We start from the raw sequence: 57,671 nt of genomic DNA on the forward strand, positions 1-57,671 counted from the left end.
CGAAGTGATTCGACCCGCTAAAAGTGCGGGACCTTGGTCCTCCTTGATCGGAGAAATTGGCTCTTTTATACTCGTAGCGATTTTGATGAAATACGCTTTGTTCGGATTTAGAACCGTAAAAACCGAATTGTCCGAAGTTCAACGTTATGCGAAATTGGGAGGATGGAGTCTGAATATACAAACTTTAGAACTTGTTCTCTCTAAAGAATACCAATACTTGCTCGGATACGACGATGCCAAGGAATCCAAAACCTTACACTTGTCCACGTTCTTAAATACTTATGTTGTCGATGAGAAAGATAAGGCCCATATCCTCGACATTCTCGCAAAAAGCCAGACACAAAAGGAAATTACGGATTGCACCGTAGAGTTCGTTTATCAAATCCGAAGAAAAGACGGACAACATAGATTCCTTGCCGGGAAGGGAAAATTTAGAGATTCGACCGTCGGTATCGGAACGGCCCAAGACATCACGGAAAGGCATCTGGCGGAAGAGGCTCTTCGTCCCGCTCAGGAAATTTACTCGAAGGTGTTCACCTTCAGTCCGATTGCGACGACGATTTCATCCGCGCATGATGGAAGATACGTCGAGGTCAACGATAGTTTTTTGAACCTGTTCGGATTTACGAGAGAAGAAACAATCGGAAAGACGAGTATAGAATTGAACATTTGGCCCGATCCGGCTCAAAGAAAAGAATATTTCGATAAATTGTCTCAAAAGAACGTACTCGTGGATGAGGAGTTGATTTTCCATGGTAAAAACGGAAAAATTATTCACGCGGAATGTTACAGCACGTTAGCTGAAATCAACGGAAAACTTTGTGCGATCAATCTTGTAAAAGATATTTCGGAAAAAAAAGAAGCGGAATCTCTGAGAAAATTGAATAAGGAAATCTCCGATCAGAATAAATTGATCGAAAGACAAAAGCAAGAACTCGAAGAAATTCTGAAGGATCTGAAAAAAACCCAAAATCAATTGATCATATCCGAAAAGATGGCCTCATTAGGTCAATTAGCGGCCGGAATCGCGCACGAAATCAACAATCCCATCGGAGTTGTCAAGTCGGCGAATGATTCCATACAGAATTATTTCGAAAGTTCCACAGATCGAATCGTTCAAGTCTCCGAAATCCTACAGGGATTGAATGTAGTCGTATTGAACGAACTCAATACATTCATAAAAAAGGGGAAAAAAAATCGGGAAATCTTATCTCCTAAGGAAATTCGCGAGAAAATAAAAAGGCTTGAAGTAAAACTGAAAGCAAAAGGATTCGAAAATCCTCGTTCGGTTGCGCAAGACTTGGCGGAACTTGGTTTGGATTCTTCCGTGGAAGAATTTCCAAATTTGTTTACGGATGATAAGAACGCGCAGGTACTATTACATTTTGCGATTGCGGAAATTCAGGCCTCTCAAAATTCCAAGTTGATCGACATATCTGTGAATCGAACTTCCAAAGTCGTTTATGCTCTCAAAAAGTTCACTCACTGGAGTTCGGAAGGAATCAAAACCTCGGTGGTAATTGCGGAAAGTATAGAAACCGTTCTTACGATTTATCATAATCAACTGAAAATTGGAGTGGAAATCAATAGGGAATATAAAGACGTTCCGCCTATTCAAGCTTATGCGGACGATCTCATCCATCTATGGACGAATTTGATCTCCAACGCCGTACAAGCAATGTCCTTCAAAGGGATTTTAGGGATTCGAATTTCTCGTGTGGGAGAAAACGAAGTGGAAGTTGTTATTTCCGATACGGGACCCGGAATTTCCGCATTCGCGAAAGAAAGAATTTTCGAACCTTTTTTCACTACAAAGGCCCCGGGCGAAGGATCGGGAATGGGTTTGGACATCGCAAAGAAAATCGTAGAAACGCACGGAGGAACAATCCAATTTGAGACTTCTCCCCAAGGAACTTCTTTTTTTGTAAGACTTCCGATCTCCGAAACGAACACAAGCTAAAATGGCGCCTATCTCGCTCTGTACGGGTCGCGAAATAGGCGGAAAGACTCGGAAGATTTTTCTCTATCAGAAAAACATACTTCTTGCAAGTAAAAAGTCTCATTCTTGTCGGAACACTACCAAAAATGCGTGTTTGATCCTTCTGACAGAAAAACGTAATAAAAAGCATATGTAGGAATGGATATTCGCAAAGGAACGAAAAAGTGAAAAAAATCATCGAATCAAAGTTTTGTCGCCGGAGAACATTCGATTTTTATCCCTAACGATTGCGACTATATCGTCTATCGCTAATAAATCTCTGGAACCTCGCTTCATCGTAAAAGGAGCTTCGTAAAGGAGGCCCAAAAATTCGACGGGAATCTGTTTGGAAAATACGATGTCTTCTTGTCTGATTTTGCGGACTACGTTGAGTTTGATTTTCTTCCAACCTTCAAAGTTGAGATGAGTGATTAGAATTTTCTTAACTTCTAAAGTGGAGTCTCGGAGTAAAACATAGAGAGAGGCTCCTGATCCCGAAGAATAGATGTGAAACTGAAATTCTTGGACGAAACCTTTCGTTTTCCAGGATTGTTCCCAGAGAATTTCGAAGGATTGGTTTTTTTCCGCCGGGATTTCCAAAAGAAGACTTTTGGAAGAATTTCTTTCCGGGCTGAGTAAAAGAGAAGAGGTTCTTATATCCGGAGAATACTCCTTGGATAAACGTGTTTTGAGATTTTTAGAATTCCATTCTTTTGTTTCGAAATCTTCCACGGTGATTTGTTTCCAAATTTCCGACGAAGTTCTTTCTTCCGCACTCGGTGAGAAAGACAATTGGAATAAAAATAGTATTACAATAAAAAGGCGATTTCGTTTCTCGGTAGAATGGATGTGAGAGAAGAGTATTTTTTTCATAGAATCGGTTGACAGGCTCCTTCCAAATGTTTCCACTATCCCAATATCGTCAAAAAACTAATTACCTAATCCATAGGAGTACGCAAAATGAAGGGTTCTTCTCTCGTAAGACTCGCAATCGCTTTTTTAATGTTCGTTACCATAGCATTGGTGGCTCAAGAAGATTTGGATGAAAATCCCAAGGCAGAAACACAAGGACAATCCGAAAGTTCTACAAAAACAAAAACCGATCAAAGCTCGACAACTTCGTCGGAGGAAATAAAGAAGGCGGATCTTTACGTGAATTCCAAAAGTTCTTTTGAAATTTCCGCACAGGATGATTCCAGTACCGTTGATTACATCGAATATAAAATCGGCGAAGCGGATTACGCTAAATATACTTCTCCTATCACGATCCTTAAGGAAGGCGTTAACCGCCTTACCTACAGAGCCGTGGATAAAGCGGGAAACAAAGAGCCTGCAAAAGCACTCGTAGTGGTGGTGGACAATACGGCTCCGACCGTAAAAATCGTTCCGAGTGAAATCCTTTACAATCTAGACGGATACAACTTCGGATCCAAAAATGTAACCTATACCATCTCCGCGTCGGATACTCTTTCCGGAGTGAAAGAAATAAAGTATTCCATCAATGGTGGGGACATGAGACCTTACGACAACCAGCCGATCAAATTAGAGAAAGCGGGTGTGAATCTGATTAAATATTCCGCGGTGGACAATTCCGGAAATTCTTCTTCCGAAGCGATTCTCGTTGTAACCTTAGATGATGTGAAACCGGAAATTGAAATCCAAGGAAACACCCCTCTGGTAATCATCGATGGAAAAACGTATTCCAGAAAAGGAAATTCTTTTACGATCAAAGCCGTGGATGGGCAATCTGGAATCAAAAGAATTTTGATTAAAGTAGATAACGCCCCGGATTTCGTCGCTTATGCCGAGCCGATCACAATTGATGCTCAAGGTGAGCATACGATTGAGGCGAAAGCAATCGACAACGTAGGAAACGAAAGTGAAACGAAAAAAGTCAGCTTCTCGGTGGATGTGAATCCGCCTACGACACAAATCCGTAAAATAGAAGCCGGTTCTAACGGAAGCAAACCTACTACTACGTCCGTTGAACCTACGTCCACGACTCCTACTTCTACTACAAAGCCGACTCAGCCTGCAACTCCTCCAGCCAAGAAGTAAAAAAATCTGGCAGGAATGAAGAAAAGCCCGGAATTTTCCGGGCTTTTTTGTGCCTTTTAAGCGTTTCATAAAACCGTAATCGGTAGTGAAGCCCTGGAAATTTTTAGATTATTTTCTTCCGGTCAGCTGTGAATTTTGCGGAAGGTACGACTTTTTTTCTTCCAAAATCGGAATTTGTAAACTATGTCATTTGGAAAATGCGACTTTTTTAATCCGCACTCAAAATTTATGCGAGGTTTGCAAGGAAATACAAACAACAAAAGAATGTTTCTATTGCAACTCGAGGAACGTATTCTTTGAAGAATTGAAATTTTTACAAAGAAGAACTCCTTTTTTGGCAAAGGTGATAAACCGTATTAAGTTGCAGTCCGTTTATTTGCTTTCGATTTATCTTTGCTTGGGCATGAAAAAAGAATTAAGATCTTGGAGGAATCTGAACTTTTCCGGAATTATGCTTATGCCTTCCACAAAAACCAAATGGTATACCCAAAATAAACGGAGGCCGTTTGAGTCCTGCGACTTCGCTCTGAAACGATTACAGAATATTCTTCCCTTTCCGTTGCTACATCCGATTGAAAAGATAAGCGATGAAAAGCAGGCGGGTAAGAGTTTTGTAGACCGTTTTATGCACGCAAGACTTGCTTTTCGAATCAAAGAGGAATATAAGGGAAAGTTAAGAGGAAATTATCTTCTGGTCGATGACGTGTTTACCACGGGCGCTTCCGCAAATGAGTTGGCAAGAATTCTCATTCAAAATGGAGCCGAATCTGTTCGAATTTTGACTTTGGTTCGAACAGAAGGGAAAGGAGGTGAAATCGAAAAAGACATTACGAATGTTTAGATATCTATAACTTGACTTAAGTCGAATATGGAGCCACGTAAAATCATTCATGTAGATATGGATGCATTCTATGCATCCGTCGAACAAAGGGACTTTCCTGAATACAAAGGAAAACCGTTAATTGTGGGCGGTCCTCCTAATGGTAGATCCGTTGTCGCTGCCGCTTCTTACGAGGCTCGTAAATTCGGGGTTCGTTCCGCAATGCCTTGTTCCAAAGCGGCTCAACTTGCGCCTCAAGCGATTTTTGTACCTCCCCGTTTTAAAGTATATAAGGAAGTTTCCAATCGAATTCGTGAAATCTTTTTGGAATACACGGATCGTGTTGAAATGCTTTCCTTGGACGAAGGATACTTGGACGTCACATTCAATAAAAAGAATATTCCGTTTGCCGTAACGATCGCCAAAGAGATCCGCTCTGAAATTTTTAAACGCACAGAGCTGACCGCTTCCGCTGGCGTCGGTAACTCCAAATTTATCGCCAAACTCGCTTCTGAAAAAAACAAACCGAACGGACTCACCGTAGTTCTACCCGACGACGTGATCGCTTTTATCGACCCTCTGCCTGTAAGTAGTTTCCACGGCGTAGGGAAGGTCACGGCTCAGAAGATGAAGGAGCTTGAAATTTATACCGGAAAAGATCTTAGGGCAAAAAACATAGACGAACTCATTCAACATTTTGGAAAGATGGGGATCTACTATTATAAAATTTCCAGAGGAGAAGACGAGAGAGAGGTAGAGTCTTGTCGGGAACGAAAGTCTTTGGGTGCGGAAAATACGTTCGATCAGGATAAAATAGATCGGGAAGACCTGCTGCAACAACTAAGGGAAGTTGCGGTCGAAGTAGAAAGAAGATTAAAAGAAAGAGATTTTGCCGGTAAAACTTTGACTCTCAAAATCAAATTTCAAGATTTTAAACTAAGAACAAGGTCGAAAACTTTATCGGAACCTATTTTTAGTGCGGATGAACTTTATTCCGTAGCGGCGGAACTTTTTGAGGAATTTTTTGAGATCAAAAACGGAAAACAAGTTTCGATTAAAGCAATTCGGCTTTTAGGGATTAATCTTTCTCATCCTAATTCAACAGACGAAGAACCAATGCTGTTTCCAAATTTATAATATTCAAAAAATTAAACTTTTCTCAGAATTTAAATTTACTATTAATCCCTATAAAATAGAATACCGTTAATTTGAGCATAAATCCCGCGTTTAGACACTCTATTATATTGAGATAAGCAACATCGACGACTTTTAGTATTCGGGAGTTGGTTATATAATCGAGTTCGTTTATCCGGATTCCGTTACAAAAAGCTGATTCTGCTATAGGTTCGAACCATAACCTTATCCACAAATACTCGGATCCGAAGATAAATCTGTCGGAATTGCGTGAAAATATTATAATATATTAATATTTTAGACAGGACATTCCTAACTACGATAACTCAAATTTGACTCGGGAAATCTCCCGGTTTTGTTCTCCAGCGTCTGTGAACCCAGAAGTATTGTTCGGGATAAAGTTTTACTTCTTCTTCTAAGGCTTTTGTCCAGACCTCCGTGTAATGACGAATGGCCGTTTCACGATCTGGAAACGCTTTTTTATCTACATAACCTAAGTCTTTAACTCGAACAATTACCTTCCCATTCTCACCGCAGAGAACCGAATACAAAAGCATTTTTGCTCCCGTGAGATAAGCCATCAAAGCGGGACCTTGATAGGTGGACGCGGGGCGGTTGAAAAAGTTTACGAAAATACCGACTTTACCGGCGTTTTGATCTGAACCGAATCCTACCCAATAACCTTGCTTTAACATCTTGGTTACTTGACTGGATTCTTCCGTGGAAACAAGTTTGATTCCGTTTTTCGTTCTGAGCTTGTAGATCAATTTATCCACGAACGGATTTCTTACTTTTTTATAAATCCCTCCGCCTTTCATACGAATTCCCATAAATTGAACTAAAATTTCCCAGGTTCCGAAGTGGCCCGAAATCAAAACGACTCCGATACCTTCTTCGTTTGTTTTCTTTTCAATCGCTAAAGATTCGGGATCATAAACGAGATAACGATCCATCCATTTTTGATTCAAACGAGGAGCAAACAAAGTGCCCGCGACAAGATTTCCAATGTGAAGAATGCTCTTCCAAACGAGTTCTTTTTTTTGTGTTTCCGTATATTCGGGGAACGCGTGAGTAATATTTTCGTACGCAATTTTTCTGTGTTTTTTTGCAAACGGATAAAGAAGGAAAACCAGGAACCTTCCATATAAAAGACAGAAACGATATGGTAGGATTCGGAACGGAAGATAAAATAAATAAACAAAGATAAATGATGGTATATAACGAATCAAGAGGACTCCGAGATCATTCTTTTAATACAAAAGGAACGATTACTGCCTGGATTGACAAGCAAAAGATCGACCATTTAGAGACAGAAGAAATGGTTTCATCATTTGGCTTTTCTACGGAAAATTCTGTATATAAGGCGGGTTTACGGTAAGCTTACTGAGTTCCCGCTATTTGTAGAAAGATATTTTTCCTTTCTATCAAGTCAAAAAAAGGTCAACGTTTTCTAGGCAAGATTACCATTTTGTCTAAGGAAAAAAATCCACGTTTTGAAAATGAAAGCTCCGGGAGTTGACCTTAAAGGGCGGGTCGGAAATTCTGGAATTTGTCTTTTTATTTTTTTACGATCTTATTGTTTGCTCGAAGAAAAACCTTGTACTTGAAAGAACCCATGGACAATTTGAAAACTTCCGTACATGAAATTTATCTTTCTCTTTCCGGAGAGGGAATTTCGACGGGCATCCCGACAGTATTCGTACGTATGGCGGGATGTTCTCTTCGGTGCGGAATGGTGACCGGAAAAAAATTGTGGTGCGATACGCCGTATGCTTTGTCTCCGAGCGCTGGTGAGGAAATGGATTTGAAACGGGTTTTGAATCGAATTCAGGAATTGAGTCCGATATGCACACAGGTTCTTTTAACCGGAGGAGAACCTCTCGAAGGAAGGAATCGAGATTTCAGCCTCGCTTTAGGTGACGAAATTTTTAGAACTAGAAAATCCTCCAATTCATATCCGAGGCCGAGAGTGGAAACTAATGGGGCGGAATCCATCGAGGGATTGGATCAGTTCGTTTTTACTTTGGATTATAAGCTTCCGGGTTCGGGAATGGAAAGTCGGATGAATTTAAGAAATTTAGAAATTTATAATAAACGAAAGAACGAATTGGATGAGATTAAGTTCGTGATCCGCGATAGAAACGATTTTGAAAGATGTCTCGAAGTGATTGAAGCTCATCGACTGTCCGGAAACCTCCTGGCTTCTCCGGTACAAGGGGAATTGTCTCCCGAAATTCTTTCAGAATGGTTGAAATCCTCTTTAAGTTCGGGACTTCGCCTTTCCCTTCAAACTCATAAATACATTTGGGGCGATAAGAGGGGAGTTTAGTTGGAAGGCGCTTTACAACTCAGCCTCGATTTCGAATCCAAATCGCGTTCGGGATATAGAGGGGATTTTTGTTATCTTACTAATTCTCCGGAGTCTGGAATTGGAAAAATCGTCTCTTCGATCGATGGGAGGGTTACGATCGAGTTTGCGGCGATCTCTTCTAAAAAGACGGTTTCGGAAAATTCCCCGTATTTAAAAATTCTTCCGGATTATCCCTCTCCTTTGAGAAACGTAAGTCAGCAGGGAGAATTGATGGATCTCGCCTTGACCGCGTACGAGTTAAAGTTGACCCACGCATTCGATAAACTTTCCGCGCTTTCCAATTCGAGAACTAGGCTTCTTCCGCATCAGATCGAGTCGACTTACATCGTAGTCAATAGTCTTCGTCCTCGTTTTATTCTCGCGGACGAAGTCGGTCTAGGAAAAACGATCGAAGCCGCTCTTGTTATGAAGGAGCTGATCTTTCGAAGAGGTTACAAAAAAGTTTTGATCGTAACACCTTCTCCGCTTTTGGTTCAGTGGCAGCAAGAGTTAAAAAATAAGTTTAACGAAGATTTTGAAATTGTTAAGCGAAGGAATTTTAGCACCGACGGCGACAAAAACTGGAAAAATTTTCAACACATCATCACTTCCGTAGACTTTATCAAAAATCCGAAGTACGCAGAGGAAATTCTCAAAACGAAGTGGGATATTGTTATCTTCGACGAGGCTCATAGACTCAGAAGGGATTATCATAAAATTACTCGCTCTTATCTTTTTGCCGAAAAAATCTCCAAAAAGTGCGAATGTCTTCTTCTCCTGACCGCGACTCCATTTCGAGGAAAACTCGAAGAGCTTTATTATCTTATGCATCTGATTGATCCGAATATTTTAGGTCCGTACCATACATTCGTAAACGATTATATTCTAGGAAACAAAACCGACCTCAAAGATAAAATCTCCAAGGTTCTTTTAAGAAGAAGAAAGATAGAGGTCGGCGGGTTTACGAAACGATTCGCTAAAACGGTAAGAATCGAACTTTCTGCCGTTGAAAGGGAATTTTACGAAGAGACCACGAATTACGTTAGACGAGAATACAATCTTGCGATGAGAACACAAAACCGGGCGATCGGATTCGTAATGATCGTATTCCAAAAGTTGTTGGATTCTTCCGTGTTTGCGCTTATTTCTGCCCTTACCAAAAGAAAGTTCCTTTTGGAAAATCGTTTTCATCATATTCAGCAAATGGAATCTAAATTGGAAGAATGGGATTTGGACGAAACCGAGGACGTGGAAGAATTTGTTTCCGGTTTGGACGAATCCGTGCAACTTGATCTTCAAAGTTTAAAAAGGGAGCTTCTTTCTTTGAATCGACTGATTCTTTTGGGAAAAAAAATCAAAGAAGACAAAAAGTCGATCAAGTTAAAAGAAACGATCCTCAAGCTTCGAAAAGAAGGACATTCGAAATTTATCATATTTACACAATTTAGGACGACTCAGGATTTCTTGGCTGGCGTTCTTTCCGATTTTCAAGTCACCCTGTTTCACGGCTCTCTCAGCGCAGACGCAAAGGAAAATGCGATCGTAGAATTTAAAACGAAAACGGAAATTCTGATCTGCACGGAGGCGGGCGGAGAAGGAAGAAATCTCCAATTTGCGAACGTTCTATTCAATTACGATCTGCCCTGGAGTCCGCTCAAAATCGAACAAAGAATCGGGAGGATTCATAGGTTCGGTCAGAAGGACAACGTGTTTATCTTCAACTTTGCCAGCAAGGATACTGTTGCGGAAAGAGTTTTGGAAGTGCTCACGAATAAAATTCGTCTTTTTGAAGAATCGATCGGGTCTTCAGACGAATTACTCGGTGCAATCGAGGACGAATTGGATTTTAATTCTTCCTTTATGAAATTTGTCACCGGAAATAAATCCAGAACGGAAATGGAGGAGGAGATTGATAATCGTATCAAAATCGCCAAGAAAGGTTTTGAAAAGTTAGGCGCTCTTGTAACTCCGAAACTGATTGACTTTAATCTTTTGGATTATTACAATCACACGCTCGAAGAACGTTCGTTTAATAATACTCACTTGGAGGAATTTGTTTCTCGTTTTACCAAGATCTTTCCGGAAGAAGCGGGTTTTAAACTGATTCGGAAAAAACCTCAGATTTACGAGATCGATTCTTCCCAGTATAAGGGGAAATACGGAACCTTCGATTCTGAACTCGCGCTTCAGAACGATAGCTTGGAGTTTTTGGCCTTCGGGCACCCGTTGATCGACAAAACCGTTTCGTACCTGATTCAGAACCAAAAAGGGTGGAGTACTTCCTTTCATTCCGTTTCCAATAAAGAATATTATGTTTTTCTTGTGGAGTTTCAGTTTACCCTCAATCGAGCGGAACTTTTTTATTTCGAGACGAATCCGAAAACAGGTTCCGTGAGGCAAGTCGAAGAGCTACCCGAAGAACTTAGAAAATCTCATTCTCTCTCAGAGTCTTCTGTTTCCACGTCTTCTCATGCCGGACTTCCTACCAATTTAGAAGAAAGCTTAATTCGGACCTTTTTGGTTTTGGATGAAATTGTTGAATTTAGAAAAAAGGAACTCGGGGATCAAACTTTGGATCTTTTCCAAAAGGAAGAATTCAAAATCAGAACGAGCAACCAAAACACGCTTCGACAGCTCGAAGAAAAATTAATGCGTCAAGAGGCGGCTTTCAAATGGGAAGGAAAGCCCGAAAAAAAATCGGCAATGAATCGGACTCGGAACGAGATTCAAAAGGTGAAGGAAGATTTTGATCTTGAGCTTCGTAAGGTGAGAAACGGTAAAACCATTCAGCATCGTTTTCAGCTCTTTCAAGTGTATCTTCCGAACCGAGTCTAGAAGAGTTTTCCTGCTCGACATCCGATTTTAATCGAAGTTTCTGGATCTTAGTAATTGGAACGGAGTCGACGACGTGAAACTTTCCTTAGATTGGATGAATGATTTTACACCTTTGAAGGAGGTGGGGCTCGATGTGATTTTAAAGAAGATCGCAGTCTCCGTTTGCGAGATTGACAGTGTCATACCGTTTCGTCCCGAACTGGACTTCGTAAAAATTGTAAGAATCGAATCTTTGGACAAACATCCTTCCGCGGATAAACTTCAGATTGCGGAAGTGTTCGACGGAAGTTCTAAATCTCAAATCGTAACTGGAGCGACTAACGTAAAAGCGGGAGATTTAGTTCCTCTTGCGGTTCCGGGGGCGAAACTGGGAGATAGGGAAATTTTAGAATCGGAGCTCAGAGGAGTCAAAAGTTCGGGAATGCTCTGTTCGGAAAAGGAACTTTCCTTGTCGGAAGAAAGTAGCGGGGTCTGGATTTTGAACGGAATCGAAGAAGCCGAGATTGGCAAAACGATTCGCTCTTTATTACATTATGAAGATATTATATTTGATATCGATAATAAATCTATAACACACAGACCGGATCTTTGGAGTCATTTCGGTTTTGCGAGAGAACTCGCTTCCCAACTTCGATTGCCTGTTGTGTTCAATCCGTTCGAATCTCTTTGGAACTTTGATCTTTCGGTCGAACTTCCAAGAGTATTAGAAAATCAGAATGCGCATTCCTATTACGCCTCTTCGATTTGCGAGATTTCCGTAATTCCTTCCAAAAGAAAATTTCAATCTAGATTGCAGAAATGCGGGATTCGAGTTATCAACAATATTGTAGACGTTTCCAATTACGTGATGCTGGAGATGGGGCAGCCGACTCATTTTTTTGATAAGAAGTTTTTGGAAAGTCAAGGTGGGGTTTCTCTTGAAGTTTCTTACGCGAAGAAAGGGGAAAGCTTTGCACTTTTAGACGAAACGTCACCTTCTTTGGAAGAAGAAATTCTTCTCATTCGTAATCAAGGAAAACCGGTTGCGGTCGCCGGTGTCATGGGTGGAAAGGAATCCGCCGTTCAAAATACTACGACGGAAATCGTGATGGAATCCGCCGTGTTTGCAAGAGAAAAAATTCGTAAATCCATTCGTTCCACTGGAATTCGTTCCGATTCTTCCGTTCGTTACGAAAAGGGACTCGAAGCTACTACGACTCTTCCTGTAATTCGTCGCGCCCTCAATCTTTTGAAAGAAAACGGTTGTCCGTCTTTGAAGGCTTCCGAGCCGGTCGGATTTTTACATATTCCGCATAAGGAAGTTCGCATCCACACGGATATTCATTTTATCAATACGAAGTTAGGAATTACCTTGTCTCAAGGGGATATAACGGATATATTAGAAAGATTGCATTTTGTGGTTTCCTGGAAGGGAGACCGTCTTGAAGTGTTGGTTCCGAAATTTCGCCATAACTACGACGTGACTATTCCGGAGGACCTTGTGGAGGAAATCGGAAGAACCAGAGGTTACGATACGATTCAAGTGGCTCCTTTGTTAGCCGAAGTCAAAACTCCGATTAGAAATCTGAGCAGGGAGCTGGAAAAGAAGTGTAAGGTATTTTTTGCGGGAAACCTCGGTTATCACGAAGTTTTCAATTACTCGTTTCAATCTCCCAGAGAAAACGAATTGGATGGAGATCCTAAGTTTTCGGTAAAGATTAAAAATGAAATGCCGGAAGAACAATCGGTACTTCGAAATTCTCTTTTACCTTCCCTTTTGAAAAACGTTCGCACCAATCAGGACCGATTTTCAGAAGTCAAAATTTTTGAATTTGGTCGCGCTTATTTTAATATACCCGAGCCGGATAACGAAAAAAAGTTTTTTTCTTTTGCGATTTCCTTTGATAGAAAAAATTCCGAATCGGATCTAAAACTTCTGGAAGATGATTTCCTAAAAGTGAGAAAGCAAATCGAATCCCTTTTGAAATATATTAGTATTTTCGAATATATATGGAAAGCCAAACCGGAAGCTTTCTTTCATCCTGGAGCGAGTTTGTCCTTGGACGTGGGTTCTAAGCAGATCGGAAATTTGGGATATGTTCATCCCGCGGTTTTGGATTCTTTCGAGCTCAAAAAAAGAGTGATCTACGGTTCTTTAGAATTCGAAAAGCTTGTGGAAATTTGGAATGCCAACCGCAAAGTTTCGCGATTTAACGCCCCTTCCCAATTTCCAGAAGCTGAAATCGATCTTTCGATTTTGATAGGAGAAAGAGAAAACACCAACTTGTTTACCGATCTCGTAAAAAGAGAAAATATTCCGGAACTTCAGGAGGGTTGGGTATATTCCCAATTTGCAGGCGGTAACGTTCCGGATGGAAAGAGATCCGTGAGCTATCGTTTTCGATTGGTGAATTACGAGAAAACATTCACTCAGGAAAGAATCAAGGAAATTTCCGATCAATTAGTTGCTCTTGCCGGAAAGAACGGGTTCGTTTTAAGATAGTCTTTGTTTAAAAAGGATATTTTTTAAAATTTCGCTTTTGTTTAGGTAAAAATTTATTTTTACCTATTTCAGCAGATTGTCGTTCTGAAAAATTGTTCGAAACCGCACTCTAATTCTTCCGAAATAAAATTCGAGGAAGTTTTATTTTTTCAGAGTCATTGAGGAGTCTCTTTCCTAATTTTGGTTTGTTAAGAGTCGGCCTCAAAACCTAAAAATGGTTGAATTTATACAAAAAAAACGATTTTTGTGGGAACTCCTACTTGAATTTAAAATGAGTTTGCGCAGTTTTGAGGCCGACTCTAAGTTTCGAGATTAATTTTTGAAAGTATTCCGTCTTTTCGAACTGGAAATACTTGGTTTCGGGAAGGGCATAAAAAAATATGAATATTCATAAAACTGCATTTATTCATCCTCAAGCGACTGTGATAGGTATTGTGGAAATGGGACCGTATTCCTCCCTTTGGCCGGGAACGGTCGTCCGCGCGGATATGAATCGGATTGTTTTAGGGGAGGGAGTGAACATTCAGGATAATTCTACTCTACATACGGATTCGAGCCGGGAAATTACGATCGGAGATTATACGTTAGTCGGTCATAATACAATGTTGCATGGTTGTAAAATCGGAAGAGGTTGTCTGATCGGTATCGGAAGTATCGTTTTAGACGAGGCTGAAATCGGAGACGGTGCAATGGTGATGGCCGGTTGTATGATTCGCGGCGGGAGGAAGATTCCGCCTGGGGCTATGGTCATACAAAAGAACGGAGAGCTAAAAATTTTCGAAGGAAAAGCAAAGCCGGTTTTGAGCGTGGCCGGATGTTTGGAATACATCGCTCTTTCCGAAAGATTTAAAAAAGGAATTTTCGGTCCTTTCACTTCGGAAGAAGAAATTGAATTTCAGAACAAGGCAAAAGAAATTTTAAAGGGAATGGGGATAATGAAGAAATAAGATGTATTGGCTAACTCGAAATAAAAATATCGTTAATATATAACATTAGGATTTTGGAAACTATAAAAATGATATTCTTATTTAAAATTACACGCACTGTAATTTTGTTTATGAGTGGTTATTTGCCTTCCCAAGAGACAAACCCTTACGGAACTTTTATTTTCATAGAAAAATTACCGAGATCGAATGAGATAATAACATTCAGAATGAGGTCTCTTTCTACTAATGCAGGATCGGTTTTGAATCAAACAAAATTTTTAACACTGCTTGACAAAGCCGAAAGAATTCGACCAGACGATAAAATGTTAATGAGGTGGCATTATAGTTCTTGGTATGATATTGAATTTGCTACCTCTTCCGGGAATTATCAACTTAGATTGTATTTAGGCGGATTAGGGCATATGACATTACCAAATGGAAAAAGGGGAGCTGTACTGCTGAACCTGGAGGAAAATAATTGAGCGACTTTTGAATGCTTACTCTTCGTTGAATTATTTTTTGAAATGGAGTTCCTTGTGATGTTTTCCGCTGAATGAAACTGAAATTAAGAAGGTGAATTTGTTTTGCTCGAAAATGTTTCATAGGAAGTGTAGTATTCCTAAAATCCATCGAACAGCAAAAGCGACGTGAGTGGCTTACAACGCAGTTGTAGAATCAACGCGACCTAAACACCGACCCATAGGAAGGTGTTTACTGAGTTTAGGAAGCGTTGTGCCTGAGTTTTCCCTAATTTTGGGCGGGGTGGGGCGAATAAACGTAAGCGCCTAATGAACCCCACCTTTCACTATCGTAAAAAATCTGCTAAACTTCTTTTTGGGAAAAGTTGATTTTATTTTTAGATCGTCCCGAGTTACAGTTGGATACGAATCTTGTCGAGAATGATATTCGTCCTTTTGTTGTCGGTAGAAAGAACTGGCTTTTCTCCGGTTGTCCAGAAGGGGCAACTGCGAGTGCGGGCTTTTATTCTCTGATTCAGTGTGCGAAGCTCGCAGGTTTCGATCCATATGCGTTTTTGCGGGAGCTTTTTAAATCTTGGGAAACGCACCCGAGAACTCTTGCTTGCAAGGATTTACCTCAATTCAGAGAGACTGGGCTTCATTAGGCGCTTACGATTTCTCTCTATCAGAAAATCATACTTCTTGCAAGTAAAAAGTATCATTCTTGTCGGAACACTTGAAAAATACCAGTTTTTAATCCCTATTATCCCAAAAGCTTTCTTAACTTGTGGGAGCCTCTCTGTGGATCGCAACATAATAATCACTTCCGTATTACTGATCCCTATAAAATAAAGTACCGTTAATTTGAGCATAAATCCCACGTTTAGACGCAGAATTTTGGACCCTCTATTATGTAGATATGAGTAGTTACATCGAACTCACGTTTTTTAAGGTTTTGGCAGTGCCTTTCAGATTTTGAATTCATCTTTTCCCGAACCCGAATTCCAAGAAGTTTTGGTGGAATAAGGTTGCGTTTTTCGGACTAAGAAATTTCACTTTTTCTTCTATAACCCCAATACTAAAATCGACGTAATTATTTCGATAAGCGTCTCCTTCCTGAATTGAAAAATCAATGCTTGAAAAAATTTTACCTTGTTTGGTTGGCTTTCTGATTTGAAACGGAAGTTCCTTGTGACCTTTTCCGTTTAACGAAATTTTGAATAAAGATATAAATTCGGAGGGAAACTGAGTGTTTCCGCCAAGTACGATCCGATAATTGCCCGGTATTTTAGTGGGTAATCGAACCATTGCGGAAAGATTGTTGTTCAGTTTGAAGTTTAAATAAAGTGGATAACTGGCAGCTTCTTCTTTAAAATAATCCGAAAATGTAATATCATGGCTCCGTATTTTATCCGTTGAAAGCGGAGACAGGAGAAATATCCATAAGAATAATTGAATTCGTTCTGATTGAAAAAATTTCATCCTTAAGCTCTGTCCTTTTCAGGAATGTCGCTTACTACTCGGACGTGTGAAAATGATACTCGAAAATAAGCGGTCGGTTTTGTAAAAGTACAGCGGTTCTCAAAAATTAAGTCAAATCGAGAAATCCCGACTTACAATTTCACGAATTTTCCTAAAGTTTCACGGACTTTCGGTCCTTTGGATTGTATGTCTGTTTCCAAAAAAGTTCCGGTAAAGACGTGAGCTTTTTGGTTCACGATAAAAATTCTTTGATAGTTGTGAAGTTTCAGATTTTTACCGTCGACCGGTTGTTCGAATCTGCTTTCTAAAAGCGCGCTTTCTATACCGTGAATTTTTGATTTTTTGGGAGGATTGGTCATTTCGTATTTTTGAAACACGGAAGGATAAAGACCAGTGATTGCGGCAATGTAATCGTCTAACGTAAACTCTCTCGGTTGTTTAGAAAGATCTTCCATCGTATAATTGATATTCGTATTGAATGTTCTCACTTCCGGACTTCCTTGGGGATATTCAAAAAGAAAAAAGTTGATTCCTACAACTTCTAAAGCTTTTTTAATTGTGGTTGAGTTATCTGAGTTTGACGCCATTTGTTCGGCTTGGTTTATGAGTTTTGGATCGTCGCTAAAATTCCAATTTTCGTAATCGAGTCCGAGCCCGAGAGATGGAATTTCGACTATTTTCGCGTTTGGATTCTGTACGTGTTCCTTTTTACAATTCAGTATGGCAAGTGCTAAGATAAAGGATATCGAGACAATACGAATTAAATTTTGCTTCATACGATAATGCTCCCAGAAAATGAAAAAGAACTTCTTCGGTGGAAATAGCGAGTCAACCAATTTATTCCAATTCACTGAAATAAGGGAGGAGTTTGTCGGTAGTTGTTTCTTCGGATTTTGAAATATATTCGAAAGAGTAAAAAAAGCCGACCTTAAAGATCGGCTTTTCGGATTTTCAAAAATGAATCGGTTTATCGATTAAAACGCGAAAGAAAGTAAGACCTTAAATCTTGTAAAAATATCCGCGGCGGAAAATCCGAAGAGGAGGAGAAGAAAGAAAAAACCGGAACCGAAAATTACTCGGTTCATGATTGTATCGTATTTAAGGTGCATAAAATAACCGAGGACCAAAGAAGCCTTTGCGGTTGCTACGGCCATCGCAATAATTACGTTCATAGCTCCGAAGTCGATTCCGGCAACCCACACAGTAACGAAAGTGAAGAAAATCAAAGTAGCAAAAATTATAGAATAGGTTTTAACCGAAATGATGTGGTGTGAGCCATGACTTTCTTCCGCATGAGCAGGAGGCGTCGCAGCGCCTTTTAACTTTTCCTGGCCTTTTAAAATTGCGTCTTGAAGAGCTTTTCCAAATTTATTATCCTTATTTCTTGCGATGAAGTCTTGGAGTTTATTTTCTTCTAAAACTTGGGAAAGAAAGTTAATAGTAAACCCCGCGAGAGTCGCGTTGACGATTGCTCCGGCTCCGATTACAAACCCGGTAAAGGGAATCAGAAACCCGATGCTAACGATTATGTAAAGAGCGTAGTTTAAAAACAGTTCCATTTTTTATCCTGAATGTGAACCGCAGAAATTGCGGATGGTTTCCGGGCGGGTAAAACCGCAACCTTAAAGGACATCTTGGCAAGGTCTAAAAAAGCCTCAAGTACATTTCAGCGGAGAATCCGCTTCCTCCACTCGTAATAAAACTTTTCAATTCTCCTTTGCATCGTTTCTTGAGAATTTTCTAAAAAGCTCAAAAGGATCCAAGAAATTCCATAAGGTTTTCCAGATGCAAATCGATCCGGAGTCAAAGGGAGAATTTCAATTCCTCTTGTTTTACCCCAGTCTGAAATCCATTCCGAATATTCCGGAATTGTTTCTTTCAGTTGTAAAGGAAGAATAGAAAGATTCTTACCGAATTCCTTTCTTTTTTCTTTGAGGATGATGGATTTTGAAAGTTCGAGCAAAATTCTTCCCATAGACCATCTATGGTTCGTTTCGCTGATTCTTTGTATTTTTTTCGTATTTTGAGAATAGAACTCAAAGCCGTCGAGTGAAACTGGGCCTTCATACTCGGGAGAAAAACTTTTGGATAGTTCTTTCACGACTGGCTCAAGAAGAGAAAAGAAAAGTTCGGATTCTTTTTTCGAAGGAAGATAAGCGCCGTTGTACTTTCCTTTTTGGTCGCAGATTTGGATCGTACTTCCGCAAAAGGCGGAAACTCCGTGGGAAAAATCATAAAGACCTGAAAAGTCATACGTTCTTAGAACCCAAGGTTCCGCGACACAGGGAAACCAAGAAAAAACTTTCTTTGAATCAAGCTCTTCCCAATTCTCCGAAGCAATGGAAGAGAATTTAAGAATTTTATGTCTCCCTGAAAAACTAAACTCCGGTTTGAGGACAATTTTATCCGGTTCTAGTTCCGAGATTAACATGGAAAGGTAAGGAGGTTTTTCCAAAATCACGGCGGGAATATCTTGAAAACCCCGTTCCGATTTCCAACGGGTCAAAAGGATTTTGGAATTTAGTCTTTTGGAAAGTTCCGCTTTTTGAGGAGAATAAAGAATTTCACCCGAATCATTCAGATCGGAAATCGAACCCCATTCTTCCCAAGTTCGGATCGAATCGATCGGTAAAGATTGAAGATTTTTGTTAGAGTTCCTTTTTAAGAATTGAGACTTGCAAAATCGAATTCCTCTTTTTTCCCAAAATCGGATCCAATTTGGATCGGGAGGTTCGCTTAAAAAAAACGTCGTTGATGTGTCATAAATCGATTGGAAGAAAAAAAATAGATTTTCCAAAGATCGGTTTTTTAAGTCCAGTTTTTCCGGAGCGATATTTTCGGACCTTAACTCTTCCTCAAAAAATCCGTTGAATCTGCAATAACGAGTCATAATCTCCTGAAATTTTTGGTTTGTAAAATCAAGAATGGGGGATCAGAATTTCGATAATTTGGATAAGAGTAAACCTATGAACATCCGTATTTTATCATTTCTGGTAATTCTTTCCATCGCAGGTTTGGGAGCCGCGCCAAAGGTACTAACTCTGGAAGAAAAGGAAGAAATAAAGCAGATCGAAACCGTGCGTAAAGGCGGTTTTACGGATATCGAAGTGGATAATCTTCACTCGTCAATTGCCGGGAATATCCTAAGGATCAATAATCTTCTTGGAAACGAAACCTATAAAAAAGCCCTTCGTTATATCGAGGACGAACCTCGCGAAGCCGTAAAGTTTTTATTCCAGGATAAAGAGAATAAACAATATCTTGAACTTGATTTGGGTCTCGGTCAATCATTTGCCGATTATCCCAAAACGTATCTCTATCAATCTAAAATTTATATTTATCCGGGAACGGACGGACAATCCTTGGACAAAATCATTCTTCAGTTTAAAAGAACGAACGCAAAAGGGGAAGTTTTTATACGAGAGATGAGACGTCTGATTAATAATTCTCCCAAAGGACCGACTTTTTTAGGAGATGGAAAAAGAACTCCGAACAACAATAGTGAAATTCTTTTGGAGTTCTTTTCTAGCCATGACACGGATTTCCTTTGGCCCGATAATCCGATTCAACCCGTTCCGGCGAGCGTGATCACAAAATTGCACGATGCTGCGAATCCTCTTCCTTATAATAAACAAAGACAGATCATTCTTCAATACAAAAGATATTTGAGAAAAGTGGATAAGATGGTAGCTCTTAAACTCCACGCGATGGAGTTGGATCAAAAAATCATGATTTCCAAGATGCTTGAGTTTCATTGATTTTCGTTTTTTTATTTGGAATCTATTCGTTAAAAAATACTAATTTAACGTGAGTTCGGCCTAAAAAAGTTTGGGCGAATAAGAAACTAAAATACGACGACTTCCTCCTATGGGTCGCGTTAACTCAGCGAATGCCTCTCTATGGATCGGCATTCAGGTCGAAACATAGAATCGTTTTCGCATTTGTTATACCGAAATCGCGTTAGATAAACGCAGAATTTTGGACATTCTATTCTGTAAAGATGAGTAAAGTTAAGTAGACGTTTTAGATGAAGTTGTTAATTCGAGAATCGGGAAAAGAGGGGAAGTCGATCTGAGATTACTTTTTGATTAGAAAGTCGCTGATGACTTTCTCTTCGGTGAGATATTTCTTATTGAGATAGGAAATTGCGAGGTTGATAAATCTTGGAACTTCTTTTCCAGCTTCCAATAGATCCAATTTTGTTTGAGTCAACTCGTCGATCGTAGATAAGGCTAATTTACGCTGACTCTGATGTGATTCGAACTCGTCCTCGATTTGAAAAGCCATTCCGATCCTTTGCCTTTACGAAAGGATAGCGTAATTCCGGAAAAAAGCAAGTTACTTTACTTCTATGAAGTAAAGTAGGATTGAAAATAATCTTAAACTCTTATCTTTTTCTATAAATAAGTACATAAAAGAGTCCGTCCGAAACGTAGGAACAATTCCAGCGATCCGCGGAGATTCTGATAAGATCGAATGGTTTTGGGGCGGATTCAAAACTAAAGTAAAAATAGAGATGATATTTAACGTGGGTTTTGCGTAAGAAACCCATGATTCATTTTTCTATGGGAAGTTGGAATTTGAACTTTATAAATCTATTCTTAAAATGTGGGAACTAATGCGCCTCGCAAAAAATTCATAGTGTGAAGCGCTGGATAAAATTGTCATAAGTTCACCTGAACGTTTTGATCTGAGTGAAAGGCGTTACGGCCGAGTACGGGATTATTTTTTCGTGAGAAGCGTTAGAACAAATCGCAATTTTACGAACAAATTCTAAAAGTAGGGACTCCTACTTTTAGAAAATTTTCTCTCATTTTCAACCGCCGAACTCACGTTATTTATGATTTTCGAACGGTCTTTTTCGCTGTTAAATTCTTATAGGAATTCCCACATTCCAAGGTTTGGAACCAGCTTTCGGGTACAAGTTTAAATTTTAAATTGAACCGAGATACGATTACGTTTCCTGATAATCGATAGCAGCTTGAATTCCTCTCTTCTCATCTACGAGAAAGTTGATGAGAAGAGAGACGATAAAAAAAACGGAAACCACCAAAAAGGAATTTCTTAAATCGAAGAGAACTTGCAATCCCCCGACTGCAACGAGACCGAACGCTCCCGCTATCTTTCCGGATAAGCCCCAGAGACCGAAAAATTCTCCCGATTTGGATTCCGGAGCAAAAAGACCTATGATCGCGCGGCTTGCGGATTGTGTGGCTCCGAGTCCGGTTCCGGCAAATACAGTTGTTCCTACGAACACCCATTGTTGCGTTGTCGGAATCCCGATTTCGACCAAAAACGCGGTTAAGTCTTTCACCCAATAGATTAGTAACAAGCAGATGATCCATAATAAAAGCGTAATATTGAAGGTTTTCTTCGCACCGATTTTATCTTGAATGTAGCCGAATACGATCGCTCCGATTGCGGCAAAAAGCTGGATCAATAGAAACATTGCGATCTCGTGTTTTTCTTCCGTTTTGATCTCCTGCGCGCCGTAAATAAAAGCGAAACTGATTACGATTCCAAGCGCAGCCATCGCAAAAAACAGAGACACAAGATATAAGGCCATATCGCGGAACTTGTGAATTTCTTTCATTGTGGAAGTCACTCTTTCGATTCCGATTTTGAGATAGGAAAGTCCTTCCGGCTTTTCTTTTCCTGCCGTGTATTCTCTCAAAAGAAGAAAGGTGGGAACTCCCGCAAACAAAAAGAAGAATGCGGTATAGGGACCGACCAAACGAAGGCTATTGAAATTTGCCATAGTCTTAGGACCCAAAGTATTGACTAATGCTACGGCAGCGATTCCGCCGAAGTATCCGATTCCCCAAGCGTAACCTGAGATTTTGCCCAGATCTTCTTTCGGTCCTAAATAGGGAAGAAAACTGGAAGCAAAGTTTTCTCCGGAGGCAAAAAAGAAATTGGAACAGACAATAAGAATGAAGGCCAATAGATACTGCCCGGGAGTAATTACGAACCAGAGAGCGCCCGTTGAAATAATGCAAAAGATATAGCTGTAAAATAAGAACTGCTTTTTACGCGCGGAATAATCGGTAATTGCCCCAAAAACGGGTCCCGTTATGACCACGAGAAGGTAAGAAATTGCGAGAGCGATCGACCAGAGGAGATTCCCGTATTCAAACGGATTTTCTTGGTTTGAGGAGGAGGGAACGACCAATTGACTGAAAATGATTCCGTATGTTACGCTGATAATGACGGTCGTATAAGATGAGTTCGCAAAATCGAACATGCACCAGCCGAGAATTTCTCGAAAAGGGGCTCTTTTAATATTCTGCATAGGTTGCCTTTTTATTTCTAACTAGAAATTTCGAAATATATTTTTTCGAAAACCGAGTGTCAAATGAAAACCTTAAAAAATTTCTCTTGCATAAGATTTTTAGAGTTTCTAATCTGAATGAGAAATCACTTTTTGATTGTCCAATTAAGTATAAGAATATGGATTCCTCTTTTTTTAACCAAGTAGACCTATGTCAGCTTATGCGTCCTCGTAAAGTTTGTGTATGCAATCAAGTATCTGAGGAAGAAATTCTAGTGTCGATTCGAAACGGAAACAATACCTTAGAAAAACTCATGGACGATACCGGCGCTTCTACCGGTTGCGGAACCTGTATAAATTCGATCCGTAAAATTTTGGCTCGAGAACTAAACGTTCCGAGGATATGACTTCACTTCCTAACGTATCAATCAATATGGCGATGACCCTTGACGGGAAAGTTTCTCGTCCGGATAAAAGGTGGTACGGACTTTCCTCCAAAAACGATAAGAAGAGAATGGATGAGATTCGTTCCAAGGCGGACGCTTTGATTCTTGGGAAAAATTCTATTCTCAACGACGATCCAGTCATTCATCTTCGTTACGTTCAAAACGTTAAAGATCCGCGACCCGTGATTCTTCTCAGATCCGGAACTCTTCCGAAAGATAAAAAAGTATTCCGTTTTTCTAAACAACCTCCGTTGATTTTTTGTCTGAATGAGAATTATTCTTCTGTTCTAAATAACCTTTGTTCTGTTGCAGAAATTATTTCTCTTCCCGGAGACGATTTGAGTCCTCTGGAGATTCTTAAGGTTCTATCTGAGATGGGTTATCGAGAGATTCTTTTGGAAGGCGGTCCTTCTCTTAACGATTCCTTTTTTCGATTGGAACTTATCTCGAGAATTTATCTCACAATCGTTCCCTTTCTAATCGGGCAAAAGGATCTTCCTTCGATTACTGGGGGACCTAAGGAGTATTTGAATTTTGATCTAAAAAAATGGGATCTGATTTCTTCTGAAGTATTGGAAAATGAAGTTTTTCTAATATATCAAAAATCTTCGAAGTCCTAAAATCGAACTCTGAATTTATGAAAAAAAAGGGATTATTTTACGCTTCTTTTTTGAGAATTCTCCCGATTTTTTTTGTATCTGTTTTAATTTATGAACAGTTCTTTCCGGAAAGAAAAATTTTGGTGCAACAGGATCGATTGGTCTACTTGCCGGATCAAAAAGAATCGGTTCCGCTCGAATTGGAATGGATTCGGTTTTCGGAGATTCCCGAAGAATGGATTTTATATACCGTTCAAGTAGAGGATAAAAGATTTTATTCCCACAAAGGATATTCCATTTCGGATATTCATTCTGCGTTTATTTCTTCCGTCTTATTTTTTCGAAAAATGAGAGGTGCGAGTACGATCACTCAACAATTGGCCAGAACGCTTTTTTTATCTAGAGAAAAATCTTTATCTAGAAAATGGAAAGAGATTCAAATCGCTTCCGCGTTGGAAGATGAACTCGGAAAGAACATAGTTTTGGAATATTACCTCAATTGCGTTTATTGGGGTAGAGGAATGAACGGTTTGAATCGGGCGTCTCGATATTATTTTAAAAAAAAGCCGATCGATTTGGACACGAATCAATTTAAAGCATTGATTCAAATTTTAAAAAAACCTGATGCTTACACTCGAGAAGAAGTGATTTCACTTTCGAAAATACTGTAATTATCCGGTGACAAAGCTCAAGTAACGCCCCACTGAATGGGTTCTTGTATCGAGGAAGTTCGATTTGAGTGCGGAAATAAGGGAGCCATCTGATTTTTCCGGAGCGGGTCTTGTTTGAAAGACGTTTATTAATCCTTGCAAAATAAGAATCATACGTTACGCTATCATTTATTCTTTGAATGGGAAATGTGGAATAACGTTATGAAACCGAATGGGAAATTTTTTTACGATCGATTTCTTTGGCTTGTCATATTGTTTATATCCACTCCGGTTTTTGCGTTTCCGATTAATCTCACAGAGGATTGGAAACTCGTTTCGGGAAGAAATCTAGACGCTTCGGTCGAAGATATTTCCTGGAAAGAATTAAAATCCCTTCCGGTTCCAAAAGAGGCGGTTCAATCGCTCTCTTTGGCGAAAGATACAATTTATACTTTAACTTTATTGAAAACTTTTGAAATTTCCGCACAGGAAGTTCAAGAGCTTACTTTAGACGGACTTTCGGTTCATTTTCCTTTATTGTCCAATGTCTACGAGGTTTTCTTTAACGGAGAAAAAATCGGCGAAGGAGGTTTCATTTTAAATGGAAAGATCGTTAGGAATGGATTTAAGAGGCACATAATTCTTCCGATTCCAGAAAATAAAGTGAAGATCGGTAGCAATGAAATCAGAGTAATTTTGTCGTGGAATCCGGGTGAGGAATTGGATGTATATGCGAGTTTTGATTCCGCGCCTCTTGTGGTGGATTTGCAATCTCGGAACCTATCGATTTTGTCCGAACGCCCTAGACTGATATTGTCGTTTTTATATCTATTCGTCGGATTTTACCACTTCTTGTTTTATTTTAAACGTCCCAAGCAAAGCTACGATCTGTTCTTCGGATTGTTTTCGATGTTCTTTTCGGTTTATATTTACCTTAGAAGTAACGCCGTCTACGAGCTCGATTTAGATCCGCTTTTGCAGATGAAGTTGGAATATATGGTCATTTTCAACATAACGGCTTTCTTTCTTTTGTTTCTGGATACGTTTTTTGAATCGAAGGTGAGTTTTGTCTCCCGGTTCTATCAATTTTTCGCGCTTATACTTACGTCTTTAATCCCTTTTTCAAGTAGGGCTGTTTGTTTACTTCTTTTACAGATTTGGCAACTTTCCGTTTTTGTATTTGCTTTGTATTCTCTCCTCATCATGATACGGGCTTTGATTCGAAAGAATCGGGATTCCATTCGTTTGATTGCGGGTTTTATCATTCTGCTGACTTCGGCGATCGCAGATCTCTTGGGTTCGATGCAGTTGATTCCTGGTTTAGAAAATTATGGACTTCTAAAGTATGGTTTTTTTGCGTTCGAACTCGGAATCGTGTTCATTTTGGCGAATCGGTTTTTGAGAGTTCATAACCAGGTGGAGGAATTGAATTTAAACCTGGATCGAAAAGTGAAAGAAAGAACAAGCCGGTTGCAGGATACGTTAAATCAAATTCGGGAGCTTAAGGTTCATCAGGACGGGGATTATTTTTTAACCTCTCTTATCCTGGATCCTTTAAATCGATATAACGTTCAGAATGATTTCATCGTCGTGGAAGGTTTTAGTCGTCAAAAAAAAAGATTCGAATTTAAACAGTGGAAAAAAGAAATCGGCGGGGACATTGTTATCGCCGATGAGATCGTTTTAAAAGATAGAAAGTATCTCGTTTTTGTAAACGGTGATGCGATGGGAAAATCCATTCAAGGAGCTAGTGGAGCCTTAGTTTTAGGAGTCGTATTTCGTTCTTTCGTGTCTAGAACGAAGACCGTTTCTTCTTATTATTCCCAGCCTCCCGAGTTATGGCTCAATGAATGCTTTTTGGAGCTTCAGAATATTTTTGAGGCTTTTGACGGCTCGATGTTGGTTTCCGTCGTATTAGGTTTAGTGGATTTGAAGTCCGGAATCCTGTTTTTTCTAAATGCAGAACATCCTCCGACGGTTCTTTACAGAAACGGAGTTGCTTCCTTCATTGAGGATAAATTAGAACTCCGTAAAATAGGGATTATCGGTTTGGAAAGTAAGATGAAAGTAAAAACCTTTTTTCTTGAAAAAGGAGATTCTATTTTTGTCGGTTCGGACGGAAGGGACGATCTTTTATTGGGAGTCGGTCCGGAAGGGATTCCAGTGATCAACGAAGACGAACTTCAATTCTTAAAGAGGGTGGAAGAATCCAAAGGCGATCTTGACTTGCTGGTTCAGGGAATCCAAAATTACGGAGAACTAACGGACGATTTGAGTATCGTCAAATTATCCTATCTCAAAGAGCCCGTTCGTTTGGAGTCTATTTCCAATCATAACCTTTCTTTTAAATTTCCGGACGAAACGTATTTCAAATATCTTCGGCTCGAAAACTGGGAAGACACGATTTATCACCTCGAAAACCTAACAAGTAAGATTTCTAGCGAAACGATGCCTCCCGTTTTTAAAAAAGAACTGGCTAAGGTATATTATAAAGCCGGAAAGTATGAGGAAGCTTTATCTTTGTTTGAGGAGTTAATTTCGGAGTTTCCGGAAGATCTGGAAATTATATTTAACGCTTCTTTGATTTACAAAAAAATCGAACGTTTTCATCAGGCGATTGAGTTAGGTGAGAGAGTTTTATTAAGAGACCCGGAATTCTTGGATAACGTTGTGCATCTTGCAGAATCTTATCTTTTAGCCCATAAAAAGGAAGCGACTCTTAAGTTGTTGGAAAAGGCGGAACGATTGGACCCGAACAATTCTAATGCGAAGAGGATTAGAATTCAATTGGATTCTTCGATTCCGGATCATCGAAATGGATAGAGTTTACGACAAACTTTCCTATTTTTGAATACAAAGATTTCGTAAACTTATCTAAATGATACAAGTTCTTTTGGTTCTACCATTGCAATTGACAACTAGATTCTTATCTTGACTGTTTTAACTTTTGCTTTTTGTTCATTTTCTATTTTTCCACTCGAAAAAAGTCAATAGAGTTGTTGAAAAATTCAATGATAAAGTTTAACAAAATTGCTTCAATCGTCCATTTCAATGAAACGGAAGCGAATGGAGAATTAATTTTTCAACAACTCTAATGTATTTCAGCCAAAGACAAAACAACGACTTAAATAAAACTGCTCATATTTTTGTAGCTCAAGGAGGAATGAAAGTATCTCAGCTAATCGATAATTTACTTCTTCATTTAAGCGCGTGTGCCAAAACCATTCGATCTTATCGGGATCGCTGCAATTGTTCCTACGTTTTGGGACCGGCTCTGATATGGCGCCCCCAACCGGAGCAGTAAATATTTTTTCGCATTTTTTTATCATCCAATATTAACTCGTTAGAGAAAAGCATTCGCGACGATTGATCAGACTGATATTCGCGGGTTGGATACCGCAGGATAATCTATACATCGGGAGCTGTTCTTAGTCTAAAAACGAAGTTCAAATCTGAAATTCATCAAATTTGCTTCAACACTGAACCGACAAGTATTCCTCCTTTATCTTACATCTTCTCTAACGAGTTCATATTAGATGAATTTTCACTTCTCTTTAAAGTTACTCCTTTAAGCCGCTAGATTCATCGCTCCCCAAAGAAATCCGGATAGCTCTCTCGGAACTGCGGTTATCATTACCTGAGGACTTTTTCCTCTTAGCTGTAAGTTGCGAAATTTCTTGTGTAATCTTAGGGAAGCTTTTTCGGCTAAAGCAACGACTCTCACATTATTTATGAAGGGTGAGCTTTTTATTTTTTTCCAGATTAACTGCAATAGTTGTAGAATTAAATCTTAAATTCTGATTTGATGCGTATTCCCATGAGTTTTTCTTTTGCAGTTTTAGGTTCCGGAAGTATCGGAACATATATTGGTTGTAGGTTGTCGGCGGCGGGGAATGTAGTGACGCTTTACGGTAGGGAAAGAATCCGGAATGAGCTGAAAACTTTCGGCGCGAAAATCACCGATTATACGAATAAGGAGATTTTTCTCCCTCCCAGTTCGATTTCTTTTTCCACCTCCCTTTCGAGTGTCTCAGACGCAGACGTTTTTTTAGTTACCGTAAAGTCCAAGGATACCAAAGATCTTGTCGGGGAGCTCAAAGGAATTCTTGAAAAAAGGCAAAGCAAACATTCCATTTCGTATTCAATTCCGGTCATAGTCAGTTTTCAAAACGGAGTTCGAAACGCCGAAATTTTAAAGAAAGGGCTCGAGGGTATTCCCGCGGAAGTTTTAGCGGGAATGGTTCCCTTCAACGTTGTTTCCAAAGGGAAGGGTCATTTTCACAGAGGTACGAGCGGAAATCTCGTGATCGAGCATTCCAAATCTTCTCGTTCTTTAAAGAGGATTTTTAATCGGGCTGGACTTCCGACCGACACTCATAAAAATATAGATGGAATTCTTTGGGGCAAACTTATCTTTAATTTGAATAATTCCTTGAACGCACTTTCGGGACTCACCTTAAAAACCGAAATATCAAAACTGGGTTATCGAAAAATTCTTTCTAAACTGATGAAAGAATCCCTTGATATTCTAAGACTTGCTGAAATTAGGCCGATTCGTTCCGGAAGGATGATTCCAAGTCTGGCCCCGACCATTTTGAATCTCCCGGACTTTCTGTTTTTCAAAATCGCTTCGAGCATGGTAAAAATCGATCCGGAGGCGCGATCTTCTATGTGGGAAGATCTGGTTCGAAAAAGATCGACTGAAATCGATTCTTTGAACGGGGAAGTGGTTAAACTCGCGGACGTGATGGGACATCCTGCTCCTTTAAATCGGGAAATTGTGGGATTGATTAAAGAAGCGGAATTGAATCCTGAAATTTTAAATCTGAGCTTGGAAGATTTAGCCGAAAAACTGAAGATCAAATTGAATTAACTTTTTAGAATATTCCAAATCGATACGTGTTTGTTTGTTTCTTTTCGGACGTATTTATCTTCCCATTCTTTCAGACTGATTCCCTCTTTTTTTGCTTGTTTTTTACGAAACCCGTTGAGAAGAATTTTCGTAAGCGGATAACCGACGATCGCAGACGGAACTCCAATTAAAAAACTGCCCAAAAACATAGGCACCCCCATGTCGTTTATCAAAAACGCACTCCAATATTTCAAACCTTCGTATAATCCCAAGGAGCCGGAATGATTAATGACTTCCGAAATTCTCGCAAAGTTCATAGCGGGCATATTCCAACCTAATACGTTGTATGCGGCGACCCCTGCGACGTAAAAGATGTAATAGAAAAAAGGAAAAGTAACCGGGTTTGTGATCCAGATCATGGCGATCGAGATCGGCATATAAAAACGGATTCCGATCAATCTCAAAAGCGTCCAGGTAATTAATCCGAGATACATCTGAATTCCTACCAAAGGCGTAAGCGACCAGAAAAGCCCGATGGACGTGCCTAGACATACTTCTTGGACGGGAGCGTGCGATTTTTGAAGCGGAATTATGACTTGTTGACGAATGAATCTATATACTGCTTTTATCATATTTAAAATCAAAGACCAGATTTAATTCTTTCCCCCATATAAATTTGTAATGCATCCAAGTATTCCTTATGAAGAGGGAAAATCTCGATTGCTTTTTTGATTTCCGCTTCCGCTTTCACAGGATCTTTTTTCTTTTCAAAATAGAATTTGGATAATAGGAAATGAGATTCGGATTGAAACGCTTTGGCGCGAAACGATTTGGAAACTCCTTTTTCCAAATAAGAAATTGCCTCTTCCCAGTTTCCTTCCATGATCAGGCACAAACTAAAACCGTAGTACGCATCTCCTTTATCGGAAAGGGAAATCGCGTTTTGAAATTCGTCTAAACTTTCTTTTCTCAAATTCTGTCTGAGGTAAAGGCTTCCGATATTCTCATGAATAAGCGCTTCAAAATCCGGTCCTTTTTTCTTTGCGAGTACGAGGGCTTCTTGGTAAGTGGTTGCCGCTTCTTTGTATTCTTTGTTAGATTCGTATATAAGACCCAGCCCTCTTTTGCAATCCAAGGATTTAGAATCGAGAGCAAGACATTTTTTGAAATCGTTCATAGCCGCGATTTGATTCTTTTGAAGATAACGAATCCAACCGCGAATGTAAAGTAACTCGGCGGTATTCCCCTTGAGCTTCAGGTTCTCTTCCGCTTTTTGAAGCGCTTCCACGAGATTTTCTTTTTCAGTAAGATCCCGGATTTCCAAGATGGGGATCGATTCTTTTTTATTGCAATTTACGATCGAAAAGAATAATTCAATCGTAACAAAGAAGGTATTCAAAAGAATTTTTAAGCGGAGATTGAATCTGTTCATATTTTATCTCGAATCCTATCTTTTTAATTATACAACTGTTCAAAGTTTTGCGGAGTCCGATGATCCTCCCCACTCAGAAAGAATCCAAGATCGTTTTGATAAACGCAATCCGAAAAAAGAATTCATACGGGTTCTTCAGGAATTCAATAACAGATTCCACAGGTTTTTTCCTGTTTTGATTCGTTCTTTGACTTTCTCGAAAATTCCATTTTTGGGATCGTAGATCGATAACATCCGGCGATTTGGTGATTAAGATTTGTATAACGTTACTCATCTCCACATAATAGAGTGTCCAAAATTCTGCGTCTAAAAGCGAAAAGCGGGATTTGCCCTCAAATGAACGGTATTCTATTTTATAGGGATGAGTAGTATTTTTGAATACGACCCCTAGATATTCTAATTTCTCATCCTTTGTTTTTATTGAGACTATCCTTTCCCAAAAAACGGAACAAGAATAAGTTATAGTGATTGTCATTGAGGCTTGTAATGGCCGTCGTATTTTTATCAGAAGTTTGAAACTGAGATATTTACAGAGCGTCCCAAACCCGTCGAGCGCCGATGAAGCGAGACGCCCGAGTTTTCTCGCGATCCTTAGAACGCTTTCCGAGTTCTTATAGTCTCACTCGAAAAATCGAATCATATCAATGCAGGCTACTTTCGAAGTCTCTTCTAAGAACCGATCTCTGTTTTTCCGCTGTGATTCAAAGATGTAAAAGCCGATTCATTCTTTTCAAAGAAGGGTAAATTTCTTTGGATTTTGTTTAGTGTGAAAATAATTCCAATATTTTGACAATAATTGGTTTGTTTTCACATAATATTTTTTAAAAAAACAAAAATGACTTAAACTCTTTGTATTTTTTTTAACTTTAATCTTACGTCAGTTGTTATATGCAATTGACGCCCCTGATTTGAATTTCAATTTTAATTCAGAGCGGATTTAAATTCGAAATGCAATTTTCAAAAATATTTTTTTTCTTAGTTGGTCCGTTTGCGCTTATTATTCTTGTCATGATTGCTTCTCCTTGGCGGACGGGAGACGGATTCAAAGCCTATCAAGGTAAAATCGATCTTAGAGGAATACAAAACCACGATTCCGGGATGGCAAAGCTCAACGGAGAATGGGAATTTAATTGGCTTCAAGAGCCGGATGAAAATCATTCCAAAGGATTTATTGAAGTGCCCGGCTCTTGGACTAACGAATTCAAAAATTATCGGGCTTATCCGAAATTCGGTTATGCGACCTACGGACTTAAGGTTTTTCTTCCGGAAGTTTGGAAAAAGAAAATTCTTTCCATATCCTTAGGAGCGATTGCTTCCGCGTATCGAGTTAAAATCAACGGTCAGATTATCGGGGAATGCGGAGTACCCGGTATCGACGCCGATTCTACGATTTCAAGAGTCGAGCCGAAAGAATTTTTATTTTTTGCGGATCAGAACGAAATACAAATCGAAATTTTCACATCGAACTACAGCTCCACGATGCCCGGAGTCTTACTTCCGATTTCCATAGGGCCTTCCGATTCCGCGGGAGTTTCGAAAGCGATCACTCTATTTTTCGATATATTCTCTTTCAGCAGTCTCCTAATCATGGGAATTTATCATATATTCCAATATCTTTATTTAAGAAGCAGTGTGTCCCCGCTTTATTTCGGAATGTACAGTCTTGTGATCTGCCTCAGATCTTCTTTAATAAATTCTAAAATTTTAATGTTATTTTTTCCTCAAATTCCTTGGCCTTGGGTGAATAAGCTCAATCATCTGACTTTGTCGATGAGTGTCCCATTTTTTCTTTTGTTTTTCAGTTCGTTATTTCCTCCGTATGTGAATCGAAAGCTTATCAATGCGGGGGTGGTTTTTTCGATTTTATTCTCTGTTGTAACCTTGTTCGGTAACATGCAATTCAATAATCAGAATATTTCAATCTATCATTATTTTATTCTTATTACGATTTGTTATTTGTTCTACGCGATTCTGAAAATCGATTTTGATAAGGAAAGGAATTACACGTATATTCTCTACGGCTCCGGAATTCTTTTTATCGCGGTTCTTGTGGATCTTTTTTACGTGAGAGTTTTAAAAACGGGAAGTATTCAAACCTCACATTATGCTCTCGTTCTTTTCGTATTTTTACAATCGCTTCTTCTCGCTTCCGAAAGATCGAGAAAGTTCGCCGAAACGAGAGAATTGGCTCTCAATCTCAGGACTTCGAATCTGGAGCTTTTCGAGATGAAGGAGCAGTTGGTTCAAAAAATCGAGGATCGAACTCGTGTTTTAAACGATAATATTGTTCAGATCAATCGGGAGTTAGAAATCGCCCAGAACGTCCAGAGGAAGATTTTGACTCCCTTGGACCGGGATATTTCCGGAATACGGTTTTATTACGAATATATGCCGCTTGAAAAAGTGGGAGGCGACTTTTTGGACATATCCGAAATTCTTCCAGGAAAAGTAAGAGTGTTGATCGCCGATGCGGTCGGTCATGGAGTGCAGGCTTCCTTGATGACAATGGCTTTGAAAACGGAGTATGAAGAATTGAAAAATCTGGAGAACCCGGCTCAGATTCTTAAAGAATTGAATTCCAGATTCTTAAAGAAATTCGATTCGTTGGAAAGTATATTTCCTTGTATGATCGGAGACATAGATACAAAAAAAGAGGAGTTTACCTACGCATCCGCCGGACACCCTGACCAAATTCTTCAATCACCCGGGGAGTTTCCTTCCTTACTTCAAAAAACCGGCCCGATCCTCGGTTTGTTTGAATCTCTCGAAATCGTTTCTAAAACCGTTCTATTTCCGACGGGTTCGAGGCTTTTATTGTTTTCGGACGGGCTTATCGAAAATCGTATGAAAGATTCCTTAAATACAAAACAACACAATATGGAACTGATCACAAAAGCTCTTCACGAAAGAAGAGAAAGCAAACTAAACGATTTGATCCGAGAACTCATTAAAATAGAAGAGTTAACAAGAGGAGAAAATCCACGTTACGATGATATCACCGTCATAGCCGTCGAGTCTTATTCGGTTAAAAGAAGTTAGGTTTTCTGAAGTAGTCGTCCGGGTTCTTCCATCACCTTACCCACAAATTAAGAGGGCTTTTGGTATAATAAGGATAAAAAACTGATATTTTTCAAGTGTTCCGACAAGAATGATACTTTTTACTTGCAAGAAGTATGATTTTTTGATAGAGAAAAATTTCCCGAGTCTTTCCGCCTCCACCCCCACCCAAAAATAAGGGTGGGAACTAAGTTTCACAGAAGGTTTGTCGTAATTCCGACAGATTTATCTTCGGATCCAAGTATTTGTGGGTAAGGTTATGGGGTTCTTCGTCCCTCGTATCATTCCCAAATAAAAAGCCATTTGATTGCTTCGTATCCGAGATAAAATACCCAGCTAGAGGTCCGAGTCTTTTCGTTGCTTCGGATTATAAAACCTTTGTAATTTTTGATCAGTAGTTTGATCTTGTTTCTAGATTCGTCCAGATCGGCGACGTTTAACGTGACGTAGGCGGCGGTATAGGATATTTTTCGTTCACTGATCACGTTCGAATTGTTTTGGTCTTCGACCGTATTTGCGCGGTCATTTGCCGAACATTAAATCAAAAATAAAACGATTAAAAGAATAAGGCGACTAGGATAAAACATGAGGTAACCGATGTATCTTTAAAAAAAATATCAATTTCTTTTTTGGCATTGGGAAAAAAGAGAGCAAGGAAAGCTTCTCGAAACCGGATTCGAATTTTTTTTATTTCCCGGTTTCGAGAAGTTTAGGTTCGTTTAATAAGCAATAACTACCATCTCACCGGAGCATTTTATTTCTCCGGAATCATCGGCAGCCTCGACTGCGACGGTAATTAGTTTTTCACCGTTTTCCTCTTTCTTACGTTTTACTTTTCCGGTGCAGGTAAGTTTCTGACCTGGCTTGGTCATGTTCTTGAATGTAACTCCGAATTCTTTGATTTGTTTTTGATCCGCCCAAGAAGTACAAAGTCTTCCGAGCTGAGCCATCACATACATACCATGTGCGATGGTCCCATCCAGCCCCGTTTTACGAGCGAAGTCTGGATCATTATGAATCGGATTAAAATCTCCGGATGCGCCTGCGTAACGAACTAAATTTGCATGAGTGATTACGTCCGTTTTTAAGGGAGTCAGTTCCTGTCCGACCTCGATTTTATCAAAATCAATTTTACTCATTGTCATGCCTCCGGTTTTCTGATAAAGATGGACATTTCTTGTTCTACGATCGTTTCGCCTTTTGCGTTTTTGACCGTGGTTTTAAACGTCATCGTATCCATTTTACCGACTGTAACGTTGATGCATTCTCCTTGAGAAGATACTCTTCCCGGATAGATCGGTTTCAGATATGTGTATTTTTCTTTTAAGTGGAGAATTCTAGAAGTGTCTACGCCCATATTTTCCATGTCCTGCCAAATTTTAGGATAACCCCAAAATTGAATTACGGTCGGATACGTCGGAGGAGCGGGAGTGTCTTCATAACCGGCTTTTTTGGCTGCTTCTACATCGAAGTGGATCGGATTTGTTTCCCCAATCGCCTGACAGAACTCGCGAATCTTTCCTCTTTCTACGTCAAATTCGTAGCGATCCAATTTAGTCCCGATCAGGTCTTTGGATATTCCTTTTGCTGACATATAAAATTCCTGAATTTTATTTTTAAAAAAGGCTTTTGACCGAATTCAATTTTATCAAAGGGGAAGTCCCGGTCGATGATTTTTTTATAGAAAAACAGAACAAACGTTCTGTCTGTCAGTTCGCGTGAGATTCAAACCATTTCTTCAAATCGGTTAAAACCTTGGTTCTATCTTCTATACGTTCGTTCATCGTTTCGTGATAAAGTCCTTCGTAGATTTTAAGAGTTTTATCCGAAGAGCCTACAACTTCAAAGAAGACCTCGCTTCCGGCGGAATCGGCGATTTGGTCTTCTTTTCCGTGAAAGATATAAATCGGAATTTTGATTTTCCCTGCGTTGGTAAGAATCGGTTCTTCGCTGTTTAGAAGCATGTTTCCGAGATAAGTCGAAGCCATTCCATGAACCAAAGGATCTTTCACATAAGCGTCGACTACCCTCTTATCATGACTTAAGTGATTTACGTTCAAACCGGTCGGAAGAGTAAGATTCGGAAAAATGTCGGCCATCAAAGGCGCGATCCCTTTTTTGAGTTTCATCATGAGGTCTAATTTTACTTTTATAGGAAGGGCGGAAACAATCAGCGCGTTCAAGTTACTTTGATTTGTTCCTTCTTCTGCATAGAAAGTGGAAATAGCGGCCCCCATCGAATGACCGAGAAGAGTAACTTTGGAAACTTTTTCTTTTTCCTTTGCGATTTCAATGAGCTTATCCAGGTCGGAAAGATAATCCGAAAAAGAATCCACTACGCCTCGTTTCCCTTCGGAGCGTCCGTGCCCGCGAGAGTCGATAAGATAAAACACCGTTCCGGTTCCTGCGAAAGCTTCCACTAAGAATTCATAGCGTCCGCTGTGCTCTCCTATCCCGTGCTGTACCACGAGCACCCGGTTTCCTTTTCTACCTTCCTTGGGTTGGTAGGTTCGATAGAAAATCTTGGTTTCTTCGCTTCCCGCGAAGGTATCGTCTTCTAAATTGTAAGAATTAATCCATGACATAGCGAAACGTGTTATAAGCACGAACGGTCCTTTGAAAAGAGAAAAAAATTTCATTTGGAAAAAATTCATTCCAGTAAGAAGGTTCTTTTCTGTTGTCTCACAAAGCGAAACGATTTTCCTGGACTCATGTCTTCCTACGGAACATTCTTCCATTGCGGAATGTTTTTGATTTTTACGCTTTCGATTCCTGTTTTTGAAGGATGTAATCAAATTCCAAGTTCGAACAAAAACGTAGTGAAAGGGGATTTGACCCGTCTGCTGAAAGGCGGTGATTTTATCTGTAAGGGCGATACGAATCGCGAAATCGAAAAATTCCGTTATCATTGGAAAAAAAATCCGGGAAGATATTCTAATCTGAATCCTCAAGACCGCTGGAAGAACGTTCAGATGACTTTCTATACAAACGAGTCTCTTTATATCAACGAATCACAAGATTCACTGTTCATTCCGTCTGGAGGGGAATGTGTTCTGAAATTGGAGAATTTGTCTTCGGATGTTTGTGGAAATCTTTTTCAATTTTATGCCGGGTTGCTTTCGAACGGAGCAAACGGATTTTTCGCCCAAGGAAATTTACGTTTTTTTTTGGACGACTCCAAAATCTTCGAGCGAAACTTAAAGTCGCAGAAAGAAAATTGGGCTTATTATTCCGTTCTTTTGAAATATCAGAATGATAACAATTTAGGAAAGAGTGAAAAGTCGAATCCGAAAAGTTGGCAACTTTTCGAAAGAAAAGATGTACAGGAAAAAAAGAACTGTAAACCGAATTCCTTTCTTAAAATCCGATGGGATTCGGATTTCGGTTCAGGATTATTTTTAGGTTCACCTGTTATATTAGAAAAACAGAATGCTCAAAAAAAGAACGTCATTTTGATCGTGATCGATGCGCTTAGGCAGGATTCTTTGTCTTCGGGCGGTTCTCCGTTTCCTACGACTCCGATTTTGGATTCACTATCGAAGGAATCGATCGTCTTCAAAAAAACGATCGCGAACGGAAATTGGACCAAACCATCCATGATTTCCTTTTTTACGTCGGAAATTGCATCCAATCTCGGACTTGGAAATGCTTGGTTTTACACTTCCGGTCAACAAAGAAAGCTTTTCTATTCCAAAAAACCCCTAACATTACCGAATGCGTTTCGGGCGGAAGGGTATTTCACGGAAAGCATAATGAATAACGTTTTTCTAATGGACTATACCTCAGTAGGAGTTGATTTGGGGTTTCATAAAATTCAACAGGTCGGCAAGGACACTTTGGATACGGAAGAATTAGTTTCCAGAGCGAAAACATTCTTTCGAGAACACAAAGAAGATCTGTTCTTTTTACATCTAAACTTGAATACTCCGCATTGGGGTTACAGACCTCCCGCACAATATTTGCAAGAATTAAAAGATCGGTCCGATTCTTCGCTTTGGAAAGAACTGGACGAATACCAACAAAAATATTTGGGAGAGGTTCGTTACACGGACGCTCTTTTAGGAAAAATTTTCGAGGAACTAAAAAGACAGGGGCTTTTCGAAGATTCTTGGATTGTAGTTACGAGCGATCATGGAGAATTGCTTGAAAAGTCGCATTATTACCACCATCATTTTATCGCCGAAACAGTTTACGCTCACGGAGAAACGCACTACGAAAAGGAAATTCGAGTCCCTTGGATCATTCGTCCACCGAAGTCGTTTCTGAGTCGAATTCAAAAAAAAGAATTCGAAGATCAGGTTTCACTTCTTTCCTTAATGCCGACGTTGCTCGGGCTCAATCAGATTTCTTATCCGGAAGGAAAATTAAAAGGAAACGATTATTCTGGAGCGATCTTCGGTGAAAAAGGACCGGAGTCCGAGCCGATAATTTATACCGAGGGGAGATTTTCCGAATCCATTCTAACAAAGGACTTTAAATACATACGAAGATATCCGGGTTATGATTTTGTCCGTAGGACGAGAGAAGGAATTCCGCACAAAATGTCAGAAGAACTCTACGATCTCAAAAAAGATCCGAAAGAATTGCAAAATGTCTCTGCTGTTGATTTTCAATTGTTAAGCGAAGCGAGATCTATATTAAAAGAAAATCAACTTAATAAAAATGCCTTCTTTTTAAGACTTCCGAAATGTGAAAAAATTTGCGAAAGAGAAATTCGGCTTTTTGCCAAGGGAGGAATTTATCGTTACGATTTTACAGGGAGTTTGAATGTCTTACAGGAGGATTCGAAAAGTATTACTTTAAAGATTTTGAATGAATCAGGCAATTCCGATCAAATACTTGCGGTAAAGACAGTAGATCCTTCCCCAAATTTCAAACTTCAGATCCTGAAAAATGGAAGACCAGAGTATTATCGCGTCGGTAAATGGGGTATTCGCTCCGATGTCGCGACGGAAATTCTTTTGACCGAACCAGATTATGTTTCTCTTGGAAAAAATCCGTATCGATATGCTTCTTCTGAAACTCCGTTTTTATACTATCACACGGGTTTTTCCGGCGGAAAAGAAACCGAAGAAGAGATCGCTATGGGGCAAGAGGTGCGTAAGATTTTGGAAAGCTGGGGTTATATTCATCAGTGATCGGATGGGAAAAAGATGGCCGGGTATTCGAATAAATCCTTAGGAGATAAACTCGGGCTCAAGTCCGGTATGAAGGTGTTTTTCGAAGATCTGCCAGAGGACGTTCGAAAAGAACTTAAGAATCATCTTACAGATGTGGAAATTTCAAAAACTCTAAAAGATTCATTAGATTATTTGCATGTATTTGTAAAAGAATCGGAAAAACTCCGGAAACGATTTCCGAAACTGGTTGAGCATTTGAGTGAAAAGGGGATGATTTGGATTTCCTGGCCCAAGGGTTCTTCGAAGGTCCCGACCGATATTAATGAAAATATCGTTCGTAATATCGGATTGGAATTGGGAATCGTGGACGTAAAAGTATGCGCCGTTTCGGATATTTGGTCTGGATTGAAGTTTTATAGAAGAAAAAAGTAATGTTCTAATTATTGAAACTGTAATCTGTTTGAGAGAATAATATTAAAGCTGTTGAAAAATTCCATGATTCAGATTAGCAAAACCACTTCAAACATTCATTTCAATAAGCAAAAACGGATAGAATTGATTTTTCAATAACTTTAACGTGAGTTCGGCGTAAGAAAGTTTGGGCGAATTGCTCGCGACCGCGCTTTAACTAAAGTGTTTCACTCAGCGAATGCCTCTCTATGGATCGGCATAACTCAGCGGCTGCCTCTCTATGGATCGGCATAACTCAGCGGCTGCCTCTCTATGGATCGGCATAACTCAGCGGCTGCCTCTCTATGGATCGGCATAACTCAGCGGCTGCCTCTCTATGGATCGGCATAACTCAGCGGCTGCCTCTCTATGGATCGGCATAACTCAGCGGCTGCCTCTCTATGGATCGGCATAACTCAGCGGCTGCCTCTCTATGGATCGGCATAACTCAGCGGCTGCCTCTCTATGGATCGGCATAACTCAGCGGCTGCCTCTCTATGGATCGGCATAACTCAGCGGCTGCCTCTCTATGGATCGGCATAACTCAGCGGCTGCCTCTCTATGGATCGGCAGCCAGGTCACAACATAGAATCGCTTTCGCATTTTGTTATACCGAACTCACGTTAATTCTAATATTGATTTTTTCAGGTTTCACTCACTTTATAACCAACCCACAAATACTTGGATCCAAGTAGTAAATCTGTCGGAATTACGACAAATCCTCCGTGAAACTTAGAACCGGTCTCAAAACTACCTATTAAAAAAGTTAAAAACAATGATTGAGCTTGCAAGATAAAGAGAAGCCAGATAGTTTTCTGCTTTTCTTTCCCAGCGAATCAAAATAGCTCTGAATCGATTATGCCAACTATTTGTTCTTTCAACGACCCAACGTCTAGGTTTTCCTTTGTATTTACCAATGAGAGGTTTTTCACCTTTTTTCCGAATATGAGGTCGAATGTTTCTTCTTTCGATTAATGCTTCTATATCTTTGAAGTCATAACCTTTATCTAAACAAAGGTGTTTTGGTTTTTTTCTTTTTCTTCCGGAAAAAACCAAGATGGAATTCAATGTATCTTTTACATTGCGTTTATCATGAACGTTCGCTCCGCTCAACGTAATTGCCAATGGAATTCCGTTTCCATCCGTAAGAATATGCCGTTTAACTCCCAATTTGGCACGGTCTGTAGGATTTTTCCCGGTTAAACTCCCCCTTTGGGAGCCTTGACCATTGCGGAATCCATCGAAGCCCAATCCCAAGCTATCTTATTCTTCACATCATAATATTTTAAAATAGATTTATAAATCTTTTTGAATACTCCCGCTCGTTCCCATTCTTGAAATCTTCTGTGACAAGTTTGACCCGATCCAAAGTCATTCGGAATTGCACGCCACTGACAGCCTGTTTTCATTCGATAGATGATACCTGCCATTACGACTCTTGTTGGAACGCGATTGCGACCACCTTTCGGCTTTGACTTCTCTTTTGGGATCAAAGGGGCTATTTGTTTCCAAAGTCCCTCGGGAATCTCTGAATAATATTTGTCCATTTCACAATTATAGTATTACACTCTCAAAGTACAAGGAGTTTTGAGACCGGTTCTTAGTTCCCACCCTTATTTTTGGGTGGGATGACGAGCTCTGCTGAAGAGCGAGGCGCTGAGTTTGGAGGTGGAAAGGTTCGGGAGATTTTTCTCTATCAGAAAATCATACTTTTGCAAGTAAAAAGCCTCATTCTTGTCGGAACACTTGAAAAATATCAGTTTTTGATCCTTATTATCCCAAAAACCTTCTTAATTTGTGGGGTTGTCTATGACTCACTTCGTTCGCTGAACCTAGAACCCGTATCAAAACTTCAAAATATAGGAACTACTACAATTTTAAACGACAGGAAAAACCGTCAATACGACGCACCGTGGGAACTCCCACGTTTTTTAGAAACTTGCCGGATCGTTTAGAGATGTCTTTTAAGGTTTTAAGACGGCCTCTTAGCACGGACTCTCTGATGTGAAAGGCACACAACGTTGTCGTTTCCGAGCGTTTTTACTTTATCTTATCGATTACTTCGGCGAGAGATGAGTCGTTCTCGAGGAACTTGGAACAAGCCCGGCCCAGCGTTTTTTTCGGATATTCAATTTGGGAAAATTAAAGCGGGAACGCCCGAAATGATTTGTGAGAGTTCAAAATCATTTTTGAGCGTAGTTTATCGATCGTATAGCTTACTCTTTGAGTTTTCAATTTTTATGATCTGTTTATGTGTAATTTGCTTCATGAGTCAGCGAAGGCCTTCTTTTTTCTTTGTTAGCTTTCATCGCCTCCAGAAGATTTTTGATCATCGCGGGTTGTTTTTTAAAAAGTTCCGCGAGTTCTTTCGGTGCGGCTTTTGCCGCTTCTAAGGCTTCTTTGTTCAAAGTTCTTTTTGTTTCGACCATTGCCGACGCGGGAATTCGGTTAAGGACGTTGATTTTACTCAGCGATTTTTTTCTCAGTTCTTCCAAAGAAATTCCTACTTCGCTTAACAATCCGTTTTGAACCGCATCCGTCGGTTTGTAAAGTGCGCCTTCCATTGCGGCTTCGGATACGGAGGAAGGTACCATAACCTGTCTCATCCTAAGGACCAACGTTCTTGTGATGGGCAAGCCGACCAGAGGTTCTGCGAATCCGATTCTTCCTTTTCCATCCACCATATATCTGTAATCACATGTGTACACGATAATCGCCCCACCTCCGACGGCGTTTCCGCCGACTTCCGCGATTAAAGGTTTTGGAAAGCTAATGAGCGATCCGAACATTTCAAAAATCCCAGCCATTATCTTCGCAATTTCGTCGGTAGAAGAGTTGAGAATTGCGTCCGGATCGAGCCCGAGACAAAAATCTCCGTCGGGCCCAGAAATGATTCCTGCTCGGATATCCTGATCTACGGCGAATTCTCCTAGAATGTTACCCATCTCGTGTATTAACGGAAGTGTTAGTGTCATCGGTCCCTCCGGCACTAACTTCATCACTCCGATTTTTGAATCCTTAGAAGTAATTATTTCTTTTGCAAGTTTCATACGATTTCTCTCGATTTCACCGGATTTGGAATCCGTTGGTTTTCTTGATTTCCAAAATGGATGTTTGATATTTTTAGATCAAATTTAATTCCTTCCACAAAAAGAAATAAATGGTTTGGGGTTTAAACTATTAATTCAAACGTCCAATGGAATTTCTACAATGAATTTAGTTCCGAGTCCTTCTTCGCTTTCTAAACTGATTTTTCCTTTGTGAAGTTCCACGATGACTTTGACGATGAACATTCCAAGCCCTGTAGTTTCTTCCCCTTTAAGTCCTTGTCTTCTGGCTTTTGTGAACTGATCGAAGATTGAAGACTGAAGGCCGTAAGGAATCCCGATTCCCGTGTCTTTCACTATTATCATCGCTTTTTTATTTTGAGCGTAAGAATGAATGAGGATTTCTCCGCCTTCTTTCGTGAACTTTAATGAATTGGAAATTAGGTTTTCCAAAACTCTTTGGAATTTCAACAGTTCGATCTTTACCGGGAGCGGATCGATTTCCTGTCTTGCGTAAAGTTTGATCTTTCTACTTTCGGCTTCAGAGCAATTTTGTTTTACGAGAGATTCAATAAGATAGTTTAGATTCGTTTTTTCCGTCTTAAGTTTGAAATTTTCATTTTCCATCTCCGCAATCTGTAACAGATCTTGTATGATGTTTAAAGATTTATTGGCTGCTCGAGATATCATGTTGAGAAGTCCCGTACTGTTTTGATTATCAGTTTGTTCTTTTAAAAGTTCGATTAGACCCAGAATTCCGTTAATCGGATTTTTAAGATCATGCACTACCGTCGTCAACAACCGGTTCTTACTTTTGATGAGATTTGCGGTTTTTTGTTCTAATACCTTTTTTTCGGTGATATCTCGAATGTAAAGCGTCGCTCCGAGGATCTCTCCCACATTTTTTGATCCTTCGTCGCATAAGAAATCGGAAAGAGATGCCTGATCTTTCGGATAGGATATTCGAGAGTTTCCAGTTGAACTGTAAATGGGGGAAGTTAGAATTTCATAATAAATTAAATTTCCCTCTTGATTCAAAATCTCCCACTCTTTTCGAACGGGAACTCCGTCGAAAGTGGAATCGTAGATATCCTTCCAAGTGGCGGAGGTATCGAGCCCGAATTGCTCTAAAGCGTTGTTTCCTACTTTCAGATCTATTTTATATGTATTGAATATGAATTCTCGGAAAAGACGATTTGTCGTTAGAATTCTGTAATTTTTGTCCACGGACCAAATTGCGTTTTGCGTGTTTTCCATCAGTGCTTTTTAGTTTCCCCCGTTGTTCGGATAACTCGATTTGCTTGCTGATGTCTTGAAAAATATGAGGATTCCGCCAGTCTTTTTATTCTTTGGTCGGATTCAAGTGGCTCCGCTGAATTGTTTAGAGCTTTCTATTTTTTACAAAAATCTTCCCCTAATTTCGAGCTATAAGATGTATCTCGAAAAAAATTCACAAATCAATATGGAAAAGTTATCTGATAGGGAAAGTCTCCCCTATGATAACTGAAATTTTAGGATTCAAATTTTAATTTTTTCTGAGAGATACTTTTTTCATTGGACGGAGAAGAATAAAACGATCTTCAGGAATTCGATTCTTAGATGTTTCGTAGGAAGTAACATATCTTTCCGAAGCTCGTCATACTTGATTCCAAATTACGACTTATTTCAAAATTGAATTTTTTTATTCCATTTTTTTAAAATGAACTGTGCGTAATTTGTCGAACGACTTGTATAGTAGTTCTTTTTTAAAGAAAGTTCAAAAGGGATTTGGCAATGTTGTTTATTTAGGAGAATAAACGTGACAGATTTTGTTTTTTCAAAATCAACTTTGGTTTTTCTTTCCGTTTTTGGCGCGATTTTACGTAATTCTTACGAACAAATTCTAATCATAAAAAATATCATTTTGTCGTAGATCGACCAAAGTTTTTGGAAAGAAATGTTGTTTGGATTCGATTTGTTCGTAAACGGTTGAAATCGACGGAAAATTCGCTTCAAGCGAATTTTCCATTCAAGAATTTTAATATTATTTTTTAGATCTTTTGGAAACTGATTTTTTAGGAAGTTCCGCTTTCGTTTCTTCCGGAGTGACGGCCCATTCTTTTTTGTAGAACTCTTGTCCGTTGGAGGAATGTTCGTGTTCAATTAACGAAGCGTTCATATCGTAGTCCGGTCGGAATTTACTTTCGATCCATTCTCTAAATCGATCGATGAATCCGAAAATCGCAGGTACGACCACGAGTGTTACGATGGTTGAAAGAATCAATCCTCCGATGATCGCAATCCCCATAGCGGTTCTGGATTTTGCCGCTTCCCCGAATCCGAGGGCGATCGGAACCGTTCCCATAATCATCGCAAGGGAAGTCATTAAAATCGGTCTGAGTCGAACGAGCCCCGCTTCGTAAATCGCGTCGTTTCGAGATTTTCCCCCTTCTCTCATTGCTTGCATCGCATAATCTACAAGAAGAATCGAGTTTTTTGCCACAAGTCCCATGAGGAGAATCAAACCGATCATCGAGAAGAGGTTGAGCATCTCGTTCGTCAATGCGAGTGCGAAGAACGCTCCGGAGATTGCAGGAGGAATTGCAAATAGAATCGTGATCGGAGTGATAAACGATTCGTAGAGAGAGGCAAGCACTAGATAGATAAATACGAGCGCTAGTCCGAACGCAAGTACGATATTTGCCAAAAGTTCTTTGAAGTCTTCCGATTGCCCTTGGAAATTATATCGAATCCCCGGAGGCGGGGGAAGTTCTTTCTTTAAAATTTCATCTGTGATCTTGGTCGCATCCTGAACCGCCCCTCCCGGCGCTAAGTTCGCATTGATGACGATCGTTCTCGCTCTGTCAATCCGGTTGATTCGAGAGGGACCTGCCGCTTCCTTTCCAACGCTGATTGCGGAAAGTGGAATGAGTTTATTGGCGATATTCGGCACTTTGGTTTGTCCGTAGGCCATTTTTAGGTTTCTTTGGTCGGGACGAAGCCTCATCTTCACTTCGTATTCGATTCCGTTGTCGTAAAATTTACTGACTTGATCTCCCGCAATCTGATAACGAAGTTCGGAACCTGCAACGCCGGGCAGTACCCCGACAAGCTGCATTTTCAAATTGTCCAAATGAATTTGATATTCCGGTTTTCCCGCTCTGTAGTCCGTATCGATATCCGCCAGATCGGAAAGAGATTTCAATCTCGCTACGACCTTTTTGGAATACGCATCCATCTCAGCCAGATTTTCCCCTTTGATTACAAGCTGATACGGATATTGAATTCCACCTCCGACCGCGCTATAATCGGATACTGCTGGCCTTGCGTATGCAAACGGTTTTAAAAGTTCACGAATATCGTCCTTGACCTGAGTTGTAGTGCGTTTTCGTTTTTTAGAATGTACTAATGCAACTGCGAGAGTTCCCGCGTTTGGCTCTCCTCCGTCCGGTTTGCCTATCGTAACCGCGATCATATCCATTTCGGGAATTTTCTTCAAAATTTCGAGAACTTGATCTGCGGCTTGTTTGGTTCCTTGAAGACTCGTTCCGGGAGGAAGATCCAACGTAACTAGAAATTCTCCCTGATCGTTTGCGGGTAAGAACGTACTCTTTACGAGCTTCAAAGATAAAATCGAAAGAATGAAAATTCCGAGAGAGGCCAAAAGTACCACTCCTGGCCTTTTCAGAGCCACTTTCATTACTTTTCCATACTGTCTTTCGAGCCAGGTTTGGAATTTATCGAAAAGTTCCACCGCCTTATTCGGTTTTGCGTGATGATCAATCTTGCCGGCAAAATAGGCGGAAAGCATCGGCGCTACTGCAAGTCCGTCGAAGAGAGAAATGAGCATTGCGAAAACTACGGTTAAGCCGAACTGTTTGAAAAATTGACCCACAATACCGGAAAGAAACCCTACGGGTAAGAACACGGCGATCACCGTTAAAGACGTTCCGATAACGGCTAACGTTACCTCCGTGGTTCCCGTTTCGGCCGCTTCCATGACCCCTTTTCCTTCCTCCAGTTTTCGGAAGATATTCTCTCGAACTACGATTGCGTCGTCTATGAGAAGTCCTACCGCCAAGGAAAGAGCTAAAAGAGTCATCACGTTGATGGTAAAACCCATCGCCCACATTAAAACGAATGCGCCGAGCATGGAGTTCGGAAGGGCAAGTCCCGTAATGATCGTAGAACGGAAGTTTCCTAAAAAGAAATAAACCGTAACGACAGCGAGAAGAATCCCGATGATGATCGCTTCGGTCACATCCTCGACGTTGTAACGAATCCATCTGGATCCGTCGCGAATCAAACGGATCCTTGGTTTTCCGTCTAAGTTTTGAATTCCTTCGTTGAGTTTAACGATTCGTTTTAAAACTTCGTCCGCAACCGCGACCGTATTGGCTCCCGATTGTTTGTAAACGTCGATGAACAAAGCAGGTTTTGTTTCTTTAGCAACGGCGGTATTTTCTTTTTTACCTTTGAAGAAATTTCCGATCTTGGTGAAGAACGAAACTTTTTCCTCGACGGCTCCTTCCTTCGAAGCCCAAAGATAACCGATCGTTTCTTCGTCTTCCGTTCCGTCTCGAACGATTCCCAATTGTTTGATGAGAACTGCATTTCCAACTTCACCGCTGAAGGAAACGATTGTATTTTCAATTTGAGATAAGGATTCGTATCTTCCCAGAGTTCTATAGGAAGTTTCTTTAACACCTGCTTCAAATTTTCCGACCGGAACGTTTAAGCCTGCGGTTTTCAGACGGTTTGCAATTACAACCGCGGGCATTTGATAAGAAGTCAGTTTGTTTCTATCTAATTCGATTTGGATTTCTCTTCGAGTTCCGCCGACGATCTTAACTGAACCGACGCCCGCAACTTGTTCCAATTTGGATTTTACCGTTTCTTTAGCGATGTCGTATAGTTTTGCCTGATCTAATTCCGCAAAAAGCGCGAGTCGAACGATCGGTTGATCCGCCGGATCGAAGCGGACTACCTTCGGTTCTTTGATTCCGGTCGGAAGTTTCGGTTTTACGAGCCCAACTTTATCTCTGAATTGTTGTTCCGCGTATTTGATGTCCGTTGCAAGCGTAAACTCGCCGAATACGACGGAAACGCCTTCCTGATTTCTGGAAGAAATTTTTTTCAAACCGGCAATGGAGGAGAGTTCTTCCTCTAAAGGTTTAGAAACGAGTTCTTCTATTTCTTCGGGACCCGCTCCCGGGTAAATTGTGGTAACGGAAACAATCGGAATGTTTACGTCCGGAAAGAGATCCACTCCCATTCTTCCCAGAGCCACCCAACCAGTGAGAAGCATCAGAAGAACGATACTACAAATAAAAATAGGTCGTTTGATCGAAAGCTGGGCGATATTCATGGACTACCTCAGTATAACTTACCAATGAACGTCGAGCTTCTTAAAAAAGAAATCAATATCAAATTTCCGTGAGGAAATTTTAAGCGTCTCTTAAAAATAATTTATCATATTTTTGAAACAAGCACTTCGGGAAGAGAAGGGATTTTCGGAACGCATTTTAAAATGTTTTGTTGAATCTGCGAATTTAGTAAGTGGGTTAAGTTTAGTTTGAAGACGAGCTTATTGGAAGACAAACTTGAAAAGAATTCGATTTTTTTGAAATCGGTATTTGTGATGGAAAATTCCGGATATAAAAAACTAAATTTTACTCTTTGGAATTTAATCCCATTGTTCTTCTATGATTCCCGGGTAATAGTTCAATAAATTCTACGGATCGCCTGAGAGATTCTTTGGATATTATCTTTTGTCAGGTTGGGATAAATTGGAATGCAGTGACCTCTTTGAAAGAGTTTTTCCCCATTTGGGAAATCCGAATTTGGAAGTTCCAAAATATGATGAATCGGTTCTTCTGCCACTTTTTGGGTTCCAATCTGTAGGGAACGAAAGTATCTTTCAACCTGTTCGTAACTTCCCGGCGCAAGAATGATAAAACGGTTAAACGTATCCAAATTCGGATCGCCATACCAAGTTTTTACCGAACTTCCCGAAATAGACTGAAGATAAACTTGTGCGATCTTTCTTTTTCTTTCTAAGATGATTCCGATTTTGGAAAGCTGTTCGATTCCGAGAGCGGCTTGGTAGTCGATGAGATTATAATCTAATTTAGGTTGTCCTTCTTTTCTTTGATAAGGCTCTTTACCGGCCTTCATTGTGCGGATTTTTTTAGCCAAAGATTCTTGGTCGGTAATAATCATCGCACCGTTTCCGGTTGTAATCATCTGATCTACGGAAAGTCCGCAAACAGCGATATTGCCCTGTTTTCCCGGAGTGAATGTTGCGCTTTGAGCGCCTAAAACTTCGGAAATATCTTCTATGACCGGAATTTCCTGAAAATCGTAACGTTTTGCGTCTACAATGGACCCGAAAGAATGATCCAAAACAACCGCTTTCACGGAAGAGTCTTGGAGCGCTTTTGTAAGTCCTTCCGGACTCAAATGAAAAGAATTTTTATCCAAATCGATTACGACTGGAATTGCTTTTAAGAGAAAAATCGCATCTAGTGCGGAAACGGGCGCAAAGGTGGAGAGGGCCACTTTGTCACCTGCTTGGATATCAAGTGCGAGAAGGACAAGATGATAGGCAGAGGCGAGGTTGTTGCTGGAAATGACTTGTTTATAACGAAAGGTGGAAGCGAACGCTTTTTCGAAACGTATCGTCACGTTTCCGGTTGTGAGATGGTCTTCAACTAGGCATTCAAGAACTGTCTTCAAATCCTCTCTGGATAGAGTAGGTTTGTGAAATTCGATTTCTGTCTTTTTCTTAAGATTTTTTTCCGAAATTTCAGTTTCGATGCTACTCATATCCAACTTGGGCTCTTATAATTTTATTATGTCGCATTTTATATTTGGATTCGATTTCGTAAAGACCTTTTTCAATGCCTTGTAAAGTGCAGTGTTTTGGGAGGATCAAAAAAGTACAAGAAAAATCCTATTTTGATTTGGAACAGATCTTTGGCTTTCGAATTCCGATATCAAAAACGGAAAAATTCCTAGGATTTAAGAACCAAGAACCGGCATTTCCGCAAGACCCTGGCGAACCGTCAGTAGGGGAGAATAACCCAAATCTTTTTTGGCATTATCGATTTTGATTGTACAATCTCGGGACATGATGCTCGCGCTAAAACGAGTCAAAGGAGGTTCGTTTTTGATTCTAAAAAGTTTCCAAACTCTTTCTAAAATTCTCGCTAAAAAACGAGCAAGCCAACCCGGGATAGAACGATTCGGAGCCGCTACCTTCTGAGTCGCGAGAAGAGATTCTAAAAAATTACGAAAATTGAATACTTCGTCGTCGGTGACAAAATAAGCCTTACCGCCCTGGCCTTTTGTAAGAGCGAGTTCGATCGAATGAATCAGATTATAAATGTGAGTCGTATTGGTAAGAGCCTTGCCGCCGTCGATCCAAGAAAAATTCCCATCGGCGATCATCTTTAAAAGAACCGGGAGAACTGTTTTATCACCTGGTCCCCAAATGAAACGAGGACGGATGGAAATAGTTTGCATTTCAGAAGAATTCGCTTTTAATACGAGCTTTTCTGCTTCGGCTTTGGTCTTTGAATAGGGAAAGGGAGAATTTTTCGGATAAGGATACGACTCATCAATGTCGATCATCGGTTGTCCGTAAAATAGGGCGGCTTCGGTTCCAATAAAGATGAATCGTTTGACTCCCGCTTTGCGAGACGCCTCCAGAAGTTGAGCGGTTCCGTCCACGTTGACCTTCCAAAAATCCTGAAACGGCCCCCATTGTTCCACATAAGCCGCGCTGTGAATGACTACGTCGATTCCTTTCAAAGAATTTGAATCCACGGAATTGAGTTCACAGCGAACCGGCTTTCCTCCTACCATGGAAATAATGGCGTCGGCTTTTTCCGATCGGGACATCGCTTTAACGGTATGTTTTTTAGATAAAATTCGGGTCGCCGCTTCCCCTACAAAACCGGAAGCTCCTGTGATAAAAATATTCATTCTTTGCTCCCTAGAAGTAAATAGATCGATCTACTGATTTTATCGAAAGATAAAAGCGGTCAATTACATTCCCTTAAGCAGGAATTAGGACGCTCAAAATACTTTCCAATTGTTTTCTAACGATTTCCAAAGGTTCTATGCTATGGTGAGCACGACATAATATCAAAGCCCCTTCTATGACTGCCAAAAGAAGAATCGAAACAGATTTCACCTGATCTTCTTTCATTTCCGATCTTTGTAAAGAGGAGCTCAATAAATTTTGCCATTTGAGATATATACTCGAGCAAACCTTTTGGATTCGATCGTTTTCGGCTGCTATTTCCAAAACCACGGTTGCAATAGGACAACCTTTTTGAAAACCGGAGTCGATTAGTTCCTGCGAGAGATGATTCGTAAATTCTTGCAAAGCCCTATGAAGATCGGGATGATTTTCAATGGTGGCTTCGATTTGTTTTTCGAGACGTTCTCCCGCGCTCTGAATTGCGGCCGCAGTTAATTCTTCCTTTCCATCGGGAAAATGATGATAAAGCGAACCGCTCGGAGTTCCGCTTAATTTAAGAATGTCCTTCAACCCGGTTCCGTGATAACCTTTCTCTTGCAAAAGTTGCGCTGTGGTCTGTATCAATCGTTCTCTGGAGCTGAGTTGTTCCATATCTTCCAGAATGAGATCGTGCTGTTTTTCCTGTCAAGGGGAGTTGAGAATTAATTATAATAGATTCGCAGGATAAAAAATAGGACCCGAAATCAAAAAATCAGGTCGAATTGATATTCAAAGTTCGCTTTCGAACTTTTGTTTTTGTTAAATTCCGAAGAGGTCTTTCTTGCTCTCCACTGTATCGATACAAAACCCGATTTTCTCTTGGATGATGATGGCCGCGATTATTATTTTTGGATCGGTCGGATTTTCCAGAATGGGCGTTTCTCAAATGCCCGACGTTGATTTTCCTGTAGTCAACGTCTCGCTTACACTCGTCGGCGCCAACGCCCAAGTTATGGAAACCGACGTAGTCGATCCGATTGAAGAAGCCCTAATGGCTGTCGAAGGAGTTACCGAGATTCGTTCGATTTCTTCGGACGGTTCCGCAACTATAACCGTAGAGTTGGAACTCAGTCGAAACGTGGATGTTGCGGTTCAAGAGATTCAGACAAAACTAGCTCAGGTTTCCAATAAACTTCCGGAAGAATTGGACCCGGCGGTGATTACAAAATCCAATCCGGACGATGTTCCGATCATCTGGGTTTCCGTGACCGCGGTCGATAGGACCGAAAAGGAAAAGATGCTTTTCGTGAAGGATTTTCTGAAAGATAAGTTTCAGGAAATTTCGGGAGTGGGCGAAATCATCCTCGGAGGTTACGTCGATCGAACGATCAACGTCTATTTGGATCCGCTCAAACTTTCCAGAAACGAAATCGCCGTGGACGATATTGTCAACACGCTGAAGGAACAGAACTTGGAAGTTCCTTCGGGAAGATTGGAAAACAGAACGAATGAAATCAGTCTTCGAGCGGTGGGGGAGGTTCCCACTGCGGAACAATTTGGAAACATATTTTTAAATTCAAGAAGCGGTTCTCCTCTTTTTAGATCGATTCGACTCAAAGATATTGCGACCGTCGAAGACGGGTTAGGCGAGATCAGAAGAATTTCCCGGTTTAACGGAATTTCTGCGGTTGCGATTGGAATCAAAAAACTCAAAGGAGCCAACGCGGTTCAAGTCGGAGATCTTGTTAAAGCGAAGGTTAAAGAATTAAAGCCGAGGCTTCCGAAAGGTTACGATCTTACGATTTCGAACGATAACACGGGTTATATCAGAGACAGCGTAAACGAGCTCGAATTCACTCTGATCTTTTCCGCAATTCTCACCGGTTTTGTGTGTAGGTTGTTTTTGGGAAATTGGAAAAGTACCGGAAACGTTCTTCTTGCAATTCCGACTTCGGTGATCGGAACGTTTTTATTTTTATACTTTGCGGGTTTTACGATCAACACCTTTACGATGTTAGGTTTGTCTCTTGCGACTGGGATCGTCGTAGATGACGCGATCATGGTTTTGGAAAATATTACGAGACATCGTGAGATGGGAAAGTCCTGGTTTAAAGCCGCATTGGAAGGAGCTTTGGAAATTCGATTTGCGGCTTTGGCGGCTACGTTAGCCGTCGTTGCGATCTTTCTTCCGGTGGCTTTTATGAAAGGAATCATCGGAAGATACTTTTTGGAATTCGGAGTTACGATTTCCGTCGCCGTTTTACTTTCTCTATTTGAAGCGTTGAGTTTTACACCGATGCGTGTTTCCTTGTACGGAGAAATTAAAAAGGAGAAGTCCCGCCTTTCCTCGGTTTTTTCGGTCGATGCGCGCGAATCTTGGAATCGTTGGATTTCGAGAATTTCAGTTTTTAAAAGGATGGATCCGACGATCGAACGATTTCTCGATTACAGCGCTGACTTGTACGCGCGTTCGATCGATTTCGTATTAAAATATCCGCGTTGGGTCGTATTCGGATCGACCGCATTGTTTATTTTGTCTCTCGGATTTTTTTTCCTTCTGAAAAAAGAATTTATTCCGCCTCAGGATATGGGTCGTTTTATCGTTCGAGCCAGATTACCATTGGGTTCTTCTTTGCAGAGAACGGATGAAATGATGAAAAAAGTGGAACTGTATTTGATCAACCGAAAGGAAATCGAAAAATACATATCCAACGTGGGAGGATTCGGAGGAACCGAAGCGAACACGGGAATGTTCTTTGTCACGATGAAGGAAATGGGACACAGACCGAAAAATCCTAAGACCGGAAAAGAGTTCACTCAGTCGGCGCTTTTCGGAATTTTGAGAAAAGATTTAAAGGAACTCGTGCCCGAAGCGACCTTCTCTATGCAGGATCTTTCCCAGAGAGGATTTTCCGCGGGGAGAGGTTATCCCGTCGAACTCGTGTTAACCGGCCCAGATTGGAAAACGTTATCCGCTCTTTCGGTTCAGATCTTGGATAAGCTCAAGGAAAGCAAGGCCGTTTTAGACGTGGATACGGATTACGTCGCCGGACAAAAAGAACTCAGACTTATCACCAATCGAGAAGCAGCCGCACTCCGAGGCGTGAGTATGGCGAACGTTGGAAACACGGTTGGAACATTGATGGGCGGAAAGAATGTAAGTCGTTTTACAGAAAACGGAAGAAGTTACGACGTAAGAGTAAAAATCCGAAAGGATCAGGGAGAAACGATAGCGGTCATTCCAGACATCGGTGTTCGAAACACCTTCGGCGAATTCGTCAAACTCAAAGAAATTGTGAGCATTCAAGAAAAGGAAGCGCTTAAAACGATCACTCGGATCAATCGGGAAAGAGCAATTCGTGTTTTTGGAAATCCCGCTCCCGCCTTAGGTCAGACTGTATCGACGGAGAAGGCGCTTGAGATTGCCAGAGAGATTCTTCCAGACGGTTATTCCGTTTCAATTACTGGTTCGGCCAAAACCGCTAAAGAATCAGGCGAAAGTCTTACGCTTGCTTTGACGTTCGGAATTCTTCTTTCTTATATGATTCTTGCTAGTCAGTTCAACAGTTTAAAACAACCGCTTTATATTCTTCTCGCAATGCCTTTTAGTTTTACAGGAGCGTTAGTCTCTCTTTATCTGTTCGGCCAGTCGTTCAATATGTACAGCTTTATCGGGCTCATTCTCCTTTTGGGTTTGGTAAAAAAGAATTCGATTCTTCTTGTGGAGTTTGTAAACCACATTCGATCGACTGGAAAAAGCATTCGAGAATCCGTCAAAGAAGGCTGCCCGATCCGTTTAAGACCGGTGCTTATGACTTCTTTCAGTTCGATTGCGGCTGCGATTCCTCCCGCTTTGGCTCTCGGCCCCGGGGCGGAAACGAGAATCCCAATGGCGGTGACGATTTTGGGAGGAATGACCCTTTCCACTTTGATTACGCTTTTGGTCGTTCCCGCGGCGTATTACCTCGGAGAAAAGGAAAAACGATGAGTTCCTCCAAACGATTTGCGACACGGATCCTTAGAGAACCGGATATTAAATTTCCTAGAGAGCCCAAAAGTTGAACGGATTTCTTTCCATAGACGAATATCTGTGAAATGATATTGCAAGAAGCGACGGAATAGAAACTAAAAATAGGTTCTTTGTAATTTAGATTTCGGATTTAAACAAATCGTAGAACAAATAATGAATCGAAAAAATATTATAAAAATAGAATTTATAAATCCGCCTTTGCTGCAAGTCAAAAGATCGGCTCTATCGCATGGAAGCTTATGGTCGGGATTCGGCTTTAAAAACACTTTCAAAAAAACGAATTTATTTTACCTTTCTCTTGCGGCCTTGGCGTTTGGCTTCGGTTGTATCGATGATTCGAAGATTCGAACGGGCGATGGAGTTGTCGAATCCGGTCTGGAGGAAGTCACCGGAGTTACGACCGAAAAGATTCGGAACATTTCCCCCGAGCAAGAGTTGAGCATAGACGAACTTTACTCATACGCGGTGGAAAGAACGGAAAGAATCGCGCTTAAGGAAGAGGCGATTCAGCAAGCGGATTCTCAAAAGGCGGCGGCGTTTGCTTCCTTCTTTCCGTCCTTGTCCTTGGTATATAATAAATTTTATAGGATCCCCGGACCGAATTCTCAATTTAACCCGTTTTATACGGAACCGAATCCTCTTACGGGAGGATCTTCTACGAGTAGCCTGCCTCCGACCGTCGGCCCCGGAACGAGATTACTTTTGAGTATTCCCATCTTAAACGGAGTAAGCCAGTACACGACTTATAAGGCCGCGGGCGCTCTCGCCAATGTGAGAATGAACGAGGCTAAGTTCGAGTCCGGGCGTCTCTATCTGGAAATTGCACAAGCATATTATAATGTTCTACAATTAAAAGAGGTTCTTTCGTTGGAGGAGAAAAAAAAGGATCTCGTTCGTAAAATGATTCTGGAAAGACGAAGGCTTTTTTCTTTGGGAAAAATCACCAGGGCCGACTTGAGCGGGGCCGAAGCGGATTTTTCCAGATCCGAAGCAAGTCTCGAGGATTTTAAATACCAATTGAAACAGGCCGAAATGGCGTTGGAAAGTCTTGTGGGAATAGGGGAAGGGGGACTTCGATTGTCGATTCCTAAGGGAGCGATTTCCATTCCTCAAAACCTATCACCCGAAGAAAGGATCGCGAAACGATACGACGTGATTGCGGCAAAAGAAAATCTTAAGATGGCGGAGCTCAATTTGAAAAAGGCCTGGGGCGGGCATTTGCCTTCGGTTACGTTAAACAATTATTATACGATTCCGGAGCATAACACGACTCCGAATAAGGATATCACAATGCAGTTGTCGATCAACGTTCCTTTGTTATCCGCCGGAACGATCACGGCGGGAATAAAACAAGCGGAATCGGCCGTTAGACAGGCGGAATTACAATTATCCCAAGCAAAACGGATCGCAACGGACGAGATTCGAAAAGCCTACGAAAGTTCCCGGAATTCCGCTCGATTATTATCCTTATATTCAAAAGCTCTTAATTCCGTAGAATCCAATCTGAGTAGTCAGAGAAGGGGTTTTAGTTTCAAAACAGTTTCCCGCCTTGAGCTTCTGATATCGGAAATTTCTTTTCTGGATTCCGAAATCGCGTATAGAAGGGCGTTTTATCAACATTCTTTGAATACGATTTGGTATTCCGTTGCGATCGGAGAATTGCCAAAATTAAAAAAATTGAAAGAAGAAGATAAGACTAGGGATTAGTTTTCTTTGTGTGCTTGACATATCTCCGAGATAGTTTTAACTATTGGGCATAGTTGAGGTGCGAAATCCCATGATTATCAGTAATTATTTTCAGGATAACGAGGATCTTAGACTCGTTTTCGACGAGTTGATCGATTGGGAAAAGATTATTCACGCTTACGAACACAAATTCGAAGACGCGGAAGAATATAAAAAGACCGGCAATGAAAGATTGGCGTATGCTCCTTCAAGCGTGGAGGAGGCTAAGGAATACTATAAATCCGTATTGGAATCCTTGGGTGAAATTATGGGAGAATTTGTGGCTCCCCGCAGTAAGGAAATGGATCAAATCGGACTCAAGTATGCAAATGGAAAGGTAACGTTTCCGACGGCTCAGGAAGAATGTTATAATACTCTCCGGGACGCGGGACTTATGCCGATTTCGATCAGCAGGAAATTCGGCGGATTGGGATTACCTGCAACTGTTCAGTCTTTTATGATGGAAATTGCGGCGAGGGCCGACGCGGCGTTTTGTCTTGCATACGGAAATATAAATATTGTGGAAATTATGGAAAGATACGCTTCTTCCGAAATGTGCGAGAAATGGCTCCCTGAAATTTCCGCCGGAAAATACAGTGCGGCGATGGCGCTTACCGAACCAAACTACGGATCCGATCTCCCGAACGTTCAAACAAGAGCGACTCAAGATACAAATGGCGTCTGGAGAGTCAACGGAGCGAAACGTTTTATCACACACGCCTGCGGTTATATCGATGCTCCTTCCGTAATTCTTACCTTGGCGAGAACTGGATCGCCCGGAAGTGGCGCGAGAGGATTGTCTTTCTTTCTCGTAAAAGGAAAAGATGTTCATATAGCCGGAGTGGAACATAAGATGGGGCTTCATTGTTCTCCGACTTGCGAAGTTGTTTTCGATAATTCTCCGGGAGAACTGATCGGAAAAACCGGATACGGTCTTGTGAAGTATTCTATGGGAATGATGAATGCGGCGAGACTTACAATCGCGACTCAATCTTTAGGGATTGCGACTGCCGCTTATTACGAAGGAAAAAAATACGCTTCGGAAAGAATTCAATTCGGCAAACCGATCGAACAAATTCCCGCGGTCAGAAAAATTTTGGATCGAATGGAAAGGGAGATTCTAGCTACCAGAGTTCTTATTGCTGAAACCGGAAAGGCGATTGATCTCTATCACTGGCCGAAAGAGCACCTTATCAAAATCGAAGGCAAATCCGAAAAAGATGTGAGTCAGGATGAAACGATTCGTCGTTGGGAAAAGCTTGCGGATCTGTTTACGCCGCTCAGTAAGTATTATGCGTCCGAAGGGTGCGTGGCAATTTCATCGGATGCGTTGCAGATTCACGGAGGGAGCGGTTACACCGAAGACTACGACGTAGCTCGGATCTATAGAGATAGTAGAATCACTACGATTTACGAAGGAACAACCCAATTGCAAATCGTGGCTGCAATCGGCGGTGTCGTATCGGGTATGTCTCCAACCGGACAACTTAGACAATACGCGGAGGAAGAACTTTCTAAATT

General features: G+C 40.6%; 41 protein-coding genes and 2 pseudogenes (2 of these 43 running past the window's edge). 22 read left to right on the forward strand and 21 right to left on the reverse strand.

What is annotated here, in order from left to right; all coding sequences use genetic code 11:
• Window positions 1-1,960, forward strand: the 3' portion of a protein-coding gene (locus FHG67_RS02595; protein WP_004499747.1) for a PAS domain-containing sensor histidine kinase. It extends 407 nt beyond the left edge of the window; 1,960 of the gene's 2,367 nt are visible here — the last part of the coding sequence; the start codon falls outside the window, past its left edge; it ends in the stop codon at window positions 1,958-1,960.
• Window positions 1,961-2,173: 213 nt separating this feature from the next.
• Here the strand turns inward: FHG67_RS02595 and FHG67_RS02600 are convergent, their stop codons facing one another.
• Window positions 2,174-2,851 (reverse strand): flagellar filament outer layer protein FlaA, encoded by a 678-nt coding sequence (locus FHG67_RS02600; RefSeq protein ID WP_004496551.1) that lies wholly within the window; start codon window positions 2,849-2,851, stop codon window positions 2,174-2,176.
• Window positions 2,852-2,938: 87 nt separating this feature from the next.
• Here FHG67_RS02600 and ompL47 point away from each other — a divergent pair, with 87 nt between their 5' ends.
• From ompL47 to dinB, 3 genes are all read left to right on the forward strand, one after another.
• Window positions 2,939-4,036: a multi-beta-barrel domain surface protein OmpL47 gene (gene ompL47, locus FHG67_RS02605; RefSeq protein WP_004499733.1), complete on the forward strand. Its 1,098-nt coding sequence runs from the start codon at window positions 2,939-2,941 to the stop codon at window positions 4,034-4,036.
• 85 nt (window positions 4,037-4,121) lie between these two features.
• Window positions 4,122-4,877 (forward strand): ComF family protein, encoded by a 756-nt coding sequence (locus FHG67_RS02610; protein WP_002556242.1) that lies wholly within the window; start codon window positions 4,122-4,124, stop codon window positions 4,875-4,877.
• Window positions 4,878-4,904: 27 nt separating this feature from the next.
• The gene (gene dinB, locus FHG67_RS02615; protein ID WP_036075781.1) at window positions 4,905-5,993 is read left to right on the forward strand and encodes a DNA polymerase IV; all 1,089 of its coding nucleotides are present in this window, start codon (window positions 4,905-4,907) and stop codon (window positions 5,991-5,993) included.
• A 323-nt stretch (window positions 5,994-6,316) separates the two neighbouring features.
• On the opposite strand, the gene FHG67_RS02625 is transcribed toward dinB, so the two are convergent.
• Window positions 6,317-7,219, reverse strand: coding sequence for a lysophospholipid acyltransferase family protein (locus FHG67_RS02625; RefSeq protein ID WP_002556247.1), 903 nt, complete (start codon window positions 7,217-7,219; stop codon window positions 6,317-6,319).
• 374 nt (window positions 7,220-7,593) lie between these two features.
• Here FHG67_RS02625 and FHG67_RS02630 point away from each other — a divergent pair, with 374 nt between their 5' ends.
• The 6 genes and pseudogenes from FHG67_RS02630 to FHG67_RS02660 form a co-directional block, all read left to right on the forward strand.
• Window positions 7,594-8,319 (forward strand): 7-carboxy-7-deazaguanine synthase QueE, encoded by a 726-nt coding sequence (locus tag FHG67_RS02630; protein WP_004499748.1) that lies wholly within the window; start codon window positions 7,594-7,596, stop codon window positions 8,317-8,319.
• Window positions 8,320-11,175: a DEAD/DEAH box helicase gene (locus FHG67_RS02635; RefSeq protein ID WP_004499736.1), complete on the forward strand. Its 2,856-nt coding sequence runs from the start codon at window positions 8,320-8,322 to the stop codon at window positions 11,173-11,175.
• Between the two features lie 73 nt (window positions 11,176-11,248).
• The gene (gene pheT / locus FHG67_RS02640; RefSeq protein ID WP_004499749.1) at window positions 11,249-13,657 is read left to right on the forward strand and encodes a phenylalanine--tRNA ligase subunit beta; all 2,409 of its coding nucleotides are present in this window, start codon (window positions 11,249-11,251) and stop codon (window positions 13,655-13,657) included.
• Window positions 13,658-14,037: 380 nt separating this feature from the next.
• Window positions 14,038-14,604, forward strand: a complete 567-nt coding sequence (locus tag FHG67_RS02650; protein ID WP_004499738.1) for a gamma carbonic anhydrase family protein — start codon at window positions 14,038-14,040, stop codon at window positions 14,602-14,604.
• Between the two features lie 68 nt (window positions 14,605-14,672).
• On the forward strand, window positions 14,673-15,065 hold the full coding sequence (locus tag FHG67_RS02655; protein WP_004499744.1) for a hypothetical protein: 393 nt from the start codon (window positions 14,673-14,675) through the stop codon (window positions 15,063-15,065).
• Window positions 15,066-15,418: 353 nt separating this feature from the next.
• Window positions 15,419-15,706 (forward strand): annotated as a pseudogene (locus FHG67_RS02660) (IS66 family transposase); the annotation flags it as partial.
• Between the two features lie 316 nt (window positions 15,707-16,022).
• Here FHG67_RS02660 and FHG67_RS02665 read toward each other — a convergent pair.
• The 4 genes from FHG67_RS02665 to FHG67_RS02680 form a co-directional block, all read right to left on the reverse strand.
• Window positions 16,023-16,523: a hypothetical protein gene (locus FHG67_RS02665; protein ID WP_004500235.1), complete on the reverse strand. Its 501-nt coding sequence runs from the start codon at window positions 16,521-16,523 to the stop codon at window positions 16,023-16,025.
• A gap of 131 nt (window positions 16,524-16,654) precedes the next feature.
• Complete coding sequence (locus tag FHG67_RS02670; protein ID WP_004500227.1) at window positions 16,655-17,299, reverse strand: LIC_13215 family putative lipoprotein; 645 nt, start codon at window positions 17,297-17,299, stop codon at window positions 16,655-16,657.
• Window positions 17,300-17,497: 198 nt separating this feature from the next.
• Window positions 17,498-18,082 carry a cytochrome C oxidase subunit IV family protein gene (locus FHG67_RS02675; RefSeq protein WP_002629714.1) on the reverse strand — a complete coding sequence of 195 codons (585 nt, stop codon included), beginning with the start codon at window positions 18,080-18,082 and terminating at the stop codon, window positions 17,498-17,500.
• 107 nt (window positions 18,083-18,189) lie between these two features.
• Complete coding sequence (locus FHG67_RS02680) at window positions 18,190-19,413, reverse strand: hypothetical protein (RefSeq protein WP_004500219.1); 1,224 nt, start codon at window positions 19,411-19,413, stop codon at window positions 18,190-18,192.
• Window positions 19,414-19,489: 76 nt separating this feature from the next.
• Between FHG67_RS02680 and FHG67_RS02685 the strand changes: the two genes are divergently transcribed.
• The gene (locus FHG67_RS02685; protein WP_002629724.1) at window positions 19,490-20,281 is read left to right on the forward strand and encodes an LIC13212 family protein; all 792 of its coding nucleotides are present in this window, start codon (window positions 19,490-19,492) and stop codon (window positions 20,279-20,281) included.
• Window positions 20,282-20,600: 319 nt separating this feature from the next.
• On the opposite strand, the gene FHG67_RS02690 is transcribed toward FHG67_RS02685, so the two are convergent.
• Complete coding sequence (locus FHG67_RS02690; RefSeq protein ID WP_002629717.1) at window positions 20,601-20,810, reverse strand: hypothetical protein; 210 nt, start codon at window positions 20,808-20,810, stop codon at window positions 20,601-20,603.
• 667 nt (window positions 20,811-21,477) lie between these two features.
• Window positions 21,478-22,830, reverse strand: a complete 1,353-nt coding sequence (locus tag FHG67_RS02695) for an MFS transporter (RefSeq protein ID WP_232423439.1) — start codon at window positions 22,828-22,830, stop codon at window positions 21,478-21,480.
• A 143-nt stretch (window positions 22,831-22,973) separates the two neighbouring features.
• Here FHG67_RS02695 and FHG67_RS02705 point away from each other — a divergent pair, with 143 nt between their 5' ends.
• The 5 genes from FHG67_RS02705 (at window position 22,974) to FHG67_RS02730 (ending at window position 29,362) form a co-directional block, all read left to right on the forward strand.
• The gene (locus tag FHG67_RS02705) at window positions 22,974-23,201 is read left to right on the forward strand and encodes a (2Fe-2S)-binding protein (RefSeq protein WP_026054206.1); all 228 of its coding nucleotides are present in this window, start codon (window positions 22,974-22,976) and stop codon (window positions 23,199-23,201) included.
• On the forward strand, window positions 23,198-23,860 hold the full coding sequence (locus FHG67_RS02710; RefSeq protein WP_002619600.1) for a RibD family protein: 663 nt from the start codon (window positions 23,198-23,200) through the stop codon (window positions 23,858-23,860). Before FHG67_RS02705 ends, FHG67_RS02710 begins: the two co-directional genes overlap by 4 nt.
• A 17-nt stretch (window positions 23,861-23,877) precedes the next feature.
• Entirely contained in the window at window positions 23,878-24,510 is a 633-nt protein-coding gene (locus FHG67_RS02715) for a biosynthetic peptidoglycan transglycosylase (protein WP_004496536.1), read from the forward strand.
• Window positions 24,511-24,711: 201 nt separating this feature from the next.
• The gene (locus FHG67_RS02720; RefSeq protein ID WP_142499639.1) at window positions 24,712-27,312 is read left to right on the forward strand and encodes a SpoIIE family protein phosphatase; all 2,601 of its coding nucleotides are present in this window, start codon (window positions 24,712-24,714) and stop codon (window positions 27,310-27,312) included.
• A gap of 994 nt (window positions 27,313-28,306) precedes the next feature.
• Entirely contained in the window at window positions 28,307-29,362 is a 1,056-nt protein-coding gene (locus FHG67_RS02730) for a 2-dehydropantoate 2-reductase (protein WP_004500234.1), read from the forward strand.
• Here the strand turns inward: FHG67_RS02730 and FHG67_RS02735 are convergent.
• Together FHG67_RS02735 and FHG67_RS02740 are read right to left on the reverse strand one after the other, a co-directional pair.
• The gene (locus tag FHG67_RS02735) at window positions 29,359-29,973 is read right to left on the reverse strand and encodes a DUF2062 domain-containing protein (RefSeq protein WP_036075812.1); all 615 of its coding nucleotides are present in this window, start codon (window positions 29,971-29,973) and stop codon (window positions 29,359-29,361) included. The genes FHG67_RS02730 and FHG67_RS02735 overlap by 4 nt on opposite strands.
• Window positions 29,974-29,981: 8 nt before the next feature.
• The gene (locus FHG67_RS02740; RefSeq protein WP_142499640.1) at window positions 29,982-30,773 is read right to left on the reverse strand and encodes a tetratricopeptide repeat protein; all 792 of its coding nucleotides are present in this window, start codon (window positions 30,771-30,773) and stop codon (window positions 29,982-29,984) included.
• A gap of 948 nt (window positions 30,774-31,721) precedes the next feature.
• On the opposite strand from FHG67_RS02740, the gene FHG67_RS02750 reads away from it, so the two are divergent.
• Window positions 31,722-33,812 (forward strand): SpoIIE family protein phosphatase, encoded by a 2,091-nt coding sequence (locus FHG67_RS02750; protein WP_004496476.1) that lies wholly within the window; start codon window positions 31,722-31,724, stop codon window positions 33,810-33,812.
• 368 nt (window positions 33,813-34,180) lie between these two features.
• Here the strand turns inward: FHG67_RS02750 and FHG67_RS22140 are convergent.
• The 4 genes and pseudogenes from FHG67_RS22140 to FHG67_RS02770 form a co-directional block, all read right to left on the reverse strand.
• Window positions 34,181-34,417 (reverse strand): annotated as a pseudogene (locus tag FHG67_RS22140) (DUF4349 domain-containing protein); the annotation flags it as partial.
• Between the two features lie 132 nt (window positions 34,418-34,549).
• On the reverse strand, window positions 34,550-34,969 hold the full coding sequence (locus tag FHG67_RS02760) for a MaoC family dehydratase (protein ID WP_002619614.1): 420 nt from the start codon (window positions 34,967-34,969) through the stop codon (window positions 34,550-34,552).
• A 2-nt stretch (window positions 34,970-34,971) separates the two neighbouring features.
• Window positions 34,972-35,424, reverse strand: a complete 453-nt coding sequence (locus tag FHG67_RS02765; protein ID WP_002619617.1) for an FAS1-like dehydratase domain-containing protein — start codon at window positions 35,422-35,424, stop codon at window positions 34,972-34,974.
• Window positions 35,425-35,539: 115 nt separating this feature from the next.
• The gene (locus FHG67_RS02770) at window positions 35,540-36,484 is read right to left on the reverse strand and encodes an alpha/beta hydrolase (RefSeq protein WP_085988617.1); all 945 of its coding nucleotides are present in this window, start codon (window positions 36,482-36,484) and stop codon (window positions 35,540-35,542) included.
• 90 nt (window positions 36,485-36,574) lie between these two features.
• On the opposite strand from FHG67_RS02770, the gene FHG67_RS02775 reads away from it, so the two are divergent.
• Entirely contained in the window at window positions 36,575-38,968 is a 2,394-nt protein-coding gene (locus tag FHG67_RS02775; RefSeq protein ID WP_172616519.1) for a sulfatase family protein, read from the forward strand.
• Window positions 38,969-38,983: 15 nt separating this feature from the next.
• Complete coding sequence (locus FHG67_RS02780; protein ID WP_002619622.1) at window positions 38,984-39,382, forward strand: DUF3052 family protein; 399 nt, start codon at window positions 38,984-38,986, stop codon at window positions 39,380-39,382.
• 768 nt (window positions 39,383-40,150) lie between these two features.
• Here FHG67_RS02780 and FHG67_RS02785 read toward each other — a convergent pair.
• The 7 genes from FHG67_RS02785 to FHG67_RS02820 all read right to left on the reverse strand — a co-directional run bounded on the left by FHG67_RS02785 (window position 40,151) and on the right by FHG67_RS02820 (window position 51,067).
• Window positions 40,151-40,947, reverse strand: a protein-coding gene (locus FHG67_RS02785) for an IS5 family transposase (protein ID WP_376767522.1) whose coding sequence is annotated in 2 segments (ribosomal slippage) — window positions 40,151-40,602 and window positions 40,602-40,947 — 798 coding nt in all. Because the reading frame shifts where the segments join, the coding sequence is not laid out codon by codon here.
• Window positions 40,948-41,649: 702 nt separating this feature from the next.
• Complete coding sequence (locus FHG67_RS02790) at window positions 41,650-42,450, reverse strand: enoyl-CoA hydratase/isomerase family protein (protein ID WP_004500202.1); 801 nt, start codon at window positions 42,448-42,450, stop codon at window positions 41,650-41,652.
• A gap of 135 nt (window positions 42,451-42,585) precedes the next feature.
• Window positions 42,586-43,704 carry a PAS domain-containing sensor histidine kinase gene (locus FHG67_RS02795; RefSeq protein WP_004500167.1) on the reverse strand — a complete coding sequence of 373 codons (1,119 nt, stop codon included), beginning with the start codon at window positions 43,702-43,704 and terminating at the stop codon, window positions 42,586-42,588.
• Window positions 43,705-44,470: 766 nt separating this feature from the next.
• Window positions 44,471-47,794 (reverse strand): efflux RND transporter permease subunit, encoded by a 3,324-nt coding sequence (locus FHG67_RS02805; RefSeq protein ID WP_004500174.1) that lies wholly within the window; start codon window positions 47,792-47,794, stop codon window positions 44,471-44,473.
• 356 nt (window positions 47,795-48,150) lie between these two features.
• A complete protein-coding gene (locus tag FHG67_RS02810) occupies window positions 48,151-49,254 on the reverse strand; it encodes a DegT/DnrJ/EryC1/StrS family aminotransferase (protein WP_004500179.1) in 1,104 nt (367 codons plus the stop codon).
• Window positions 49,255-49,449: 195 nt separating this feature from the next.
• Entirely contained in the window at window positions 49,450-50,415 is a 966-nt protein-coding gene (locus FHG67_RS02815) for an NAD-dependent epimerase/dehydratase family protein (RefSeq protein ID WP_002619620.1), read from the reverse strand.
• Between the two features lie 73 nt (window positions 50,416-50,488).
• The gene (locus FHG67_RS02820; protein WP_004500204.1) at window positions 50,489-51,067 is read right to left on the reverse strand and encodes a TetR/AcrR family transcriptional regulator; all 579 of its coding nucleotides are present in this window, start codon (window positions 51,065-51,067) and stop codon (window positions 50,489-50,491) included.
• A 169-nt stretch (window positions 51,068-51,236) separates the two neighbouring features.
• On the opposite strand from FHG67_RS02820, the gene FHG67_RS02825 reads away from it, so the two are divergent.
• The 3 genes from FHG67_RS02825 to FHG67_RS02835 all read left to right on the forward strand — a co-directional run.
• Window positions 51,237-54,383, forward strand: a complete 3,147-nt coding sequence (locus FHG67_RS02825) for an efflux RND transporter permease subunit (RefSeq protein WP_002619630.1) — start codon at window positions 51,237-51,239, stop codon at window positions 54,381-54,383.
• A gap of 195 nt (window positions 54,384-54,578) precedes the next feature.
• Window positions 54,579-56,132, forward strand: a complete 1,554-nt coding sequence (locus FHG67_RS02830) for a TolC family protein (protein WP_004500200.1) — start codon at window positions 54,579-54,581, stop codon at window positions 56,130-56,132.
• A gap of 70 nt (window positions 56,133-56,202) precedes the next feature.
• Window positions 56,203-57,671, forward strand: partial view of an acyl-CoA dehydrogenase family protein gene (locus tag FHG67_RS02835; RefSeq protein WP_004500176.1) — the 5' portion only. It continues 292 nt past the right edge of the window; 1,469 of the gene's 1,761 nt are visible here — the first part of the coding sequence; its start codon is at window positions 56,203-56,205; its stop codon lies beyond the right edge, outside the window.

Origin of the sequence: Leptospira weilii, assembly GCF_006874765.1 — a bacterium.
GTDB lineage: Bacteria > Spirochaetota > Leptospiria > Leptospirales > Leptospiraceae > Leptospira > Leptospira weilii.

Excerpts from the sequence above, each read along its gene's own strand:
- FHG67_RS02600 (WP_004496551.1), bottom strand. The coding sequence starts at position 2,851 with ATGAAAAAAATACTCTTCTCTCACATCCATTCTACCGAGAAACGAAAT.
- ompL47 (WP_004499733.1), top strand. The coding sequence starts at position 2,939 with ATGAAGGGTTCTTCTCTCGTAAGACTCGCAATCGCTTTTTTAATGTTC.
- dinB (WP_036075781.1), top strand. The coding sequence starts at position 4,905 with ATGGAGCCACGTAAAATCATTCATGTAGATATGGATGCATTCTATGCA.
- FHG67_RS02650 (WP_004499738.1), top strand. The coding sequence starts at position 14,038 with ATGAATATTCATAAAACTGCATTTATTCATCCTCAAGCGACTGTGATA.
- FHG67_RS02655 (WP_004499744.1), top strand. The coding sequence starts at position 14,673 with ATGATATTCTTATTTAAAATTACACGCACTGTAATTTTGTTTATGAGT.
- FHG67_RS02665 (WP_004500235.1), bottom strand. The coding sequence starts at position 16,523 with ATGAAATTTTTTCAATCAGAACGAATTCAATTATTCTTATGGATATTT.
- FHG67_RS02670 (WP_004500227.1), bottom strand. The coding sequence starts at position 17,299 with ATGAAGCAAAATTTAATTCGTATTGTCTCGATATCCTTTATCTTAGCA.
- FHG67_RS02675 (WP_002629714.1), bottom strand. The coding sequence starts at position 18,082 with ATGGAACTGTTTTTAAACTACGCTCTTTACATAATCGTTAGCATCGGG.
- FHG67_RS02680 (WP_004500219.1), bottom strand. The coding sequence starts at position 19,413 with ATGACTCGTTATTGCAGATTCAACGGATTTTTTGAGGAAGAGTTAAGG.
- FHG67_RS02685 (WP_002629724.1), top strand. The coding sequence starts at position 19,490 with ATGAACATCCGTATTTTATCATTTCTGGTAATTCTTTCCATCGCAGGT.
- FHG67_RS02690 (WP_002629717.1), bottom strand. The coding sequence starts at position 20,810 with ATGGCTTTTCAAATCGAGGACGAGTTCGAATCACATCAGAGTCAGCGT.
- FHG67_RS02705 (WP_026054206.1), top strand. The coding sequence starts at position 22,974 with ATGGATTCCTCTTTTTTTAACCAAGTAGACCTATGTCAGCTTATGCGT.
- FHG67_RS02710 (WP_002619600.1), top strand. The coding sequence starts at position 23,198 with ATGACTTCACTTCCTAACGTATCAATCAATATGGCGATGACCCTTGAC.
- FHG67_RS02715 (WP_004496536.1), top strand. The coding sequence starts at position 23,878 with ATGAAAAAAAAGGGATTATTTTACGCTTCTTTTTTGAGAATTCTCCCG.
- FHG67_RS02720 (WP_142499639.1), top strand. The coding sequence starts at position 24,712 with ATGAAACCGAATGGGAAATTTTTTTACGATCGATTTCTTTGGCTTGTC.
- FHG67_RS02730 (WP_004500234.1), top strand. The coding sequence starts at position 28,307 with ATGAGTTTTTCTTTTGCAGTTTTAGGTTCCGGAAGTATCGGAACATAT.
- FHG67_RS02735 (WP_036075812.1), bottom strand. The coding sequence starts at position 29,973 with ATGATAAAAGCAGTATATAGATTCATTCGTCAACAAGTCATAATTCCG.
- FHG67_RS02740 (WP_142499640.1), bottom strand. The coding sequence starts at position 30,773 with ATGAACAGATTCAATCTCCGCTTAAAAATTCTTTTGAATACCTTCTTT.
- FHG67_RS02750 (WP_004496476.1), top strand. The coding sequence starts at position 31,722 with ATGCAATTTTCAAAAATATTTTTTTTCTTAGTTGGTCCGTTTGCGCTT.
- FHG67_RS02760 (WP_002619614.1), bottom strand. The coding sequence starts at position 34,969 with ATGAGTAAAATTGATTTTGATAAAATCGAGGTCGGACAGGAACTGACT.
- FHG67_RS02765 (WP_002619617.1), bottom strand. The coding sequence starts at position 35,424 with ATGTCAGCAAAAGGAATATCCAAAGACCTGATCGGGACTAAATTGGAT.
- FHG67_RS02770 (WP_085988617.1), bottom strand. The coding sequence starts at position 36,484 with ATGAATTTTTTCCAAATGAAATTTTTTTCTCTTTTCAAAGGACCGTTC.
- FHG67_RS02775 (WP_172616519.1), top strand. The coding sequence starts at position 36,575 with ATGTTTTTGATTTTTACGCTTTCGATTCCTGTTTTTGAAGGATGTAAT.
- FHG67_RS02780 (WP_002619622.1), top strand. The coding sequence starts at position 38,984 with ATGGCCGGGTATTCGAATAAATCCTTAGGAGATAAACTCGGGCTCAAG.
- FHG67_RS02790 (WP_004500202.1), bottom strand. The coding sequence starts at position 42,450 with ATGAAACTTGCAAAAGAAATAATTACTTCTAAGGATTCAAAAATCGGA.
- FHG67_RS02795 (WP_004500167.1), bottom strand. The coding sequence starts at position 43,704 with ATGGAAAACACGCAAAACGCAATTTGGTCCGTGGACAAAAATTACAGA.
- FHG67_RS02805 (WP_004500174.1), bottom strand. The coding sequence starts at position 47,794 with ATGAATATCGCCCAGCTTTCGATCAAACGACCTATTTTTATTTGTAGT.
- FHG67_RS02810 (WP_004500179.1), bottom strand. The coding sequence starts at position 49,254 with ATGAGTAGCATCGAAACTGAAATTTCGGAAAAAAATCTTAAGAAAAAG.
- FHG67_RS02815 (WP_002619620.1), bottom strand. The coding sequence starts at position 50,415 with ATGAATATTTTTATCACAGGAGCTTCCGGTTTTGTAGGGGAAGCGGCG.
- FHG67_RS02820 (WP_004500204.1), bottom strand. The coding sequence starts at position 51,067 with ATGGAACAACTCAGCTCCAGAGAACGATTGATACAGACCACAGCGCAA.
- FHG67_RS02830 (WP_004500200.1), top strand. The coding sequence starts at position 54,579 with ATGAATCGAAAAAATATTATAAAAATAGAATTTATAAATCCGCCTTTG.